Source organism: Herbaspirillum sp. BH-1 (assembly GCF_002870055.1).
Lineage (GTDB): Bacteria > Pseudomonadota > Gammaproteobacteria > Burkholderiales > Burkholderiaceae_D > Herbaspirillum > Herbaspirillum frisingense.
Map to the genome: position 1 here is coordinate 1 of NZ_PKOI01000001.1, position 57,671 is coordinate 57,671.

Sequence of the window (57,671 nt, forward strand, 5' to 3'; positions counted from 1 at the left end):
GGGTGGGCAGGGGGGCGGCTTCCTTGTATTGCGGGTCCCAGATCTCGGCTTCCACCGTGAGCGGGGTCTCGCTCTGCCAGCGGATCCCGATCCAGAAGAACAGGAACAAGGCCACGTGCATCACCAGCGCCAGCGTGATGGCGCGCCAGCGGCCCGGTGCCTTGGGGATGTTGTAGTGTGCGTTATCGCTCATATCGCTGGGGCGTGCGCTTACTTGGTGGCCAGGCCGACCCGCGCGATGCCCTGTTTCTTCGCTTCCGAGATCACCTGGACCACTTCGTCGTACTTGATTTCCTTGTCCGCCGAAATCATCACGGCCAGCTCGGGATTGTCTTCATGCAGCTTGCGCAGGCGCTCCGACAGGTCGGTCTTGCCGGTCACGGTCTCGGCCTTCTTGCCGCCGCTCTTGGGGCCGTTGATGCGGATCGTGGCCTGGGTATTGGGCTTCAGGGCGATCTCGATGTAATCCGACGGCGGCTGGGTGGACTTGCCGGCCGTGGGCAGGTTGATCACGCTGGGGTTGGTGATGGGCGTGGCCACCATGAAGATGATCAGCAGCACCAGCATCACGTCGATGTAGGGGACGACGTTGATTTCCGACTTGAACTTGCGGGGACGGCCCCCGCGCATCGATGACCCAGCCATTAGCGTGCCTGACGTTGCAAGATGTTGGAGAACTCTTCGATGAAGCTTTCGAAGCGGATCGCCAGGCGATCGATGTCGTGCGAGTAGCGGTTGTAGGCGACCACGGCCGGGATCGCGGCGAACAGGCCGATGGCGGTGGCGATCAGGGCCTCGGCGATGCCGGGGGCGACGGCCGCCAGGGTAGCCTGCTGCACGTTGGCCAGGCCGCGGAAGGCGTTCATGATGCCCCAGACGGTACCGAACAGGCCCACATACGGGGACACCGAACCGACCGATGCCAGGAAGGCCAGGTGCGATTCGAGGGCATCCATTTCGCGCTGGTAGGCGGCGCGCATGGCGCGGCGGGCGCCGTCCAGCAGCAGGCCGGGTTCAACCGCGCCGCCACGGGCCGTGACCGAGGCCTTGGCCTTGGTGAATTCACCCATGCCGGCCTGGAAGATGCGTTCCATCGCGCCACCGCTACCGGCCTTGCGGCGATTGGACAGGGCTTCCTGATACAGCGCCGACAGGTTGCCGCCGGACCAGAAGACGCGTTCGAATTCCTCGGTCTGCACGCGCGCGGCGCGGATGGTGAACATCTTGCGGAAGATGTAGGTCCAGCTGATGATCGATGCCGACAGCAGCAGCAGCATTACCAGTTGCACCAAAACGGACGCGTTTGCGATCAGTGAAATGAAGGACAGGTCTTGTGTGACGTTCATGGGGAAATGTGGCGGCGTGGCAGCGGTGAATGGATTGGTAAGTCGGCGGTTTGTATCTTTTGTTCAGTTGTAGATTCAGTTACATGAAACAAAAGACGGTCATTGTAGGGAGAAGGTTTCCGGCATGGATATCGTCCCAAGCGGCAAGATGGCCTGTTCGGACAGTTGTGCTACCTGTCATAAAGGTCCGGATGAGCTTTTCCGTTGACATCATGCGGCTTTCTTGATGCAGGCGAGCACTTCTTCGGGAATGGGGCGCGGGCGGAACGTGGCTGCGTCCACGCAGACCACGGTGATGCTGCCCCGTGCCAGCAACGTCGCGTCCTGGTCGCTGGCGGCATTGCCATCCCCCGACGGCAGGCGCCAGGCCTCCTGGGAAAATTCCATGGAGGCATTTCGAAGTTTTTCGACCACGACGGTCAGGCGGAGTTCATCGTCCAGGCGCGCTGGCGAGAGATAGTCGACGTTGGTGTTCCTGACCACGAAGATGGCGCCGGTGGTCTCGGCCAGGTGTTGCTGCTGGAAACCGAAGGAGCGCAGCCATTCCGTGCGGGCGCGCTCGAAGAACTTCAGGTAATTGGCGTAGAAGACCACGCCTCCGGTGTCGGTATCTTCATAGTAGACCCGGATGTTCCAGTCGAATGGACTACTGGCGGCACTCATATGCTTCTTGTTATTGGGAAATCTGCTGTGGCAGCTGAAAAGAAATCAAGGAAGCGGAAAGCCATCAATGCGAACTGGGTGTTGCCTCAAATGCAAGATTTTGTGGAGGCCACGCATCTTGCACTGTGGAACTGATCGCAAAGGGGCTTGCAAATGGCGTTCCTGCGGCGCCGGAGCGTTCCCGGCAAAAACGCCATTTTACCCCATCCCTTACTGTTTGCGCTTGATGTTGAAGGGGCTGAAGCCCTGGCAGGTCGGCATCAGTTCCATGTAGTTGATGTTGACGTGTGCCGGCATGGTGGCGACCCAGAAGGCGGCTTCGGCGATATCGTCGGCCGTCAGCGGGGTGGTGCCTTCATAGACCTTGGCGGCCGCGCCGTCATCGCCCTTGAAGCGCACATTGGAGAACTCGGTGCCGCCGCAGAGGCCAGGGGCCAGGTTGGTGGCGCGCACGCCAGTGCCCACCAGGTCGGCGCGCAGGTTCAGGGTGAACTGGTCGACGAAGGCCTTGGTGGCGCCGTAGACGTTGCCGCCCGGGTAGGGGTAGGCACCGGCCACTGAGCCCAGGTTGATGATGGTGCCGCTGCCGCGCTTGACCATCTCGGGCAGCAGGGCGTGGGTGATGGTGACCAGACCCTTGACGTTGGTGTCGATCATGGTTTCCCAGTCCGACAGCGCCACTTCGTGGGCCGGGCCCAGGCCCAGGGCCAGACCGGCGTTGTTGATCAGGACGTCGACCTGTTTCCAGTCACCGGTCAGGCTGGCCAGGCCGGCGTCGATGGAGGACTTGCTGGTCACGTCCAGCACCAGCGGCAGTACCTTGTCGGCACCCAGTTCCTTGACCAGGTCATCCAGGCGCTCCTTGCGGCGACCGGCGGCGATCACCTTGTGACCATTGCCGGCGAATTTGCGCGCCATGGCGGCGCCGAAGCCTGCGGTAGCTCCCGTAATCAACACGACCATCTCTTGATTCTCCTGTGTGTGGCGTAAGAACCGGTGCCGGTGCTCAGGTCGCAGGCGGAACGGCGTCCCTGCGCTTCACCCCGGCGATCCCGGAAGAAAACGAAATTGTAGCCCAAAGCCGGTTTTTACGAAGTGCGACTCGCTTTTGGCGCGGTTGCGGGGCCGATTGAGGCATGTTGCGCCTGCGCCATGGTTCTTGCCGAAATCGCCCCATTTCACTACAATGCGCTCACCATTTCGTCTCACGTGACTGGCGAAACGTCGGGTAAAACCGACCAAGATGGGGATCCATCGGGAAGCGTGAGATTTCAACAGCCGTGCGCCTGGGCAGCCGAATGGACAGTACGACTGAGGCTGCCCGCAATCCCCCCGTATTTTCTGGCCCTCATTCGATTTTGGAAGTCGAGCATCAGGCATGCCCTCGCGCAGCCGGTGACCCGATCTTCGGCCGCACCTCATCAATTTGGAGAAACACCATGTTTGACAAGAACCAGACTCTCGCGAAAGTCGATCCCGACCTGTGGTCTGCCATCCAGAAGGAAAACGCACGCCAGCAGGATCACATCGAGCTGATCGCTTCTGAAAACTACACCTCGCCGGCCGTCATGGAAGCGCAAGGTTCGCAACTGACCAACAAGTACGCCGAAGGCTATCCGGGCAAGCGCTACTACGGTGGCTGCGAATATGTGGACGTGGCCGAACAGCTGGCCATCGACCGCCTGAAGGCCCTGTTCGGCGCCGAAGCCGCCAACGTGCAACCCAACTCCGGTTCCCAGGCCAACCAGGGCGTGTTCTTCGCCATGTTGAAGCCGGGCGACACCATCATGGGCATGTCGCTGGCAGAAGGCGGCCACCTGACCCATGGCATGGCGCTGAACATGTCGGGCAAGTGGTTCAACGTGGTCTCCTATGGCCTGAACGAGAAGGAAGAGATCGACTACGACGCCATGGAAGCCCTGGCCCGCGAGAAGAAGCCCAAGCTGATCATCGCTGGCGCCTCGGCCTACTCGCTGCGCATCGACTTCGAGCGCTTCGCCAAGATCGCCAAGGAAGTCGGCGCCTACTTCATGGTCGACATGGCCCACTACGCCGGCCTGATCGCCGCCGGTGTGTACCCCAACCCGGTGCCCTTCGCCGACTTCGTCACCTCGACCACCCACAAGTCCCTGCGCGGTCCGCGCGGTGGCGTGATCCTGATGAAGGCCGAGCATGAAAAGGCCATCAACTCGGCCATCTTCCCCGGTATCCAGGGCGGTCCGCTGATGCACGTCATCGCCGCCAAGGCGGTGGCCTTCAAGGAAGCCGCATCGCCGGAATTCAAGGCCTACCAGCAGCAGGTGGTCAAGAACGCCGATGTGCTGGCCAAGACCCTGATCAAGCGTGGCCTGCGCATCGTCTCCGGCGGTACCGAGTCGCACGTGATGCTGGTGGACCTGCGTCCCAAGGGCCTGACCGGCAAGGAAGCTGAAGCCATCCTGGGTTCGGCCCACATGACCTGCAACAAGAACGGCATCCCCAACGATCCGGAAAAGCCGTTCGTGACCTCGGGCATCCGCCTGGGCAGCCCGGCCATGACCACCCGTGGTTTCAAGGAAGCCGAGGCCGAGAAGGTCGGCAACCTGATCGCCGACGTGCTGGACAACCCGCATGACGCGGCCACCATCGAGCGCGTCAAGGTCGAGGTCAAGAAGCTGACCGACGCCTTCCCGGTCTACGGCTGATTGTCTCTGACGTGAGGATGCCGACCCGATGCGGGCCGGCGTCCTCAGTCTGCCGGATCGATGTCTTGCCCGACGGCGCCCGTTTTCGCGGGCGCCGTCGTTTATCTGCACTACGATACGATGGCTGTCACGGCGAGCGGGTGCAATACTGCACCCTTTGCGCCCTCTGCGCTCTCTGTGCCAGGTCGCGAAGTCGCGCTGCAATACGAAGTCAGGAGGGTGGTCCCTCCTTGTCCAGTCCAACCAAACCACTGCTGCCATGAAGTGCCCATTCTGCAATCACGAAGATACCCCGGTGCTGGACACCCGTCTGTCCGAGGACGGGCATTCGATCCGCCGTCGTCGCCGCTGCGGCAATTGCGACAAGCGCTTCACGACCTACGAGCGCATCGAGCTGACCCTGCCCGTGATCGTCAAGAAGAATGGCAGCCGTACCGAGTTCGATCCCAGCAAGCTGCGCGGCAGCCTGATGCTGGCGTTGCGCAAGCGACCGGTGTCGGCCGAGGCGGTGGACATGGCGATCCAGAGCATCCAGGACAAGCTGCTGCAGAGTGGCGAACGGGAAGTGATGTCGGGGCAGGTGGGCGAGCTGGTCATGCGCGAACTCAAGCGGCTGGACAAGATTGCCTATATCCGTTTCGCCTCGGTGTACAAGAGCTTCGAGGACGTGACCGAATTCCAGGATGCCATCGATGAGGTGGGGCAGGAACGCAAGGGTGCCAGGAAGCGCGAGAGCTGAGCTGCACCGCGTCCGGTGCAAACCGGACGGGCATAAAAAAACGGCTGCAGATGCAGCCGTTTTTCTTGAATCAAGTCCCGCCTGTGCCGCTGTGCCGGCATCCTGAACCTGACGGTTCAAGTTGGCTGCAGTAGTTCAATTTCGGGTTCATCGGTCTAGCGACGCTCACGCCCATCAAACGATCCCACAGCCTATGCTCGTAAATGGTTCAAGGAATATATGGCAATCGCGAACACGGCAGGAGTACGAAGTCTAACCCATTCACCGCCGCTCTCCAAGACCTGAACGAAAAATTTCTGGCCGATTTTGTAACCAGTGTTTCGACAGGCTGCTTCGCCGCGCCGACAGGTGCCACTGCCGACGCATGAAACGAAAATGGCGGCCCGGAGGCAGCCATTCTTCTTGCGTTGCGCAGATTGGTCCGGATATCCGAACAGTTCAGAACAGTTTTTCCTGCGGCGCCAGTGCCTGGTCCACCACCTCGGTGATGGCGGTGATCTGTTGCTGCCATTGGGCAATGGTGAGACCGGCGAAGGGACCTTCGGCACGTTGCATGGTCAGCAACTCGGCAGCGATGCCCAGTCCTGCCATCACGGCGATGCGGTCGGTACCCTTGATGCGACCGGCATCGCGGATGGCGCGCATCTTCTGGTCGAGATAGGCCACCGCATGATGCAGCGCGGCCTGTTCGCCTTCCTGGCATGCCAGGGTGTAGGACTGGCCCATGATCATGGCCTGGATCTGGATGGTGCTCATGCGGTCTCCTCATCGGCCGACAGCGCGGCTTCGGGGGCCTCGGCGACCTCGGCCACCGGCAGTTGCGCCAGGACAGTGCTCACGCGCCGGTAGGCATCATCGACCCGGCCGGCGAGGGTGGTGTTTTCTTCGGAGAGCAGTTTGACTTTCCGGCGCAGCTCGGCATTTTCTTCGCGCAGGCCTTGTGCCAGCTTGGCGAGCTGAGTGACTTTTTCAGCCAGTTGCAGGAATTCTGAACTCATTTGTTGATTGTTCGCAGGATGGAGTTGCGTTGGCGGGCGCCAGCGTGTCAGGACTGTTCAAGTTTTGTTGCGTCGATCTGCATGATTATAAGCGCTTTGCGACACACCCTGAACAAGAACGGCTGCTCGGGGCAGCCGGAAGAACTTGGTCCGTGGCGGTGGCGATTGGTTCCCCGTGGACGACACTGATCGGCGTTGCATCAGCGGCAATCAGGGCGCGATGCCCGGGGACGGTTATTCGCTGCGACGGGCAGCTTGCGCGTGCATGCGCATGTAGCCCTGTTGCAGCACGAAGTTGTCGAAGGCGGTCAGCAGGGGATGGTACTTCTCGCTGTTGCGTTCCAGTTGCATCAGGGCATAGCCGGCAGCTTCCAGCGTGGATAGCTGCTCCGGCTTGTGCGACTTGCGGATGGTGTAGCGCGAGGTGGGGGTATCGATCAATACCATGCGCGGCAGGGTTTGCAGGATGGGGTTTTCGAAGAGCATCTTGCGGCTCTTGCGCCAGGTGCCATCGATGATGACCAGGCGGATGCGCTGCAGCGTCTGGCGCTTGTCCACCGTCATCGTGCGGGCGTCGAAATGGGTGGTCTCGGGTGTGGCGGCGTCATCGGTGTACAGCAGGACCGGGTGCACCGGCTCGCTGTCGGGCACGTTGCGCACCCGTGACGGTGCATGCAGCATCTGCTGCAGTTCGTCGGGATCGAACGCCGAGCCGACGACCAGCTTGCTGTACGGCAGGCTCAGGTGCAGCAGTCGCACGCTGTTCTTGGCGTTGTTGACTTCCAGCGGGTGTTGCAGGATCAGGACATCGATGGCGTGATCGATGGGCGAGGTCCAATGGCAGATGCATGCCGAAAGGGCACGCTGGCAGATCGGGCAAATCAGTCTGCGGGAGGTGTGTGGATCGTGGTTGGAAACCAAAATTATCAGCCTTCTCTAGTTGCGCAATGGTCATCTCGTACAGCAGTGCAGACGTTGGCAAGGGGCAGATGCCCGGTTGCCAGACGTTTGGATGGACCCGTTGTTTGTGGGGCGTAGATTGGACTGAGTGTTGTTAGGCGTCAATCGACATAAAGCGAAGATATTCTCGATTTTTACGGAAATTGAATTGGCATTTTGCGGATTCCCGTTTACCGGCCACGCTCTTCCCTGTTCCATAAAGGGTTTTGGCTGCGCAGCCTGTATCTCGACCTGTTCCGTCTTTACACCTTGAGGTAGTCCTCGCGTCCACCCAGCCAGCGTGCCAGGTGTCGGTCCACGATGTCGGGCGCATGTTGCAGCAGGGCCTGGGCGGTATCACGGGCCTTTTCCACCAGCCACTGGTCGGTGCCGAGATCGGCAAAGCGCAGCATGGCTTCTCCCGACTGGCGCGCCCCCAGGAATTCGCCGGGGCCGCGGATATCCAGGTCGCGCCGGGCGATCTCGAAGCCATCCGTGGTTTCACGCATGGTGGCCAGGCGTTGCTTGGCGGTGCCGCCCAAGGGGCCCTGGTACAGCAGCAGGCACACGCTGGCGGCCGACCCGCGCCCGACCCGGCCGCGTAACTGGTGCAATTGCGACAGACCGAAACGCTCCGCATGCTCGATCACCATCAGCGAGGCATTGGGCACATCCACGCCCACCTCGATGACGGTGGTCGCCACCAGCAGATGAATGGCGCCGCGCGTGAAACCCTCCATGACGATCTGTTTTTCCACCGGTTTCATGCGTCCGTGGACCAGTCCGATGGTGAGGTCCGGCAAGGCCGCCGACAGCGCCGCATGGGTATCGGTGGCGGTCTGCAGCTGCAGCGCCTCCGACTCCTCGATCAAGGGGCAGACCCAGTAAATCTGCTTGCCTTCCAGCGCCGCCGCATGCACCCGTTCGATCACTTCGTCCCGGCGGTTCTGATCGATCACGCGGGTCACGATGGGCGAGCGGCCCGGCGGCAGTTCATCGATCACCGACACTTCCAGGTCGGCGTAATAGGTCATGGCCAGCGTGCGCGGAATGGGCGTGGCCGACATCATCAACTGATGCGGCACGGCGGCGGCATCACGGTCCTCCGGATTGAAGCTCTTGTTGCGCAGCGCCAGCCGCTGGCCGACGCCGAAGCGATGCTGCTCGTCCACGATCACCAGCCCCAGGTTCTCGAACTGCACCGTGTCCTGGATCAGCGCATGGGTGCCGATGACCAGGCGCGCTGCACCGGACTCGATATGGGCCAGGGCCTCGGTCTTTTCCTTTTTCTTCTGGCTTCCGGAAAGCCAGGCCACGCCCACATCCAGCGGCTCCAGCCAGGCCGCGATCTTGCGGAAGTGCTGCTCGGCCAGGATTTCGGTGGGTGCCATCAGCACGGCCTGGCAGCCACTGTCGATGGCCTGGGCCGCCGCCAGCGCCGCCACCACCGTCTTGCCGCTGCCCACATCGCCCTGCAGCAGCCGCTGCATGGGGAAGGACTGGCGCAGGTCGGCACGGATTTCCTCCAGCACGCGCTGCTGCGCCCCGGTCAGCTGGAAGGGCAGGACCTTGGTCAATTCCTCGGTGAGGCGCCCGGTCACCGGCAAGGCCCGCGCGGTCTTGGCGCGCCGCGCTGCCTGGGCACGCTTGAGCGAAAGCTGCTGCGCCAGCAGTTCATCGAACTTCATGCGGATCCAGGCCGGATGTGACTTTTCCGCCAGGGCGTATTCATCCACGTCCGGCGGCGGGTTGTGCAGCAGTCGCACCGATGGCTCGAAGGCGGCCAGGTCCAGGGTCTGCAACATCGAGGGCGGCAGCGTATCGCTCCAGTCCAGCCGGCTCATGGCATTGGCAATGGCCTTGCGCAGGTAGGCCTGCGACAGGCCTTCGCCGGCAGGGTAGACGGGCGTAAGCACGTCCGGCAGGGGCGCCCCTTCGTTGACCACCTTGTAGGACGGATGGACCATCTCGGCCCCGAAGAAACCATGTCGCAGCTCGCCGCGCACCCGCACCCGGGTGCCTTCGGCCAACTGCTTGGTCTGGCTGCCGTAGAAGTTGATGAAACGCAGCGTCAACTGGCCGCTGTCGTCGCCCACCGTCACGATCAGTTGCCGGCGCGGGCGGAACTGCACTTCGCAGGCCGTCACCACGCCTTCGACCTGCACCGTCTGCAGGCCGCGCAGGGAGGCCTCGCCGATGCTCATGAGGGTGGTCTCGTCCTCGTAGCGCAGCGGCAGGTGCAGCACCAGGTCCATGTCATTGTGCAGGCCCAGCTTGGCCAGCTTGTTTTCGGGCTTGGCGGCAGGCTTGGCGGCGGGCGCGGCTTTTTTCTTCGAAGCCGGCGAGCTGGTTTTCTTCGCGGTAGCGGGCATGCGGTCAGCGGTCGGATAGTCGGATTGCCATAGGTACACTAGTCGCACGCGGAGATGGGAAAAACGCGCAGACAGCGTAAAATAGCGGGTTACGCTATTTTACTGTGAATATTTACAGTATCAATCCCGCCGGCAACACTTCTTGCCGGGGAAGGCTGCCGGCCCGACCGCATTCCCGCTTTCGTTTTCTCTCGATCGCGTTTGAGCACTGGTCGCTGCCGATGCCGCCTCCATCATTATTTTGCAAGCATGTACTCTCTTTCCGACTTCGATTTCGATCTCCCCCCCGAGCTGATCGCCCAGACCCCGCTGGCCGAGCGCAGCGCTTCGCGCCTGCTGCAGGTGCAGGGTGCGCAGCTGACCGACCGCCGTTTTTCCGACATCGTCGACCTGCTGCAGCCCGGCGACCTGCTGGTCTTCAACGATACCCGCGTGATCAAGGCGCGCCTGTTCGGCGTGAAGGAAACCGGCGGCAAGATCGAGGCCCTGGTCGAGCGCATCCTCGATGCGCGTACCGTGCACGCCCAGGTGCGCGCCTCCAAGTCGCCGCCGCCGGGCAGCCGCATCCGCCTGGCCGATGCCTTCGATGTCACGGTAGGTGAACGTTTCGGCGAGTTCTATACGCTGCATTTCCCGGCGGATGCCTTCGAACTGCTGGAGCAATACGGCAGCCTGCCTTTGCCGCCCTATATCGATCACGAAGCCGACGCCTACGACGAAACCCGCTATCAGACCGTCTACGCCAAGGAGCCCGGTGCGGTCGCCGCGCCCACCGCCGGCCTGCACTTCGACCAGGCGCTGCTGGAACAACTGGCCGCGCGCGGCGTGAAGCAGGCCTTCGTCACCCTGCACGTGGGTGCCGGCACCTTCCAGCCGGTGCGGGTGGAAGACCTGTCGCAGCACAAGATGCACAGCGAGTGGTACACCATCTCGCCGCAGACGGTGGAGGCCGTGCGTGCCACCCGGGCCGCCGGCGGGCGCGTCGTCGCCGTGGGCACCACCAGCATGCGGGCGCTGGAGTCCGGTTCGCAGAGCGGCCAGCTCCAGGCCGGCAGCGACGATACCCAGCTCTTCATCACACCCGGCTACACCTTCAAGACCGTCGATCTGCTGGTGACCAATTTCCACCTGCCCAAGTCGACCCTGCTGATGCTGGTCTCGGCCTTCGCCGGCTATGCCCACATCCGCGCCGCCTACGCCCATGCGATCGCGCAGCAATACCGCTTCTTCAGCTATGGCGACGCCATGTTGCTGACCCGTACCTGAAACATCGAGAGAAACAGAGAACCCCATGCTGGAATTCACCCTCCTGAAGACCGACGGCCGCGCCCGTCGTGGCCGCGTCAAACTGAACCACGGTACCGTCGAGACCCCCATCTTCATGCCGGTCGGTACCTATGGTTCGGTCAAGGCCATGTCGCCGCTGGAACTGAAGGAAATCAACGCCCAGATCATCCTCGGCAATACCTTCCACCTGTGGCTGCGCCCGGGGCTGGAAGTGGTCAGCAAGTTCGGCGGGCTGCACAAGTTCATCGGCTGGGACAAGCCCATCCTGACCGACTCCGGCGGCTTCCAGGTGTTTTCGCTGGGAGAGATGCGCAAGATCACCGAAGAGGGCGTGCACTTCGCCTCGCCCATCAACGGCGACCGCCTGTTCCTCTCGCCGGAGATCTCGATGCAGATCCAGCGCGTGCTCAATTCGGACATCGTCATGCAGTTCGACGAATGCACGCCCTACGAGATCGATGGCCGCCCGGCCACCCGCGAAGAGGCCGGCAAGTCCATGCGCATGTCGCTGCGCTGGGCCAAGCGCTCCAAGGATGAATTCGACCGCGGCGAGAATCCCAATGCGCTCTTCGGCATCGTCCAGGGGGGTATGTTCGAGGGTTTGCGCGACGAGTCGCTGGCCGGGCTGGAAGAGCTCGGTTTCGACGGCTTCGCCATCGGCGGCCTGTCGGTGGGCGAGCCCAAGGAAGACATGATGCGCGTGCTGGAACACGTCGGCCCGCGCCTGCCGGCCGACAAGCCGCACTACCTGATGGGCGTGGGCACGCCCGAGGATCTGGTCGAAGGCGTGGCCAACGGCGTGGACATGTTCGACTGTGTCATGCCCACCCGCAATGCGCGCAATGGCTGGATATTCACCCGCTACGGCGACGTCAAGATCAAGAACGCCAAGTACAAGAACGACGACCGTCCCTTCGACGAGACCTGCGACTGCTACGCCTGCAAGAACTTCTCGCGCGCCTACCTGCACCACCTGCACCGCGCCGGCGAAATCCTCGGGGCACGCATGAATACCGTGCACAACCTGCATTACTACCTGCAGCTGATGCAGGAGATGCGCGACGCCATCGACGCCGGTACCTTCCAGGACTTCGTCAAGAAATTCAAGGAAGACCGCGCCCGCGGCGTGGACTGAGCCAAGCCGGCGCGGGCCGGTGAACAGGCCTGGCGCAATCGTGCAAGGTTTGGGAAGGATGGTTCACATCCGGTGCCGGTCGTCGACCATGCCATGCCCGCCGGATCTCAGTTTCCGGCCGTTTTCTGCTCCAGGCACAGCGTAAAGCAACTACCCTGGCCTATCTGGCTCTGCACGCTGATGGCACCGCCCATCAGGTGCGCCAGCTTCTGGCTCAGGTACAGGCCCTGGCCCATGCCCTCATGCTTGCGTGAGGCCGAGGCATCGAGCTGGGTAAAGGCACGAAACAGCTTCTGCTGATCCTGCTCGCTGATGCCGCAGCCGCTATCCTGCACCTCGATGAAGGTGGTGGTGCGATCACCATGCGGCTGCTGGCGCCATCGCACCCGCACCTGCCCGTGCTCGCTGAACTTGATGGCATTGCCCACCAGGTTCAGCAGGATCTGCTCCAGCGCCCGACGGTTGGTGTGGATCACGGTTTCCCTTGTCCCCGCTTCCGCGCCCGCTTCCACCTCCAGCAGCAAGCCCTTCTTCTCGGCGGCCGGCCGCAGCGTGCTCACGGTTTCATCGATCAACTGTGAACAGAGCAGGGCCTCGGGAATCAGGTCGGCGTCCTCGGTCTCCATGCGCGACACATCCAGCAGACTGGTGATCAGTCCGAGCAGGTGCTCGGCGCTGTCGTGTACCGTCTGCAACTGCTGTTCCTGTTCCGCCGTCAACGGGCCACCCATGCGGGTGAGCAGGATGTCGGTGAAGCCCAGGATGGCATTGAGCGGGGTGCGCAGTTCATGCGAGGTATTGGCCAGGAAGCGGTTGCGCGACTCCATCGCTTCCTGCAGGGCGCGGTTCTTTTCGGCCAGGTCTTCTTCGATGCGCTTGCGGTCGCTGATGTCGCGCACCGCGATCAGCAGGAAGGTCTCGCCTTCCACCACCAGCGGACTGAGGCTGACGTCGACCGGAAACTCGCTGCCGTTGCGCTTCAATCCACACAGGTCGGGTGTGGGGTTGTGAGCCGGGGCGGCGGCATGGTTCAGGTAGGTCACCAGGTTCTGCGCGTGCATGGCCAGAAAGCGCTGCGGAATGAGTACATCGATGGCGCAGCCGGTCAGCTCGGCTACCTCCCAGTCGAACAATTCGCCGGCCCGGCGGTTGGCCAGCACGATGCGGTCCAGCGCGTTGACCACGATGATGCCGTCCGGCAGCGAATCGTAGAGGCCATGCACGCTGGCGGCGATCAGGCTGATGTCGCGCAGCACGGTGGCCTGGCTGATATCGCGCTTGCAGGACAGGACGTATTGCGGATGGCCCTGCTCGTCGCGCAGCAGCTTGTTGGACACCGACAGGTGCAGCAGGGAGCCATCCTTGCGACGCCGGATGGATTGGCACTCGGCACGCCCCAGGCTGATGGTGTCGGCGAAGACGCGGTCTTCCTCCATACGCCGTTCGGGCGGCACGATGAAATCCGAGAGATGCTGGCCCAGCACTTCCTGGGCGGCATAACCGAAGATCTGTTCAGCACAGCGGTTCCAGTAGATCACCTGGCCTTGCATGTCCATCAGGACATAGGCGTCCGGCGCTTCACTGAGCAGCAGTTGTTCAAGTTGCAGCATCGTCGTCGCTGCCGGTTTGTTGCAGGCGCAGGAGCCGGTCGTGGATCTGGGCCGGCAGGCCCTGCCAGAGCGACTTGCCGGCGATGTGCATGGTCTGCGTCCAGTCCTGCCAGTCTTCGCCGGCCTGCTGGTACAGCTCGGGGAAGTCGTGCGGTGCCAGCTGCAGTTGTGGCAGCGCCGTGGCGACCTTCTGTAGCGCCGCCTCGGCCAGTTGCGGCGCGCCGCAGCCCAGCTCGGCCATGGCCGAGGACAGATACAGGGTCCAGATGATTTCCAGCGGACGTGGCGCGGGCAGGGCGTCCGGCAGGCTGGGCGATTCGTAATGCAGGACCGCGTCGCAGAAGAGTTCAGGAATCTTCCAGTCCTGCATGAGTGCCGCGGCGATGTTGAGGTGGTTGAAGCCGAACAGCGACTGCTCCATGGCCAGCTGGGCCGAGGGCTCCAGCACCCGCGTGAGCAGCGAGGAATAGCCGGTCGGATGGGCCGAGGCCAGGGTCAGCTTGCCGATGTTGGCCAGGAGCCCCGTGGTAAACATCTCGCCCAGCGGCGCCACCCGGGTATGGCCGCTGATGGCCTGGGCGCTGCAGGCCATGGCAAAGCTGTGGGCCCAGAATGCCGGTAGCTTGAAGTTGGTGCAGGAGGCCGGCGCCGTGGTCTCGGCCAGCGACAGCGCCAGGGCCAGCTGGCGCACCGCCTGCAGGCCCACCAGCAGCATGCTGTCCATGCTGACCGAGGCGATCGGTCGCACCCGGTGCGCATTGAGCACGTTGACGATGCGGATGATGCGTCCGGACAGGGCCGGGTCGGCCTGTACCAGATGGATCAGTTCGGCCATGTCGGGATCGTCCTGCGCGCACAGACGCATGATGGTCAGGCGCACCCCGCCCGGCGAGGGCAGGGCCTGGGCGCTCCTGAGCTTCTCGAACAGGGTCGGTTCAATGAAGGTCAGCATCATTTGCTTTCCTGGTAGCGGTTGTGGATGTCGAGCACGTCGTTCCAGCCGGCGAAGAAGGCCTCTACGCAGCGCGGATCGAAATGACTGCCGGCATTGTCGCGCAGATAGCGCGAGGCGTCTTCCAGGCTCCAGCCTTTTTTGTAGGGGCGCGTCGAGGTCAGTGCATCGAACACATCGGCCACGGCCACGATGCGGCCATAGAGCGGGATGTCCTCACCCTTGAGACCGTTCGGATAGCCGCTGCCATCCCACTTCTCGTGGTGGGTGCGGGCGATCTGCGAAGCCGTCTGCAGCAGCGGGGAAGGGCTGTCGCGCAGGATGTCGGCGCCGATCTGGGCGTGCAGGCGCATGACCTTGAGTTCTTCCTCATCCAGCCGTCCGGGTTTGAGCAGGATATGGTCGGGAATGCCCATCTTGCCGATGTCGTGCATCGGCGCGGCATTGAGCAGCAGGTCCTGTTCTTCCTGGGGCAGGCCCAGCCGGGCGGCGATGATGCGGGTGTAGTTGGACATGCGCAGCAGATGCTCGCCGGTCTCGGGGTCGCGATAGCCGGCCGCGCGCGCCAGCAGGTCCATGGAGTTCAGCGCCAGGGTATTGCTCTGGTGCGACTTCTGTTCCACTTCTTCGGCCAGGTGTTCGATCTTCTGGCTCATGGCCAGCTGCGACTTGCGCATGGCCAGCATGTTCCTGACCCGCGCCAGCAGCTCCACCCGGTTCACCGGCTTGGAGAGGAAATCATTGGCCGTCATCTGCAGCGCCTGGTGGCGTACCTGTAGCCCCATGTCGGCGGTAATCATGATGACCGGCGTCATTTCCTGGCCCGGCATGGCGCGAAAGCGCGACAGGAAACCCAGGCCGTCCATGCCCGGCATCATGTAGTCCAGCAGGATCAGGTCGGGCTCGTGGGTGCCACACCAGTCCAGCGCCTCATAGGCATCGGGACAGGTGCTGATGCTGGTGTCCGGCAACTGCGCCAGCATGTGCGTGAAAAGTGAAAGATTGGTCTTGTCGTCGTCGACGATCAGTATTTTCATGTGCTCCCCCGGCCCCTCTGTTGTATGTGATCACGCAGCGCGGCGAATGCGGTGGCGCATTCCCCGGCCAGCGTGCGTACCTGCGCCAGTTCCCCCTGGCGGGCAGCGATTTCCATCTGACGTCCCAGCTGACCCAGCGCCTGTATCCCCAGGTTCAGGCAACTGCCGGCCAGGCGATGGCCCAGGGCCTGGATCTCGCCCAGCAGGGGTTCGCTGGCCTGGACCTGGCGCGCCAGGTCCTCCATCACGGGGCCGGTATGTTCGATGAACATGTCCAGCATGTCGCTGGCCAGCCCGGTGTCCTCGCCAAAGAGTTCCTCCAGGCGGGCTTCGTCGATGATCGGCAAGGCCTGCTCGGCCGCCTGTTGCGGCGCTGCCGGCGGCAGGTAATGCGTCAGCATCGCCGCCAGTTGCGAGCGCAGCAAGGGCTTGGTCAGATAATCGTCCATACCCGCCTCCAGGCATTGTTCGCGATCACCGGCCATGGCATTGGCGGTCATCGCGACGATGGGGGTATGCATCAGCTCGCCCTGCATGCGCCGGATGCGGCGGGTGGTTTCGTAGCCATCCAGGACCGGCATCTGGCAATCCATCAGGATCAGCGCATAGTCGCGCTGCGCCAGCTTTTCCAGTGCCTCCGCACCATGGGAGGCGATATCGACTGCGTAGCCCATGGCATTGAGCTGGTACACCGCCACCTTCTGGTTCATTACGTTGTCTTCGACCAGCAGCAGGCTCTGCGCCTCCTGCGGCCCCTGCAGCCCTGGCGAGCGCGCCAGGACCGCCGACGCTGCATCGACCTGCTGCTCCCCCTTGCCCGTTCCATTCATCTCCCCCATCACCGCGCGCAACAGCTGCTGCTTGCGCAACGGCAACTGCAGCACGGTGGCCGGGGTGGGTGTTGATGATCCGTCTATATTAAGGCCGTGTACGCCGTGGTCAAGCAAGACGCACGTCATGCCGGGTCGGGCCGACTGCAGCTGCGCCAGCACCATCGGGGCCGGCATATCGCGTACCTCCGAACTGACGATGACGGCATCGATGCCCGTGGTCGTGGCCAGGGGGCCGGTCAGCGCGGCCAGGGCGTCATTGGCACTGCCGTAGCGCACCGTCTCCAGACCGGCCGCGCGCAGGGTTTCATGCAGCATGGCGGCACTGGCGTCGTGGGTTTCGATGAGCGCCACCTGTCGCTTTTTGGCTGCAGAGCTTCTGGGCGGCAACGCCGCCGATGGCGCCACCGGAATCCCCAGTTCGAACCAGAAACAGGAGCCGGCACCGGGGCTGCTGTCGACGCCGATATTGCCGCCCATCAGTTCGACCAGCCGCTTGCAGATCGACAGGCCCAGGCCGGTGCCACCGTATTGCCGCGTGACCGAACTGTCGGCCTGCGAAAACGGCGAGAACAGGCGCCGCATGGTTTCCTCTTCCATACCGATGCCGCTGTCGCGCACCTCGAAGCGCAGCCGGCAATGATCGCCCGCCACATGCAGCGCCTGCACCCGCAGCAGCACCTCGCCGCGATGGGTGAACTTGAGCGCATTGCCCAGCAGGTTCAGCAGGATCTGGCGGATGCGACCGGGGTCGCCCAGCAGCCTGGGCGGCAGACGCGCATCCACATGGGTCATCAGGCGCACCTGTTTTTCGCGGGCCTTGAAGGAGAGCGCCTCGGCGCTGGCTTCCACTACTTCCAGCAGATCGAACTCGACCACGGCGATGTCCATCTTGCCCACATCGATCTTGGAGAAGTCGAGCACGTCATTGACGATGCCCAGCAGGGCATTGGCCGAATCCTCGATGGCCTTGGCGAATTCGGTCTGCTGGCTGTCCAGGCGCGTGGTGCGCAGCAGGCCGGCCATGCCCAGCACGGCATTCATGGGCGTGCGGATTTCATGGCTCATGGTCGAGAGGAAGGCACCGCGGGTCAGCATGGCGTGATCGGCCGCCTCCTTGGCCAGTACCAGGCTGCGCGCAGCACGCTGGTTCTCGCGCATGAAGCGCAACAGGATCAGTGCCCGCACCGCCCACAGCGCCAGCAGGCCCAGCGTGAGCCAGGCCGGCAGATCGGTCTGCCACAGCGCGAACACCGCCAGCGCCGCAAAGCAGGCTTCCGACAGCAGCAACAGCGCGCGCCCGTCACGCGGCGCTGATGGAGGGACTGCCTCTGGTCTCACGAAATGATCTCCATGCTTCTTTGAACTCCGATGGTGGCTGGAAGGGTGGCGGGGGATCGCCCCCAAGGTTCAGGACATTTAAATCAATTATAACGAATTGATTTTATAAATTGTGAAAATTGCTTTATTCGTTCGCATTCTAGCCACGAAATGGGGTCAGGAAAAGGCAGGAAAAACCCGATGGGTTTGTTGTAGATAAGTCAAAAAGTCTTTGTTGAAGCCGCTCATCGACCGATCGGCTCAGTATCGATGGTGAAAAAATCAACTGTGTTAATTTATCCTGTCAAATTAATTTAATTGATTTAATCGATAAATTTAACTAAAATGGATTCATAGTCGAAGAATGCAGTGGCCCAACTGATGACAAGGAGCCTGCAATATGAACAATCCCCCCTCGAAGGCGCTGTCCCGGTCGCATCTGCTGCGCTGGAGCGCTACGCTGTTGATCGTGACGCTGGTGCTGTGCAGCTGGTCCCGCCAGCAGTTGCAGGCCGCCACCACGGCGCGGCTGGCCGTTTCGGCCGTGGTGCCCACGCGCTGCAATGTGGTGGTGCAGATCGTCAACGGCAGCGCTGCCGTCTCCAATACCTGCGGCGGGGTGATGGCCGGCAGCCCGGATGGACGGGCACTGCTGCTGGTGGACCAGCGCGAACGCTCGGTGCTGGTGGTGTACTGATTGCCGACCTCTTGCCCAACCGCATTCCCTGACCTGATTTCTCACCTGATCCCCGACCGGTCCTGACCCCGCCTGCCACGGCGGCTCCTGCCGCGCGCCCCTCCACGGCGGCGGCCATGAAAATAGCCATTTCTCCCTTGATCTGCGGCAAGACGTCCCGATTTGGCGTCATAGCGCTGGTGCAGTGCTAGAATGCAGGGCTATTTTTTAATCAACCTTTGGAGCCTTACGTGTTTATTTCCGACGCATACGCGCAAACGGCCGCAGCAGCCCCTGGTGGCGCGATGGGCAACCTGGCCAGCTTCCTGCCGATCATCCTGATGTTCGTGGTGTTGTACTTCCTGATGATCCGCCCGCAGATGAAGCGTCAGAAAGAACAGAAAGCCATGATGGACGCACTGGGCAAGGGCGACGAAGTCGTCACCTCCGGTGGCATGCTGGGTCGCATCACCAAGGTGGCCGATGGCTACATCACCATCGAAGTGGCTGAAGGCACCGAAGTCGTCGTGCAAAAGGGCGCTGTCACCACCCTGCTGCCCAAGGGCACCATCAAGGGCCTGTAATGGCCTGACCGGTTCGGTCGGCCCGCGTGCCGGCGAACCCATGGGCGCATCGCTGATGCGCCCATCTTGTTAGAACCCTGCGGTTTTTCCACCCGGGTTCTGAACAGGGCGGCAGGTCCCTGCCGTCCTCTCCCGCAAGCACGAAGCACAAGACCATGAATCGTTACTCTCTCTGGAAATACGCACTGATCGTCCTGGCCCTGCTGTTCGGCGTGATCTATACCGTCCCGAACTTCTTCGGTGAGTCTCCCGCGGTGCAGATCAGCAGCGCCAAGTCGACCCTGAAGGTCGAACCCGCCGTGGCCGGCCGGGTGGATCAGATCCTGAAACAAGGCAATCTCGGCGCAGAGAGTGTGGCGTTCGACAACACCGGTTCGCAGCCCTCGGTGCGCGCGCGTTTCGCCACCACCGACATCCAGTTCAAGGCCAAGGCCCTGCTGGAAAAGGAACTCAATACCGACCCCAGCGACCCGACCTATATCGTCGCCTTCAATCTGCTGCCCAACACGCCGCAGTGGCTGCAGAGCCTGCACGCCTTCCCGATGTATCTGGGCCTGGACTTGCGCGGTGGTGTGCACTTCCTGATGCAGGTCGACGTCAAGGCCATCGTCAACAAGCGTCTGCAAGGCCTGCAGGCCAGCGTGCGCGGCCTGCTGCGTGACAAGAACATCCGCCACAGCGGCATCAACCGCAGTGGCGACAGCATCGAGATTTCCTTCCGCGATGCCGATACCCGTAACAAGGCCCGCGCCGCCCTGGGCGAGCTGCAGGAAATGCTGCTCACCGACGCCGGTTCGGGCGATGACCTCAAGCTGGTCGGTACCCTGCGTCCGGAAGCCATCAAGCAGACCCAGGAAGACGGCGTCAAGCAGAACATCAGCACCCTGTCCAAGCGCGTCAACGAGTTGGGCGTGGCCGAGCCACTGATCCAGCGCCAGGGCGCCGAGCGCATCGTGGTCGAGCTGCCGGGCGTGCAGGACGTCTCGCGTGCCAAGGACATCATCGGCCGTACTGCCACCCTGGAAGTGCGCATGGTCGACGAGAGCGTGGTGCGTGGCACCGAAGAGACCTCGGCCATCCCCTTCGGCTCCGAGCTGTTCAAGGTCGGCAAGGGTGCCCCGGTGGTCCTGAACAAGGAACCGGTACTGACCGGCGACTACATCTCCAACGCCTCGGCCAGCTTCGATGAAAACCACCAGCCGGCAGTCAGCATCGACCTGAATGGCGACGGCGGCCGCAAGATGCGCGAAGCCACCCGCGACAAGGTCGGCAAGGCCATGGCCATCGTCCTGTTCGAAAAGGGTAAGGGCGAAGTCCTGACCGTGGCCACCATCCGTTCCGAACTGGGTTCGCGCTTCCAGATCACCGGCATGGGTTCACCCGAAGCCGCCAGCGACCTGGCCCTGCTGCTGCGCGCCGGTTCCCTGGCTGCTCCGATGGACATCATCGAGGAACGCACCATCGGCCCGCAACTGGGTGCCGACAACATCAAGAAGGGCTTCGACTCGGTGCTCTACGGCTTCCTGGCGATGGCTATCTTCATGGTGATCTACTACCAGCTGTTCGGCTTCTTCAGCGCCCTGGCGCTGTCGGTGAACGTGCTGCTGCTGGTGGCCCTGCTGTCCACGCTGCAGGTGACGCTGACCCTGCCGGGTATTGCCGCCATCGCGCTGGCACTGGGTATGGCGATCGACTCCAACGTGCTGATCAACGAACGCATCCGTGAAGAACTGCGTGCCGGCAATTCGCCGCAGGCCGCCATCGCGGCCGGTTTCGACCGCGCCTGGGCGACCATCCTGGACTCCAACGTGACCACCCTGATCGCCGGCCTGGCGCTGCTGATCTTCGGTTCCGGCGCCATTCGCGGCTTTGCCGTGGTGCACTGCCTGGGCATCCTGACCTCGATGTTCTCGGCCGTGTTCTTCTCGCGCGGCGTGGTCAACCTCTGGTATGGCCGCAAGAAGCGCCTGACGGGCCTGGCCATCGGCCAGATCTGGAAGCCCGAGGGCGAGGTGCTGTCCACCTCCGGCAAGGCTTCCGCCAAGCGCGACGTCAAGTAAGCGACGGCTCACCCGAAACAGCAGCACAGCCAGATTTGAGCCGGTCGCCCCTCTTGTGGCGCGACCGGCACCGAAAGGATAGTGATGGAATTTTTCCGCATCAAAAAAGACATTCCCTTCATGCGTCATGCCCTGATCTTCAATGCGATCTCGGCACTGACCTTCGTGGCCGCGGTGTTCTTCCTGTTCTCCAAGGGATTGCACTTCTCCATCGAATTCACCGGCGGCACGGTCATGGAAGTGGCCTACAACAAGCCGGCCGACCTGGAAAAGATCCGCAAGTCCATCGAAGGACTGGGTTATCGCGACACCCTGGTGCAAAGCTTCGGCACCGCCCAGGACGTGATGATCCGCCTGCCCGCGCAGGCCGGCGTGAACGCCAGCCAGCAGAGCGAGAAGGTCAATACCGCGCTGAAGGCGGACGACCCGGACGTGCGCCTGCAACGGGTGGAATTCGTCGGCCCGCAGGTCGGTGACGAGCTGGCCCATGACGGCCTGCTGGCACTGGGCATGGTGGTGCTGGGCATCGTGATCTACCTGGCCTTCCGCTTCGAGTGGAAGTTCGCGGTGGCGGCGGTGATCGCCAACCTGCACGACATCATCATCATCCTGGGCTTCTTCGCCTTCTTCCAGTGGGAATTCTCGCTCACCGTGCTGGCCGCCATCCTGGCCGTGCTGGGGTATTCGGTCAACGAATCGGTGGTGGTCTTCGACCGGGTGCGTGAAGCCTTCCGTGATCGCCGCTTCGGCAAGCTCTCGGCGCCGGAAGTGCTGAACCACGCCATCACCAGCACCATGTCGCGTACCGTCATCACCCACGGCAGCACCGAAATGATGGTGCTGGCGATGTTCTTCTTCGGTGGCCCGACGCTGCACTACTTCGCGCTGGCGCTGACCATCGGCATCCTGTTCGGTATCTATTCGTCGGTGTTCGTCGCCGCCGCCCTGGCCATGTGGCTGGGCGTCAAGCGCGAAGACCTGATCAAGCCGGTCAAGGTCAAGGACGAAAACGGCGGCGCCGTGGTCTGATTCCGCGCCACCGCCAATGAGGGCCGCAGCGTTCGCGCTGCGGCCCTTTTTCATGAGAATCCCGCAAGGACGCAAAGCCGGGATAATGCTTTACTTCACCCCATTGCATCACCGAATGACGTTTTTTTGATCATGAGCACATCCACCGACCTGCACGATATCGACTATGAACGCCGCTTCGGCGGCGTGGCCCGCCTGTATGGCGCCGCTGCCCTGCAACGCTTTGGCCGGGCGCGGGTGTGCGTGGTCGGGGTAGGGGGCGTGGGATCGTGGATCGTCGAGGCGCTGGCGCGCAGCGCCATCGGCCATCTCACCCTGATCGACCTGGACAACCTGGCCGAATCCAACGTCAACCGCCAGATCCACGCCCTCACCGAGACCCTGGGTCAGGCCAAGGTCACGGCCCTGCATGAGCGTATCCGGCAGATCAATCCGACCTGCGTGGTGACCGAGGTGGAGGATTTCGTCGATCCCGAGAATGTGGAGCAGATGCTGGGTGGCGGACGGTTCGACTACGTCATCGATGCCATCGACAACGTCCCGGCCAAGGTCGCCATGATCGCCTGGTGCCGCAAGAACGGCATGCCCATGGTCACCATCGGCAGTGCCGGCGGCCAGATCGATCCGACGCAGATTGAAATCCGCGACCTCTGCCGTACCGAGCAGGAACCGCTGCTGGCCAAGGTGCGCAAGCGCCTGCGCTCGCAGCACGGCTTCCCGCGCGGGACCAAGAACAAGTTCCACATCGATGCCGTGTTTTCCACCGAACCCCTGCGCTTTCCCGAGTTGGCCGAGGGTGAGGTTTGCGAGGTCGCTCCGGCCGAAGACATGGATGTCGGCGAGGATGCCGCCGACAGCACGCAAGCCGGTGTTACCGGCCTCAATTGCGCCGGCTTTGGCTCGGCCATGGTGGTGACCGCTACCTTCGGCCTGGTGGCGGCCGCCCATGTGTTGAAGAAGCTGGCCGCACAGGCCGATATCGCTGCTGCAGCCGGGTGAACTGCAGGCCGTCAGCCCTCAGTGCCCGCCGCCCTCATCGACCCGGTGCGCGGACACGCACAGCAGGACGCTGGCCGTGACCAGCACCATGGCCGCGATTTCCAGCAGGGTCGGCCAGCGCTGTTCCCACAGGAAGCCATAGAGCAGCGCGAACAGGGTCTCGAACAGGATCATCTGGCCGATCATGGTCAGCGGCAGCAGCCGGCTGGCCTTGTTCCAGCAGGCATTGCCGAACAGCGAGGCAAAGATCGCCACCCCCGCCGACACGCCGATGAAGTGCCACCATTCACCTTGCGGATGTGGTTGCAGCATGATTGTGAACGCTGGTACTGCCACGAACAGCGACAGCAGCCCGGTGACCACGCCGATCAGCAGGTTCCAGTCATGCGCCGAGATCGCCTGCAGGCGCCCCAGCCAGCGGCTGTTGCCGACCGCGTAGGTGGTCCACGACACCAGCGCGGCCAGCGCGCAGAAGAACCCGATCACGCCATCCCCGAAGCCACCAGTGCTGGCACCCACGGCGCCACTCCCCAGCGACTGCCACGCCACGCAGGCGATGCCCGCCAGGCCCAGCGCCAGGGATGGCGCCAGCTTGCGCAAGGGCAGTGCACCGTGGCCACGGCTGCCGATGATGGTCACCGCCACCGGCAGGAAGCCGATCACCAGCGAGGTCATCGCCATGCCGCCCAATTGCACGGCGCTGGCCAGGAACACGTAATACACCACATTGCCCAAGAGGCTCAGCCACACCAGCGCCCGCCATTCGGCGCGGCCCAGGTGGGGCAGCAGCTTGCGCAGGCGCGGTGCGATCAGCACGGCGGCGAACAGGCCATAGGCCAGGTAGCGGCCAGCCGTCAATTGCCAGGGCGAGAAGGCGCGGGTCAGTTCCGGGGCCAGGAAGACCAGGCCCCAGGCGGCGCCGGCCAGCGCGCCGTAGAAGATGCCTTGCAGGATGGTGTTGGAACGCATGAATCGGGGTGGTCGTGCCACGACAGGTTGGCAAAGGCTGGCAGTATGCCGCAGGCGGGCCGGGCTGAATTGTCGTGGACTACGGTTTTATTGTGCGGGACTGCGAACCGGATCATTCACATTGCGCCACCGCTGGAAGAACCGGCAGGCGGAAAGTCAAACACAAACGCCGGCACTGGGCCGGCGTTGTCGGTGATGACGCGGGAGGGCCGGGATCAGATCACCGTGCCGAACAAGCCCGCGCCCACAAAGGCCAGCGCCACCACGCCGATGCCCATGGACAGGTAGGCCAGTACCGCCACGCCGGTGATGATGGTGGCCGAGGCCAGCACGATGGCCACCTGCAGCATGCCGGCCGCCATTTCCATCTTCTCGTACTTCTCCATGTAGGCATGCGCCTCATGCTCGGCCTCGCGCGCCTTGTGCGCCAGTTCCTTCTTGCCTTCGCCGCTCTTCTCGTCGCTGTCGTAGTGGGCGATGGCGTCGTCCAGCTTGGCGATGGCCGAACTGACCCGCTCATCCTTGGGGTTGCCCAGCAGCGTGAGCTGCTGCTTGGCCAGTTGCGCCGCATTGCCACGCACCGACTTGGCCTGGAAGAAGGACCACAGGTTGGCCGCCTCCTGGTGCTTCAGGATGACCTCGGTCTGGTAGGACTTGGACATGGTTTCGGTAATGGCCAGCACCAGCGCCAGGATGGCGATGAGCAAGGCCAGCTTCTTGTTGCCGGACGCATGGGCGTGCTCGGCGTGTTCCAGGTTTTCGGTGGCTTCCGTCATGATGGTTCTTGTAATGTGGAGGAAATGAGGTCCGCCCGACAGGGGGCGGCGTTCCAAGAACGATTCACCTCGCGAACGGTTGACCTGAATCATTGCAATACTCGTATTTTCCTGCCGCATGGGGCGACCCGTCATGTCGGCCGGATCTGCCCGAAAGTACGGTCCGTCAGCACAAAATTCGCATTTCCTCACGGACGCAGCAGCGGCGACTGCGTAGCGATGGCGATCCCAGCTCATATTGAAAGATGCGGCATACCCTGCAGGAAGACCTGCCTTTGGCTACACTGTTGAGCCACAAATTCTGAATTGATGGGATTGGATTTATTGACTGGTGTTATACAAAAAGACAATCAACAAATTGTTTTTGATGAATTACATTAATGGTTCTTCGCAAGCATGACCGGGACAAGGCAAGGCTGGCCCCGCAGCACGGCGTCATGACCTGATGTGTCATGGCGTGGTAGCAGAACGCAGTCAGCCTATTGCCGCAGTATCAAGCCGCTTCACCCCAGCCGCGCCGGGTGAGGCCACAGAGATGCCCGTTTCCCGGTCCGGGCGTCGTGACCATCGGGTCGATCAACAGGAGAGAACGCAATGTCGAATGAAGCCAAGTGCCCCTTTAACCACACCGCCGGCGGCGGCACCAGCAACCGCGACTGGTGGCCCAAGCAGCTCCGTCTGGACCTGCTGGCCCAGCATTCTTCCAAATCCAACCCCATGGGTGAGGATTTCAACTACGCAGAAGCCTTCAAGAGCCTGGACCTGGCGGCCGTCAAGGCCGACCTGGCCAAGGTCATGACCGATTCCCAGCCCTGGTGGCCGGCCGACTTCGGTCACTATGGCCCGCTGTTCATCCGCATGGCCTGGCACAGTGCCGGCACCTACCGCATCGGCGATGGCCGTGGTGGCGCCGGTCGCGGCCAGCAACGTTTTGCCCCCCTCAACAGCTGGCCCGACAACGTCAACCTGGACAAGGCCCGCCGCCTGCTGTGGCCGGTCAAGCAGAAGTACGGCAACAAGATCTCCTGGGCCGACCTGCTGATCCTGACCGGCAACGTGGCGCTGGAAACCATGGGCTTCAAGACCTTCGGCTACGCCGGTGGCCGTGAAGACGTATGGGAGCCGGACCTGGACGTCTACTGGGGTACCGAAACCACCTGGCTGGGTGGTGATGACCGCTACGGCAAGGGCAAGGCCGGCGCCGCTCACGGCGAAATCACCGCCGACGCCGACCGTCACGGCCAGGAACAGGCGCGTACCGCGCCGGCCGGCCGCAATCTGGAAAACCCGCTGGCCGCCGTGCAGATGGGCCTGATCTACGTCAACCCGGAAGGCCCGGAAGGCAATCCCGACCCGCTGGCCGCTGCCCAGGACATCCGCGAAACCTTCGCCCGCATGGCCATGGACGACGAAGAAACCGTGGCCCTGATCGCCGGCGGCCATACCTTCGGCAAGACCCACGGTGCCGGTGACGCCAAGCATGTCGGCCGCGAACCCGAAGGCGGCGACCTGGAAAGCCAGGGCCTGGGCTGGAAGAGCAGTTTCGGCAGCGGTGCCGCAGGCGACACCATCAGCTCCGGACTGGAAGTGACCTGGACTCAGACCCCGGCGCAGTGGAGCAATTATTTCTTCGAAAACCTGTTCAACTATGAATGGGAACTGACCAAGAGCCCGGCCGGCGCCCACCAATGGGTGGCCAAGGGTGCCGACGCGGTGATCCCGCATGCCCATGGTGGCGCGCCGATGCGTCCCACCATGCTGACCACCGACCTGTCGCTGCGCGTCGATCCTGCCTACGAGAAGATTTCGCGCCGCTTCCTGGAAAACCCCGACCAGTTCGCCGAGGTCTTCGCCCGCGCCTGGTTCAAGCTGACCCACCGCGACCTGGGTCCGCGTTCGCGCTATCTCGGCCCGGAAATCCCGGCCGAAGAGCTGATCTGGCAGGACCCGCTGCCCAAGGCCGCTGCCCCCGCGCTGGAGGCCGCTGACGTCAGCGCGCTCAAGGCCAAGGTACTGGCCTCGGGACTGACGGTGTCCGAACTGGTCTCCACCGCCTGGGCCTCGGCCTCGACCTTCCGTGGTGGCGACAAGCGTGGTGGCGCCAACGGTGCCCGTATCCGCCTGGCCCCGCAGAAGGATTGGGCGGCCAACCAGCCGGCCCAGCTGGCCAAGGTGCTGTCCACGCTGGAAGGCATCCAGTCTGCCTTCAACCAGGGTGGCAAGCAGGTCTCGCTGGCCGACCTGATCGTGCTGGCCGGTAGCGCCGCCGTCGAGAAGGCCGCCCAGGATGCCGGCGTGTCCGTGAGCGTGCCTTTCCATGGCGGTCGCGTGGATGCCTCGCAGGAGCAGACCGACGTCGCTTCCTTCGAGCCGCTGGAGCCGGTCATCGATGGCTTCCGCAACTTCCAGAAGCAGCGTTATGCCGTGCGTGGCGAAGACATGCTGATCGACAAGGCACAACAGCTCACCCTGACCGCGCCGGAAATGACGGTCCTGATCGGTGGCCTGCGCGTGCTGGGCAACAATGTCGGCGGCAGCACCAAGGGCGTGTTCACCAGCCGTGTGGGTGTGCTCTCCAACGACTTCTTCGTCAACCTGCTGGACATGGGCACCGAATGGAAGTCCACCTCGCCGGCGCAGGAAGAGTTCGAAGGCCGCGACCGCGCCAGTGGCACCGTCAAGTGGACCGGTAGCCGCGTCGACCTGGTGTTCGGCTCCAACGCCGTGCTGCGCGCCCTGGCCGAAGTCTACGCCAGTGCCGATGCCAAGGAAAAGTTCGTCAAGGACTTCGTGGCGGCCTGGGTCAAGGTGATGGAGCTGGATCGTTACGACCTGAAGAAGTAAGACCGCTGGCTGCCTTTGCCGGCAGCTGCGGATGCAGGACAGCAGGAATCGGCGGGCCCCAGGGCTCGCCGTTTTTTTTGCCTGCCCGCTGCCATGACGCGGTCGATGTCATGCCGATGTCATCGAGTCGCCATGTGCGAGGACTATAGTGGCGGACTGAATTTTCCTTCATCAACGAGGCGTACGATGGCCCTGAGCCTGGATGACATCGCCCTGCTGTTCGCACGGCATGGACATACCCAATACACCGGTGAGCCGGTCACGCAACTGGAGCATGCGCTGCAATCGGCGCTGCTGGCCGAGCAGGAGGGGGCCGCGCCCAGTCTCATCGTGGCCAGCCTGCTGCACGACCTCGGCCACCTGCTGGAAGACCTGGGCCAGACCCCGACCCTGGCCGGCATCGACGACCTGCACCAGTACCGTGTCCTGCCCTTCCTGCGGGGCGTGTTCAGCGACGCCGTACTGGCACCGATCGCGCTGCATGTGGATGCCAAGCGTTACCTGTGCGCCACCGATGCGGATTATTTCTCGACGCTGTCGGCCGATTCCGTGCGCAGTCTGCAGCTGCAGGGCGGGGTCTTCGATGTGGAACAGGCGGCGGCCTTCATCGACCGTCCGCATGCCGTGGATGCGGTGCGGCTGCGGCGCTGGGATGACCGCGCCAAGACCGCCGGGATGGCCACGCCCGATTTCGCGCACTTCGCGCGCTACTTCGATCAATGTCTGGTCGCGCCCGGTGCCGGGCAGGGGATTCAGGCCAGGTAGCGCTTGCGGTACGCCGAGGGCGTGGTGCCGCGCAGCTTGCGCATGGCATGCGTCAGCGCGCTCTGGTCGCCATAGCCGCAACGCTGGGCGATGAATGCCAGCGGCAGGGCGCTGGTGCGCAGCAGGCGGCAGGCCTGCGCCATGCGTACCTCGGCCAGCCAGGCGCGGGGAGAAGTCGCCAATTCCTGCTGGAACCATTCATGCAGGCGGCTGGGGCTGATGGCCGCCAGCGCGGCCATGTCGGCTACCGTCCAGGGATGGGCCAACTGTGCCTCGACCTGGGCCAGCATGCGATGCAGGCGCGACCTGGCCTGTGGCGGATGTCGCGCCAGCGTATCCAGCAGCAGCGGGACCCAGTGCTGCAGGCTCGCGCCGGAGGGGCTCTGGTCCAGCGACAGCGCCATGAATTCCACCAGCTTGCCGGCCGCCGCCGTCAGCGTCACGAAGGGGGTGCGCGCCAGGCTCTCCAGTTGCAGGTCGCTCATGATGCTGGGCGCCAGGTCCAGCACCAGCGCCCGATTGGCGCCGCCGGCGCTGGTCGCGTGCGCCGCCCCGGGTTCCACGAAGGCCGCTGTGATACTGTCGGCGCAGCCCTGGCGGCCGCCGATGTCCAGTTCCAGCCGGCCCGCCAGCGGCAGCACCAGTTGCGGGAAATCATGGCGATGCGCCAGCGACTCGTCGCGGTAGCTGCGCAGGTGGAGTTGGGTGTCCAAGATGGGGGAGAGCGGGGCGCTGCCAGGCGGTGTTACCGTCGCCGGTGACACCGCGTGCCAGGCTTATTGCATGTGCCAGCCGTGGCTGACCACTACCGACTGACCCGTCAGCGCATTGGTCGGGAAGGCTGCCAGGAAGACCGCAGTCTGGGCCACGTCCTGGGTGGTGGTGAATTCACCATCGACGGTGTCCTTCAACATGATCTTCTTGATCACATCGTCTTCGCTGATCCCGAATTCCTTGGCCTGCTCGGGAATCTGCTTTTCCACCAGCGGCGTGCGCACGAAGCCGGGACAGATGACATTGGTGCGGATCTTGTCCTTGGCGCCTTCCTTGGCCACCGTCTTGGCCAGGCCCAGCAGGCCATGCTTGGCCGTCACGTAGGGCGCCTTCAGCGCCGAGGCCAGGTGCGAGTGCACCGAACCCATGTAGATGATGGAGCCGCCGCGACCCTGCTTGATCATCGCCTTCATCGCCGCGCGCGTGGTCAGGAAGGCGCCGTCCAAGTGGATCGCCAGCATCTTGCGCCAGTTCTCCAGCGACAGTTCGGTCACCGGGCTGATGATCTGGATGCCGGCGTTGCTGATCATGATGTCCAGACCACCGTAGGTATTGACCGCATCGGCCACACCCTTGTCGACCTGGGTCTCGTCGGTCACGTTCATGGCCACGGCCATGGCGGTACCGCCGTTCTTGACGATTTCCTCGGCCGTCGCCTTGGCCGCTTCCAGGGCCAGGTCGGCGATGACCACCTTGGCACCCTGCTTGGCGTATTCGACCGCGATTTCCTTGCCGATGCCGCTGGCCGAACCGGTGATGAGAGCGACTTTATCCTTGAGTAGCATGATCTTCCTTATGTGTCGAGTTGACGGAGTTTGCAAAGCCTGACCGCCATCGCCATCGGCGCTGGTTCCTCTGTTGCCCAGTTGCCCTGTTGCGCCCGATCAACGGTGGTGGTCATCGATCCATGGTTTCGATGAACGGGTCATCGAAAGATTCCTTGGGGTGTTGCCCCGTTTCCTTACCCTCGCGCGTTCGCCTTGCCCCGATTCCGGAGGTCTCCCGGCGACGCTTTGTCACGCCATTGTAACGCTGGCGCGGCTCTTGTTGCTGCACCGCCAAAACCGCTGCAGAGGTCATGTGGGTGAAACAATCGCTGGTTAGTCTGTGCAGCGTTATCCCGGGGATATCGGCTGAATCTCGAAAATCGACAATAGATGTTTCGATTTCATTCTGGAGCAGCCGCACTTTTGGGGGGGTAGCGTCAGGTCGACAGGAACAAGCACTTACTTTTACCGGTTGCTTCCGATCACCTGACTTCCTCCTCACCCATCACCATAAAGGACAATGCATGAGACTGCTTACCATTCCTGCCGATGCCAATCCGAGTTTTGCCAAGCTCAATCTGAGCCTGGCCAGCACCCCGGAAGAAGTGCGCGAAGTACAGCGCCTGCGCTACAAGGTCTTCATCGAAGCGATGAACCTGTCGGCCCTGGCCAACCCCGAAGGCCTGGACAAGGATGAGTTCGACGACTACTGCGATCACCTGATCGTACGCGACAGCAAGACCCTCTCCGTGGTCGGCACCTATCGCGTCCTGAGTCCGCACGGCGCGCGCCGCATGGGCAAGTTCTACTCGGAACAGGAATTCGATCTCTCGCGCCTGGACAACATCCGCGGCGTCATCGCCGAAGCCGGCCGCGCCTGCATCCACCCGGACTACCGCAGCGGCGGCGTGATCATGATGCTGTGGGCCGGCCTGGCCGCCTACATGCGCAAGGAACGCTGCGAATACCTGATGGGCTGCGCCAGCGTCAGCCTGGCCGATGGCGGCCACAATGCCGCCGCCCTGTACCACGCCTTCCGCGAAAAGAACCTGGCGCCGCCTGACTATCGCGTCGCGCCGCTGCTGCCCTTCCCGCTGGAAGACCGCGAAGCCGGCATCGAACCGCAGATTCCGCCGCTGTTGCGCGGCTACCTGCGCAGCGGCGCCTGGGTCTGCGGCGAACCGGCCTGGGACCCTGATTTCCACTCGGCCGATTTCTTCCTGCTGCTGCCCTTGTCCAAGCTCGACAGCCGCTACGCCCGCCACTATCTGAAAGACTCGAGGGCCGCATGAAGCCACGCGAACAGTTCATGGAAAAAGCCCAGGGGCTGTTCGCCGACCTGGGGCCTGAGCACGATGCCGGTGACGACGAAGCGCGACGCGATCCGCTGCGCTTTCGCACCATCTGGATTTCCGACATCCACCTGGGTACCACCGGTTGCCAGGCCGAGCGCCTGCTGGAATTCCTGCGCGCCACCGAGTCCGATACCCTCTACCTGGTGGGCGACATCATCGACGGCTGGCAGTTGAAGCGTCGCTGGTACTGGGACCAGAGCCACAACAACGTGGTGCAGACGGTGCTCAAGAAGGCCAAGAAGGGTACCAACGTCATCTTCGTGCCCGGCAACCACGACGAAGTGATCCGCCAGTTCATCGACCTCGATTTCGGCGGCATCAAGATCCGCGACGAACTGGTGCACGTCACCGCCGAAGGCAAACGCATGCTGGTGCTGCACGGTGACCGTTTCGATGGCGTCATCGCCTGCGCCAAGTGGCTGGCCTATGTGGGCGATTCGCTCTACACCATGATCCTCAAGTTCAACCAGTGGTTCAACAGCTGGCGTGCCCGCGCCGGCCTGCCTTACTGGTCGCTGTCGCAATACCTCAAGTCCAAGGTCAAGAACGCGGTGAACTACATTACCTCCTTCGAGGACGCCCTGGCCGATGAAGCCAAGAAGCGGGGCCTGGACGGCGTCATCTGCGGCCACATCCACAAGCCCGAGATCCGCGACATCGACGGTGTCGTCTACTGCAACGACGGCGACTGGGTCGAGAGCCTGTCGGCACTGGTGGAAGACCCCGACGGCGCCTTGCGCCTGGTGACCTGGCAGGAAATCATGCAACTCAAGCGGGCCGGCAAGGAAGCCCGCATGGCCGCACGCGAGCTGGCGACGGCCTGAGGCATCGAACCTCCTCCTGAAGTTTTAAATTATTGAAACGATTTATGCGCATTGCCATCATCAGCGACGCCGGCGAACCCCAGGTCAACGGGGTCGTCAATACCCTGCGCTCCACCGTGCGCTGCCTGCGCAGCTTCGGCCATGAAGTGCTGCTGCTGTCGCCGCGCGACTTCCGTACCTTCGCCTGCCCGACCTATCCCGAAATCCGCCTGGCCTACCAGCCCTACGCCCGCATCGCGGCCGCCCTGGAAGACTTCCAGCCCGACTGCATCCACATCGCTACCGAAGGGCCGATGGGGCTGGCCGCGCGCCGCTACTGCCTGCGTCACAAGCTCAGTTTCACCACTGCCTATCACACCCGCTTCCCCGAATACCTGGCCGCCCGCAAGCTCTTGCCCAAGGCCCTCACCTATCGGCTGCTGCGCTGGTTCCACGGCCGCTCCGAAGCCATCATGGTACCGACCCCGGCGATGAAGACCGCGCTGCAGGAGCAGGGCTTCCGCAACGTGGTGCTGTGGGGCCGCGGCGTGGATACCCGGCACTTCCGCCCGGCGGTGGAAGACCATGCCTGCATCGAGCGCCCGCTGTTCCTCTACGTGGGCCGGGTCGCGGTGGAAAAGAATATCGAAGCCTTCCTCAAGCTCGACCTGCCCGGCACCAAGTGGGTGGTGGGCGATGGCCCGCAACTGGAAGAACTGAGCGCCCGCTATCCGCAGGTGCGTTTCCTGGGCGCCAAGGGACATGACGAACTGCCGGCCTACTACAACTGCGCCGATGTCTTCGTCTTCCCCAGCAAGACCGATACCTTCGGCCTGGTATTGCTGGAAGCCATGGCCTGCGGCATCCCCGTGGCCGCCTATCCGGTCGAGGGGCCGATCGACGTGGTCGACAATGGCGTCTCCGGCATCCTGCGTCATGACCTCAAGCAGGCCTGCCTGCAAGCCCTGCAGCTGGACCATGAGGCGGTACGCGCCCATGCCGCCAGCCGCTCGTGGGAATCGGCCACCCAGCAGTTCCTGCAGCATCTGCACCTGGCGCACCGCGCGGCGCCGGGCAAGCCTGCCGCGATCAAGGCACTCGGCGAGACTCCCTGATCCGCCGCCGCGCCGGCCAGGCGGCGCGGCAACCTTGCTTCCCTTCCTTTTCTTCCTTTTTTTCCTTTTTTTTCCTTTTCTTCCTTCCTGCTCCCGGTTTCCAAGCGAGCGATCTTCTTCAGCGCCTGCGCAACTGCGCAAGCTCTGCGGCAGCGCAGACCTTCCTGCGCTGTTGGAATGGAATTTGCTAAATCTCAAAAGTCCGTACTGCAGCTGGATTTACAGTTACGTCCGCAGTGGGTGGAGAGGGCTTCAGCATCCGCCGCCGCGAGATGGCACGAGGGATAGGAAAACCAACAACAGGAGGGGGAGAGATGAAGACTGTGCTTGCCAATCTGCAACTGTGGCAGAAATTCGCATTGCTGGGTCTGCTGGGACTGGTCTTGTTCGGCGTGCCGACCACCCTGTACGTCCTCAGCACCGAACGCGTGATCCGCTTCAAGAAAGAGGAAATCGAGGGTGTCGAGCCGGTCAGGCGCTTACTGCGCAGCGTGCAACTGATGCAGCAGCATCGCGGCATGTCGGCCGTGATGCTCAACGGCGCCGCCGACATGGTGGCACCCCGCCAGGCCAAGGCGACGGAAGTGGACCAGGCCCTGCAGGCGCTGGCGCAGGCCATGCAAGGCATGCAGAAGAGCGATGCCCAGGCCGGCGCGTTGCTGCAGGCCCAGGTCCAGGCCTGGACCAAGGTGAGGGATGCGGTGGGCGCCCGTCAGCTGGCCGCGCCGGAAAGCTTTGCCGCCCATAGCGCCGTGATCGGCGCCTTGTTCGACCTCAACGAACGCATGCTCGATCATTTCCACTACACCATCGATCCCGATTTCGACAGCACCCAGTTGATCAACGCCGCTTTTATCGCCATGCCGATGCTCACCGAAGACCTCGGCCGGGCGCGCGCCCGTGGTGCCAGTCTGCTGCTCAAGAAGGACATCAAGCGCGAAGACCGGCTGGAGCTGGTGGCCATGCTGGAACGGGCGCAAGAGCGACTGCTGGTGGCTCGCCGGTCCTTTGCCAAGGGTGTGGCGGCCAACGCCGATATCGGCGCCCGCTTGGCGACGGTATTTGACAGTGCCAACCGGCTGGGGCTGGACGCCATCAAGCTGGCCCGCGAACAGGTCCTGCTGCCGCAGGAGGTGAGCTACGCATCGGACGCCTATTTCAAGCAATTCACCCAGGCCATCGATGAGCAGTTCAAGGCCATCAGCGAGGCCACCGCAGTGCTGTCCACGCAACTCGACGCCCAGAATGCCGCCCTGCGCCAGCAACAGATGTCGGTGCTGGCGGCTATCCTGTTGCTGGCGGTGCTGGCCGCCTGGCTGGGCGTGATGATCACACGCTCGGTCACGCAGCCGGTGCTGGCCTCGGTGGACATGGCCAGGCGCGTGGCGGCCTATGACCTGACCGTGCACAGTGTCGTGCGCGGCCGTGACGAGACGGCGCAATTGCTGGGCTCCCTCAACAGCATGACCGGTAGCCTCGGCGGCATCGTGACCCAGGTGCGCAGCAGCATCGACCTGATGCAGCATGCCAGCGGCGAGATCGCCACCGGCAATGCCGACCTGTCGCGCCGTACCGAGTCGCAGGCCTCCAGCCTGGAGGAGACCGCCAGCGCCATGGAGGAGCTGACCTCCACCGTCCAGAACAATGCCGACAATGCCCGCCAGGCCGACCAGCTGGCCGCTTCCGCCGCCCGTCTGGCCGAGCGTGGCGGGCAGGTGGTGGGCGACGTGGTGCAGACCATGGCCCAGATCAGGGAGAGTTCGCGGCGCATCGTCGACATCATCAGCGTCATCGATGGGATCGCCTTCCAGACCAATATTCTCGCCCTCAATGCCGCCGTCGAGGCCGCACGCGCCGGTGAGCAAGGGCGCGGCTTTGCCGTGGTGGCCTCGGAAGTGCGCTCACTGGCGCAACGCAGCGCCAGCGCCGCCAAGGAAATCAAGCAATTGATCGGCGATTCGGTGGGCAAGGTCGACACCGGTGGCAGGCTGGTGGACGAAGCCGGCGCGACCATGAGCGAGGTGGTCGGGGCGGTACGCCAGGTGGCCGGCATCATGAGCGACATCACCCAGGCCAGCCAGGAGCAGAGTACCGGCATCAGCCAGGTCAACGACGCCATCACCCAGATGGAAGCCATCACCCAGCAGAATGCGGCATTGGTGGAGCAGGCGGCAGCCGCCTCGGAAAGCCTGCAGCAACAGGCGTCGCTGCTGCGCGAGGCGGTCGCGGTCTTTCGTACCGACCACGACAGTGCGCCTGTTCAGAGGGCGCCCTTGGCGACGCGGCAGGTGGCGCTCCCGGCAGCATGAGCACCCGGCGCTGAGCGCCTGATACCGCGTCCGGCAGGAGCCCACGGCGCGCTGTGCTTGAGGCGGCATGATCGCTTTTTCAACTATGCAAAAGAAACATGCGGGCATGCCGACAAAGCATTGGCTCGCCCGCATGGGCCTCTTCTAATATGCGCCACGCGCATTTCGTCCATGGCGTTCATTCTGTACATCCCGTGCGTCTGGCGCTGAAGGTCGCATCGCTGCACGCCGGGGTGGCTGCGGCGCGGTTCCACCATAACAAAACATCAACACGGCCGCGTTGCCGCCGCAGGGCAGGGCATGTGGCAGGCATGAATCATGCTGTAAATCTGCGCAGGGCGGGCCGCTCACCGGTGGCCGCCCCCATTTGCACCACCGTCTACGTTAGCGTTACAAGAAAGACATCATCCATGATTCAACGTCTCAAGATCGGCAGCCGCCTGGCGTTCGGTTTCTGTCTCATCCTGCTGCTGGCCACGGCGATCCTGCTGATCGGCTTGTGGCGCATGGCCGAGATGGAAGCCAGCAGTGAATACGTGATCGAAAAGAAGGTCACCGCCATGACCACCGCCATGCACATGCGCGAAGCCGGCAGTGAGATGGCCCTGGCCTTGCGCAAGGTGGTCACGCCTACCGATGCAGCCGAAGGCAAGGCCGAGGATGAACACCTGGGCCGCATCCTGCAGGCCTATGCCGGCTTCGAGAAGCAGATCACCGAACTGACCTCCAGTGGCCGCGGCAAGGAATTGCTGGCGGCCGCCAGCGGCGAGAGCAAGAAGCTGTTCCCCATCGTCGAGCAGATTCGCCAGCAGGTCCTCAGCAACAATTACTTTGATGCGGCGCAGTTGCTGAAAAGCGATTTCCTGCCGGCCCACGAAAAGTGGATGAGCAGCGTGGGTGCGCTGGCCTCGTTCCAGCAGGACGACATGAAAGAGGCCCATGCCGACGCCAAGGACAGCTACCGCAAGGCGCAGATCGGCATGTTGCTGATGGGCGTGCTGACCCTGGGCCTGGGCTTCTTCTTCACCTTTGTCATCACCCGCTCCATCGTCAATCCGCTCAAGCGCGCGGGCAGCATTGCCGAGACCATCTCCAGCGGCGACCTGACCCAGGACTTCCACGACGATGGCCGCGATGAAGCCGCCCATCTGGTCAACGCCCTGGACGCCATGCAGACCAACCTGGCCGCCACGCTCAACGAAGTCAAGGAAAGCGCCGCCGTCATCGCCGTGGCCTCGCACGAGATCGCACGCGGCAACGTGGACCTGTCCAACCGCACCGAGTCCCAGGCTTCCAGCCTGGAAGAAACCGCCAGCTCCATGGAGCAGCTCACCTCCACCGTGCAGCAGAACGCCGAGAACGCGCGCCAGGCCAACCAGCTGGTGCTGTCGGCCTCGGACTATGCCACCAAGGGTGGCCGCGTGGTCGGCGACGTGGTGGCCACCATGGGCTCCATCAAGGAAAGCTCCAGCAAGATCGTGGACATCATCGGCGTGATCGACGGCATTGCCTTCCAGACCAACATCCTGGCCCTGAATGCGGCCGTGGAAGCCGCCCGCGCCGGCGAGCAGGGTCGTGGCTTCGCGGTGGTGGCCTCCGAAGTGCGGGCGCTGGCCCAGCGCAGCGCCGCCGCCGCCAAGGAAATCAAGCAGCTCATCAGCGATTCCGTGGACAAGGTCGACACCGGCGGCAAGCTGGTCGATGAAGCCGGCGCCACCATGAGCGAGATCGTGTCTTCGGTCAAGCACGTGGCCGACATCATGGGCGAGATCACTGCCGCCAGCCAGGAGCAAAGCGCCGGCATCGCCGAGGTCAACAACGCCATTTCGCAGATCGACGAAATCACCCAGCAGAACGCCGCCCTGGTGGAACAGGCCGCGGCCGCCGCCGAAAGCCTGCAGGAGCAGTCCGACGTGCTGGCGCGGGCGGTGGCAGTGTTCCGTCTCAGGACCGCGCAGGCGGGTGCGGCGCACACTGCTGCGACCACCCTCCCGGTGGCGCGGCCGACGGCGCCCGCGCGCACCGTGAACCCGCAACCGGTCCTGACCGCCGCAAGTCCTGCCAAGCGCCCGGTCGCCGGCCTGCCGCCCGCAGCGCCCGCCAGCGGCAAACCGGCTGCCACGGCACGGGATGACGAGTTCGAAGAGTTCTGAAAGTTGTCATGACGTCCAGGCTTGAAGCGGCGTCATTGCAGTAACAAAAAATCAAGCTGTTGCGTAAGCGCCGCCACCTTCCGGGTCGCGGCGCTTTATTTTTGCCTGAGACGGGCAGGAATCGCGAGAATTTAAGATAATTCCCAAGTTGCCGTAAAGCTATAACAATCGCAGCAGATTGACCGGTCCGGAAATGGGGAGGACGGTCGCCTGCGCGGCCGGGGGAAGAGCACGGCGTCGAGGCCTGCCTGCGCGGGGGAAACTGACGATCGTGGCCATATCGTGGATTCATGCGAACCCGGTGTAGAACAGCGGCACTTTCACTTCATCCACCGGAACCACACCAATGTCCATCAAGAACCTTTCCATCAAGGCGCAACTCGCCATTGCCGTCCTTGTACTGTCCATCCTGCTGCTGGCCATCGGCGCGTCGGGCCTGCTGGGCATGTCGGCCGCCGTCAGCGTCAATCGCCAGCTCTCCGAAGAGCGCATGCCCAAGACCGTCGCCGCCGACAATACGTTGATCTGGATCGGTCGCCAGCGTACCTCGCTGGACCAGGCCGCGCTCACCAGCGACCCTGCCTGGGCCGAGCGCATGGTCGGCATGGACGCCAATGCGCGCAAGGAAGCCCTGCAATGGTGGGCCAAGTACACCGCGCTGCCGCAGACCGAAGAGGGCAAGGTCCTGGTGAAGAAGGTTTCGGATGGCATCGAGAAGACCGAGCAGGAGCTGACCCGCTTTGCCGAGGTGATCAAGGGCGGTGACCGCCAGGCCATCGGCGACCAGGCGCGCAAGGTCGGTACCATCTACACCGCCATGCAACTGGACGGCCAGGCCCTGAGCAAGTACGAGACCGAGCTGGCCACCCATAGTGCCGAAACCTCCATGGCACGCTATGAAGCCTCGCGCATGTTTTCCATCGTTGCCATCATCGCCGGCCTGCTGTTGGCCTTCTACAGCTGGTGGTCGTTGCGCCGTGCCATCGGCGAGCCGATGCAGCGCGCCTTGCGCCACTTCGACGCCATCGCCTCGGGTGACCTGACCCAGCCGGTGCACGTGCATTCGAAGAACGAAATGGGCCAGTTGCTCAACGGTCTCTCGCGCATGCAGGAGAGTCTCACCCGCACCGTGCGCGCCGTGCGTGGCGGCAGCGATGCCATCGCCACCGCGACCCGTGAAATCGCTTCCGGCAACCTCGATCTGTCCTCCCGTACCGAACAACAGGCGGCTTCGCTGGAAGAGACTGCCTCCAGCATGGAAGAGCTGACCAGCACCGTGAAGCACAACGCCGACAATGCCCGCCAGGCCACCACGCTGGCGGTCAATGCCTCCACCATCGCGGCCGACGGCAATGCGGTGGTGAGCCGGGTGGTGCAGACCATGGAAGAGATCCGCGAGAGCTCCTCGCGTATCACCGACATCGTCAGCATCATCGATGGCATCGCCTTCCAGACCAATATCCTGGCGCTCAATGCTGCGGTCGAAGCAGCCCGTGCCGGCGAGCAGGGACGAGGCTTCGCGGTGGTCGCCACCGAAGTGCGCGCACTGGCGCAACGCTCCTCCAGCGCAGCCAAGGAGATCAAGGAGCTGATCATGCATTCGGAAGAACGGGTGCAGGCCGGCTCGCAGCTGGTGGGCCAGGCCGGCGAGACCATGAATGACGTGATCCAGGCGGTACAGCGCGTGACCGACATCATGAGCGAAATCTCGGCCGCCTCCAACGAACAGAGCGCCGGCATCGACCAGGTCTCGCATGCGGTGACGCAGATGGACGAGGCGACCCAGCAGAATGCCGCCCTGGTGGAACAGGCCAGCGCCGCCGCCAAGTCGCTGGAGCAGCAGGCCCAGTCGTTGATGCAGGAAGTGGCGATCTTCCGCGTCGATGGCGCGGCCATGGCGTCCCCCGTGGCCGCTGCCCCGGTCCGCGCAGCCCAGCCTGTGACCAGGTCCGCACCCAGGATGGCTGCACCGCAAGCCGCTCCCAAGGCAGCACCGGTCCTGAAGCGTCCGGCCCTGCCGGCGGCCAGCGCCGCAGCAGCGCCGTCGCGCCCGGCCCCTCGCGTGCCGGCCACCAGCGACGATGGTGATTGGGAGACCTTCTGATGTGATGCGTCCCGCCGGTCTGTTTGCCGGCGGGGTATGCGTTCAATCCGGAACGCATAGACGAAAAAAGACAAAAAGCTAAAACGCAAAACGCTGCGACCAGCCCGTGCCGGTCGCAGCGTTTTTTATGCCTGCCTTGCCAAAGCGGCCATCAGCGCGGGTGATGCTTGCCCGAGGTCGCCAGCAATTCCGGTGCCACCACCGCCTTGAGGTAGTTGGTGGTGACGTCGCCGCGTTCGCGCTGGCTGATCCACCAGATGTTGGCCTTGCGCAGCGACCACTCCTGCGGCTGGCCGCAGATCAGTTGCGCGGCCACCTGGCCCAGCGTCGGCTGGTGGCCTACGATGAGCACCGGCTCGCGGCTGTCCGGCCAGTTGGCCGCCCGCAGCAGATCCGCCGGACTCATGTTGGGGGCCAGGTCGGCCACCACCTTGTGCCGGCGCTTGAGGGCCTCCACCGTCTGCAAGGTGCGCGTGGCGGGACTGACCAGGATGCGGCAGCTTTCCGGCAGGTTGCGGTCCAGCCATTCGGCCATCTTGACGGCCTGCTTGTGACCCTTGGGGGTCAGGGCGCGGCCCTCGTCGGGTTCGCCCAGCTCGGCCTCGGCATGTCGCCATAGAATCAGGTCCATCTCAGCTCCTCGGATAAGTCGGCAGGTGGCGTCGGGAGTGCTGCGGTGTCGAGCTTACTCTTCCGGCGGCGTGGCCGGTATGCCCAGCGTGGTCATCAGGTGCTGCTGGGCGTTGAAGCACTGCTGCTTGGTGCGCGGTTTCTTGAGCGTATAGACGCCATTGACGTCGAGTTGCCAGGAATTGGTGTTGTCCTTCAGGTAGGGGTTCAGACCTTCCGAAATCACCCGCTTCTTCAGCGTCTTGTCCAGCACCGGGAAGGCCACCTCGATACGGCGGAACAGGTTGCGGTTCATCCAGTCCGCGCTGGCCAGGTAGACGTCGTGGGCCAGGTCGTTGCGGAAGTAATAGATGCGCGAGTGCTCCAGGTAGCGGCCGATGATGGAGCGTACCTTGATGTTTTCCGACAGTCCCCGCACACCCGGGCGCAGCGCGCAGGCACCGCGCACGATCAGGTCGATCTTGACGCCATCGGCCGAGGCCGCGTAGAGGGCGCGGATCACCGACTCGTCCAGCAGCGCATTCATCTTGGCGATGATGCGCGCCGGCCGGCCTTCGCGGGCGATCTGGCCTTCGTTGCGGATGGCACGGATGATTTCCTTCTGCAGCGAGAACGGCGCCAGCCACAGGTGCGTGAGGTTACGCGGCTTGGTCAGGCTGGTGAGATGGATGAAGACCTCGTTGACCTCGGCCGTGAGCTCCTGGTTCGAGGTCAGGAGGCCGAAGTCTGTATAGAACTTGGTGGTATTGGGGTGATAGTTGCCGGTCCCGAGGTGGGCGTAGAAGCGCAGGCCCTGGTCATCGTCGCGGCGGATCACCAGCGCCAGCTTGGCGTGCGTCTTCAGGCCGACCACCCCATAGACCACCTGCGCTCCGGCCTGCTCCAGCTTGACCGCCCAGTTGATGTTGGCTTCTTCATCGAAGCGCGCCATCAGTTCCACGATCACCGTCACTTCCTTGCCGTGCTGGGCGGCGTAGATCAGCGCCTCCATCAGGTCCGAGTTCATCCCGGTACGGTAGATGGTCTGCTTGATGGCCAGCACGCGCGGGTCGTGGGCGGCGGTGCGGATGAAATCCACCACCGGCTGGAAGGACTGGAAGGGGTGGTGCAGCAGCACGTCCTTCTTGTCCAGGGCGGCAAAGATGTTCTCGCTGGCCAGTTGCGGCGGCAGGGTGGGGGAGAAGGGCGGGAAGCGCAACTCCGGCTGGTTGACCAGGTTCACGATCTCGCCCAGACGCACCATGTTCACCGGACCCTGTACCGCGTACAGGCGGTTGCGTTCGATGTTGAACTGGTTCAGCAGGAACTGCGCCAGGTGTTCGGGGCAATTGGCCGCCACTTCCAGGCGCACCGCCACGCCGAACTGGCGGCTCTGCAATTCGGTTTCCAGGGCCTGGCGCAGGTTCTTGACCTCTTCTTCATCGACCCACAGGTCACTGTTGCGGGTCACGCGGAATTGCGAATAGGCGGTGATGTCGCGCCCCGGAAAGAGGTCGGCGATGTGTGCATGGATCACCGAGGACAGCAGGCAGAACGAGGACTGGCCCTTGGCCGAGAGATGGTCCGGCAGCTTGATCACGCGCGGCAGCACCCGTGGCGCCTTGACGATGACGATGGCCGTGCCGCGCCCGAAGGCATCCTTGCCGGAGAGCTCGATGATGAAATTGAGGCTCTTGTTGTGCACCTGCGGGAAGGGGTGAGCCGGGTCCAGGCCGATGGGCGTCAGCAGCGGGCGCACATGCTGCTCGAAATACTGCTTGACCCAGGCGCGCTGCGCCTCGTTGCGGTCATCGTGGCGCAGCAGGTGGATGCCGTTGGCCGCCAGTTGCGGCAGGATTTCGTCGTTGAGCAGTTCGTACTGGCGCGTCACGATGCGGTGGCATTCGGCGCTGGTACGTTCCAGCGCGGCCCGCAGTTCGGGCGGATCGATATTCTCGCCCTCGATGCGATTGGCCAGCAGGCTGGCGATGCGCACTTCGAAGAATTCATCCAGGTTGCTGCTGCAGATGCAGAGGTAGCGCAGGCGTTCCAGCAGCGGCACGCTGTCGTCTTCGGCCTGGGCCAGCACGCGTCGGTTGAAGGCCAGCTGCGACAGTTCGCGATTGAGGTAAATCGTATTGGCGGGAAGTTCAGGAGGTGTGCTGCTTTCCGGTTTTGCTTTTCTGATCATCAATGTTCCCTGTCCATCCACTTTGAGCGGGCAGTGTATTTAGGAGGTATGACGAGTTTATGACAAGACTCATGTCGCTTTGTCACATTGCTTCAGTATAAGAGCAAGCCCATGTGATGACAAAAACATATTTGCTCATATGCAATGCGGGTTTGTCGGCATGACACGGAATTGTCAGGAAACCCGCGTGCAGCCTGGCGCCTGGTTTTGCAGCCCGGTACCGAGCGCCGCGCCGACGTCCGGCGAAGGGCCGCCGGGGCTGGCCTGGATGACAAGTTCGGGTCATAAACTCGTCACATTAGCTGGTTAAAGTTCGCCCTGTCTCAGAAGTCATCCCTCCCATCGTGATGTTTCTTGCTGACGTTCCTCTCTCAAAATCATAGGAGTAGTTGAAATGGGGTTTAACCATCTGATCAAATCTGTTGCAGTCGCAGTGGCCGGCGCTTTCGCCTTCAGCGGTGCCGCTCATGCAGCAGAAATCACCGGCGCCGGCGCCTCCTTCCCGTACCCGGTCTACGCCAAGTGGGCTGAACTGTACAAGACCGCCACCGGCAACAGCCTGAACTACCAGTCCATCGGTTCCGGTGGTGGTATCAAGCAGATCAAGGCCAAGACCGTCGACTTCGGCGCCTCCGACGCCCCGCTGCCGCAGAGCGAACTGGCTGAAGCCGGCCTGACCCAGTTCCCGGCCGTGGTCGGTGGCGTGGTCCCGGTGGTCAACCTGGACGGCGTGACCCCGGGCCAGATCAAGCTGTCGGGCCAGGTTCTGGGCGACATCTACGCTGGCAAGATCACCAAGTGGAACGCGCCTGAAATCACCGCCCTGAACCCGGGCGTGAAGCTGCCGGCCGAAGACATCACCGTCGTCTACCGTTCGGACGCATCGGGCACTTCCTACGTGTTCACCTCCTACCTGGCCAAGGCCAATGCCGACTTTAAGGCCAAGATCGGTGCCGGTACCGCCGTCAAGTGGCCCACCGGCGTGGGTGGCAAGGGTAACGAAGGCGTTGCCGCCAACGTGCAGAAGGTCAAGGGCGCCATCGGCTACGTCGAGTACGCCTACGTCAAGAAGAACAAGCTGAACTACACCCAGCTCAAGAACAAGGATGGCAACTTCGTCTCGCCTGATGATTCCACCTTCAAGGCCGCTACCGCCGCCGGCGACTGGGCCAAGACCCCGGGCTTCGCCGTTGACTTCACCGACGCCGCCGGCAAGGAATCGTGGCCGATCTCCAGCGCCACCTTCATCCTGCTGCACAAGGAACAGGCTGGCGATGGCGCCAAGGGCAAGGAAGTCCTGAAGTTCTTCGACTGGGCCTACAAGAATGGTGGCAAGGTTGCCGCCGAGCTGGACTACGTGCCGCTGCCGGATTCGGTCACCAAGCTGGTGGAAGATTCCTGGAAGAGCAACGTCAAGGACAGCAGCGGCAAGGCTATCTGGTAAGCCACCGCCAAGTCCGGCCGGGTTCCTGGTGAATCCGGCCAAGCAAGCCTCTCCCTACGGAGTATTCGGGCCATCGCAGCGAGAACGAGCAACTCTGGAGCACAGAGCAATCGCGGCGATGGCCCGTTTTAATGGTGAATTCAAATGAGCGCTAATTATTCCACCACGGCAATGTCGAATACTGAAGTCAAAAAATCCCCGACAGAGACTGATAGTGCGCAAGTCGCGCGCGAGAAGTTGATGGCCGTCATGCGCCGCCAGCGACTGCAGGACTTCTTCTTCCACAAGATCACCCTGATCTTCGCCCTGTCAGTGCTGCTGATGCTGGGCGGGATCATCGTTTCCCTCATCATCGGTGCTGCACCCGCGTTCCAGGCCTTCGGCCCGGGCTTCATCACGCGTGTCGAATGGGACCCGACCAATAACGAATTCGGCGCCATGATCGCCATCGTGGGTACGCTGTCGACCTCGATCATCGCCTTGCTGATCGCCTTCCCGGTCAGCTTCGGCATCGCCCTGTTCCTCACCGAAATCTGCCCCGCCAGGCTGCGCCGCCCGCTGGGTACCTGCGTGGAGCTGCTGGCCGGCGTGCCTTCCATCATCTACGGCATGTGGGGCCTGTTCGTGTTCGCGCCGCTGTTCTCGGAATACGGCCAGCCCTTCCTGAAGGCCACGCTGGGTCAGATTCCCGGCATCGGCGTGCTGTTCTCCGGCCCCACCATGGGCATCGGCATCCTCACCGCCGGCCTGATCCTGTCGGTGATGATCATCCCCTTCATCTCCTCGGTGATGCGCGACGTCTTCGAAGTGGTCCCGGCCGTACTGAAGGAATCGGCCTACGGCCTCGGTTGCACCCGCTGGGAAGTGGTGCGCAAGGTAGTGCTGCCCTACACCAAGACCGGCGTGGTCGGTGGCGTGATGCTGGGCCTGGGCCGCGCCCTGGGCGAGACCATGGCGGTCACCTTCGTGATCGGCAACTCGCACCGCCTGTCCTGGTCGCTGTTCTCGGCGGGCAACTCGATCGCCTCGACCCTGGCCAATGAAATCGCCGAAGCCTCCAGCAAGCTGCACGTGTCCTCGCTGTTCGCGCTGGGCCTGATCCTGTTCGTCATCACCTTCATCGTCCTGTCCGCCGCCAAGATCATGTTGATGGGCATGACCCGCAAGGAAGGAGCCAAATAATGAGCCAGACCGTACCAACCGGCAGCGCCGCCGCCAACGCGCCGCAAGCCATGAATCCCGTCTACCGCAAGCGCCTGCTGCAGCATCGTATGGGCATGCTGTTCTCCTTCCTGGCCATGGGCCTGGGCCTGTTCGTGCTGGCCTGGATCCTGCTGACCCTGGTCTTCAAGGGCGTGGCCGCGCTCAACCTGGGCCTGCTGACCGAAAACACCCCCGGACCGGGCGATGCCGGCGGCGGCCTGTTGAACCCCATCGTCGGCTCGCTGATGATGGTCGGCATCAGCACCCTGATCAGTACCCCCATCGGCATCCTGGCCGGCGTCTACCTGGCCGAGTATGGCGAGGAGAGCAAGCTGGCCCAGGTGACCCGCTTCGTCACCGACATCATGCTGTCGGCACCGTCCATCGTGATCGGCCTGTTCATCTACGCCATCTACGTGGCCAACGTGAACCACTTCTCGGGCTGGGCCGGTACCTTCGCCATCTCGCTGATCGCCATTCCGGTGGTGGTGCGTACCACCGACAACATGTTGAAGCTGGTCCCCAGCGGCCTGCGTGAAGCCGCCTTCGCACTCGGCGCGCCGCGCTGGAAGGTGGCCATCATCGTGCGCCTGCGTGCCGTCAAGGCCGGCGTGGTGACCGGGGTGCTGCTGGCGGTGGCCCGCATCTCGGGCGAGACCGCGCCGCTGCTGTTCACCGCCCTGAACAACCAGTTCTTCAGCACCAACATGAACCGTCCGATTGCCAACCTGCCGGTGGTGATCAACCAGTTCGCCATGAGCCCGTATGACAACTGGGTCTCGCTGGCATGGGGCGGCGCCTTGCTGATCACCTTCAGCGTGCTGCTGCTCAACGTGCTCTCGCGCACCCTGTTCAAGCAACAAATCCCCGGCTAATTCTCCAAGTGACCGACATGACTACTGCTCATCAAATGGCAAGCCACGCTACTACCGCATCCGCCAACGCTGCTGCGGACAAGAAGGCCACGCTCGAAGTTTCGCAACTGAATTTCTACTACGGCGGATTCCAGGGCCTCAAGAACATCAACCTCAATATCTGGGAAGGCAAGGTCACCGCCTTCATCGGTCCCTCGGGCTGCGGCAAGTCGACCCTGCTGCGTACATTCAACCGCATGTACGACCTGTACCCCGGCCAGCGTGCCGAGGGCAAGATCATCTACGCCGGCAACAACATCCTGGAGCCGGGACAAGACCTGAACATGCTGCGCGCCAAGGTCGGCATGGTGTTCCAGAAGCCGACCCCGTTCCCGATGTCGGTCTACGACAACATCGCCTTCGGTATCCGCCTGTACGAAAACCTGCCCAAGGGCGAGATGGACGAGCGCGTCGAATGGGCGCTCAACAAGGCGGCATTGTGGGGTGAAGTCAAGGACAAGCTGCACAAGAGCGGCCTGTCGCTCTCCGGTGGTCAGCAACAGCGTCTGTGCATCGCCCGCGGTGTCGCGGTCAAGCCGGAAGTGCTGCTGCTGGACGAGCCGACCTCGGCGCTGGACCCCATCTCCACGGCCAAGGTGGAAGAGCTGATCGGCGAGCTGAAGAACGACTACACCATCGCCATCGTGACCCACAACATGCAGCAGGCGGCCCGCTGCTCGGATTACACCGCCTACATGTACCTGGGCGAGCTGGTGGAGTTTGGCGAGACGGACCAGATCTTCATGAATCCGGTGCGCAAAGAAACCCAAGACTACATCACCGGCCGCTTCGGCTGATCGAACCGTCGTCTCGGCTACTGCGCGCTCCGATTTCGCGTCTGCGATGCTCGCCGTACTCCAGTACGGCTGCGCTTCTCGACGCGAACTCGAAGCGCTCGCTACGCCGATACGACGATTCCACAGAGTAGTCAGGGCACATATTTTTTATAGAATTTTCTTTTAGGGACGTCACATGACCGGCGATCATTCCTCCAAACAGTATGACCAGGATCTGGAGCAGATCCGCTCCAAGGTGCTTGCCATGGGCGGCATGGTGGAGCATCAGTTCCAGGATGCGATTGCGGCTTTCCGTAACGGTAACCTGGACGTGGCACATCGCGTGATGAAGGACGACGAGGCCGTCAATCGGCTGGAAGTCGAACTCGATGATGCCTGCAGCCACCTCATCGTGCGTCGCCAGCCGACCGCCAATGACCTGCGTACCGTCATGGCGACCATCAAGATCATCACCGACCTGGAACGCGTGGGCGATGAGGCGACCAAGATCGCCCGTACCGCCATCCACCTGCACAAGCGCGGGATCGGTCTGGTGTCGCATTACGAGACCGTGAGCCTGATCGCCGAGCAGGCCATGGACCAGCTGCGTAGCGCCCTGGATGCATTCGCCCGCCTGGATGACAAGCAGGCCGCCGAACTGATCAAGCAGGATGAACGCATCGACCACGGCTTCCGCTCCATCACCCGCAGCCTGATCACCTTCATGATGGAAGACCCGCGCACCATCTCCGGTTCCATCGATACCCTGTGGGTGGCCAAGGCCATCGAACGTATCGGCGACCATGCCAAGAACATCGCCGAGTATGTCGTCTACGTGGTCGGTGGCAAGGATATCCGCCACACCGACTTCGGTTCGGCCAAGTCGATCGAAGACGAAGACTGATAGCACGGCGCCGGTGGTGGCGGTCGGGAAGAACCGTCCATCACCGGGTTGCGGAGGGGAGACCCGCGATACTGCTCAACCAATACCATGACTACTATCCTCATCGTCGAAGACGAACCCTCCATTGCCGAACTGATTGCCTTCACCCTCAAGGAGGCGGGCTGGTCCAGTTTCGTCGTCTCCAACGCGGCGGCGGCCTGGGACTTCGTCCAGCATCGCGCCCCGCAACTGGTGCTGCTGGACTGGATGCTGCCCGACCGCAGCGGCCTGCACCTGCTCTCGCGCATCCGCGCCGATCGCCAGCTGCAGCAGCTGTCGGTGATCATGCTCACCGCCAAGAGCATGGAAGAAGACAAGATCGCCGGCCTCGACAACGGTGCCGATGACTACATCACCAAGCCCTTCTCGCCGCGTGAGCTGACCGCCCGCATCAAGGCGCTGCTGCGTCGCAAGAGCCCGGAGCACGCGCAGGAAGTGATGTCGGCCGGGCCCGTCACGCTCGATCCGGCCAGCTGCTCGGTGAGCCTGTCGGGCGCGCGCATCGATATCGGCCATGCCGAATACAAGCTGCTGAAGTTCTTCCTGGCCCATCCCGACCGCGTGTTTTCGCGCAGCCAGTTGCTGGACCGGGTCTGGGGGGACCACGTGGTGATCGAAGAGCGCACCGTGGATGTCCACGTGCTGCGCCTGCGCAAGGCCCTGCGCGATGCCGAGTACCTGATCAAGACGGTACGCAGCGTCGGCTACATGCTCTCCACCAAATAAGCCCGCCGCCGCCCTATTCAGGCGACAATAACAAATCCGGGCGCGCGGGCGCCTGCAAGATCTATCTGCCAAATCAATGAGTCCACAACTTCTGTTCTGGATTCCTGCTGTATTGCGCCTGGTGTTGTGCCTGGCCGGAGCGGGAGTCGTCGGTTTCTTCTTTGGCCCGATCATCGGGCTGGTCACGGCGGTGCTGGCGGTGGGGGCGATGATGATCGCGCACCTGCATTACCTGCTGCGCCTGTCGACCTGGCTGGATGATTCCGGCCAGTCGCGCCTGCCCGACGGCTGGGGCGCCTGGACCGATGTCTATGCGCGCCTGTACCGCATGCGCCGTGATGACGAGAAGAACCAGGCCGAACTGGCCGAGTGGCTGGCGCGTTTCCGCCAGGCCATGAGCCTGCTGCCCGATGGCGTGGTGATCATGGATGACGTGCTGTTTCTGGAATGGTGCAATCCGGCCGCGCAGCAGCACCTGGGGCTCAAGCTGGACCGCGACAAGGGCATGCGCGTGACCAACCTGATCCGCAACCCGGCCTTCATCGACTACATCATCCTGGGCCGCTACGAGCAGCCGCTTACGCTGGCCCTGCATGAGCGCAAGCTGATCATCCAGATCATCCCCTTCGAAAACCGGCGCCAGATCCTGGTCACCCACGACGTCACCGAGTCGCAGCGTATCGACATGATGCGCCGCGATTTCGTGGCCAATGCCTCGCACGAGCTGCGCACACCCTTGACGGTCATCAACGGTTTCCTGGAAATCGCCCTGGCCCAGCCCAACCTGGACGAAACGATCCGTACCGCCCATCTGAAGCTGATGACCGAGCAGGGGCAGCGCATGCAGAACCTGATCGACGACATGCTCACCCTGACGCGGCTGGAATCGATCGACTATCCGCTGCGCTCGGAAGTGCTGCGGGTGCGCCCCTTGCTGGAGCGCATCGCCGAAGAGGGGCGGGCGTTGTCGGCAGGCAAGCATGAAATCCGCCTGGTGGTCGAAGGCCCCGATCTCAAGGGCAATGCCGACGAGTTGCGCAGTGCCTTCACCAACCTGGTCACCAATGCCGTGCGCTATACCCCGGAAGGCGGCACCATCACCCTGCGCTGGCAGAGCGATGATCAGGGCGCGCATTTCGCGGTGCAGGATACCGGCATCGGCATCAGCCCTGAACACATCTCGCGCCTCACCGAGCGCTTCTACCGCGTCGACAAGAGCCGTTCCCGCGAGACCCAGGGCACCGGCCTGGGGCTGGCCATCGTGCGCCATGTCCTGCTGCGCCACCATGCGACACTGGACATCGCGTCGGTGCCGGATCACGGCAGCACCTTCACCGTACATTTTCCGGCGTCCCAGACCATCGAGGACTACGCCGTACAGCATTGAGCAGATGCGAGCAGGAAACCCCCGTGAAAGGCAATTGGAAAGGATGCTTCGGCATCCTTTTTTGATGTTTGAATTGCCGGGGCGGGCGTACCATGTGTGCAATAGCTCAGCATGAGCGCTCCGTCTCTACGTACAAATACGAATGCCTGCCGGCAAGACTTGTTGGCAACAATAGCGCCACTCGCGGCAATCGCGGCAATCGAGGCACCGGCGCGGCCATCAGCCTGCCCGGCTCGTACGCTTGTCATGGTCCGGCGCTCAGGAAAACCCTGATCGCGCCTGTCCGTGTTTGCTTGCATCATCGGCCCGTGCGCCGTCCTTGGCGCCGGCCGACCCTCCACCCTTGCGCAAGAAGAGAGACAGATGAGCTATTTTTCCCACATGAAGATAGGCCGCCGCCTGGCCCTGGGTTTTGCTGTCATCCTGGCGGCTGCCAGCGTGGTGGTGGCATTGTCGATCTGGCGTCTGCATGGCATTGCCGCCGCTACCGACGAGATGATGCATGAACCCCTGACCAAGGAGCGACTGGTCTCGGACTGGTATCGCACCATCCATACCAGCGTGCGCCGCACGACAGCCATCGCCAAGAGCGCCGACCCCAGCCTGGCCGCCTTCTTTGCCGATGACGCCGCCGCCGCCACCCGTATGTCCACCGAGCAGCAGAAGGCCATCGAAGCGCTGCTCGATAGCGATCAGGAGAAAGAGGTCTTCGCCAAGCTCTCGGCCGTGCGCAAGGATTACATCAAATATCGCGACGCCATCTCCAAGGCCAAGGCCGATGGCCAGACCGACGAGGCCGCCAGGATCCTGGCCGGTCCCTATGACGTGGCCGCCAAGGGTTACCTGGATCTGCTGCAGCAATTGCTCAATGTGCAGCGTGCCAACATCGACCAGGTGGCCGTCCACATCCACGACACCTATCTCCAGAGCCGCAACCTGATGCTGGCGCTGGCCGTGCTGCAGGTGGTGCTGGGCTGGCTGTTCGCACGCAGCCTGGCACTGGGCATTACCCGCCCGCTGGAGCAGGCGGTGGACGTGGCCGAAGCGGTGGCCGCAGGCGACCTCACCATGCGCGTCGATGAAACCCTGGCAGCGCGGCGCGACGAGACCGGCAAGCTCATGCACGCCCTGCATGCCATGACGGGCAACCTGGCGCGCATCGTCGGCCAGGTGCGCAGCGGCACCGATGCCATCGCCACCGCCTCGCGCGAGATCGCCACCGGCAACCTCGATCTGTCGGCGCGCACCGAACGCCAGGCCGGCGCCCTGGAAGAGACCGCCTCGGCCATGGAAGAACTGACCTCCACCGTCTCGCAGAACGCCGACAATGCACGCCAGGCCAACCAGTTGGCGGCCTCGGCGTCGTCGGTGGCACAGCAGGGCGGGGAGGTGGTGTCGCAGGTGATCTCGACCATGGGCTCCATCAACGAATCCTCACGCAAGATCGTCGACATCATCAGCGTCATCGATGGCATCGCCTTCCAGACCAATATTCTGGCCCTGAACGCCGCCGTCGAAGCAGCCCGAGCCGGCGAGCAGGGACGCGGCTTTGCGGTAGTGGCCTCCGAGGTGCGCTCGCTGGCCCAGCGCTCGGCCTCCGCCGCCAAGGAAATCAAGACCCTCATCGATGACTCCGTGAGCAAGGTCGGCTCCGGCAGCGAACTGGTGGTCCGTGCCGGCAGCACCATGGACGAGGTGGTCTCCAGCGTGCATCAGGTGGCCCAGATCGTGGCCGAGATCACCGCCGCCAGCAGCGAGCAGAGCGACGGCATCAGCCAGGTCAACCTGGCCATCAACGACATGGACCAGACCACCCAGCAGAATGCGGCCCTGGTCGAGCAGGCCGCCGCCGCTGCCGAAGCAATGCAGGAACAGGCGGCGCGCCTGTCGGAGGTGGTCAGCCAGTTCCGCTTGCTGGCCCAGGACCAGGTGGCTTACGCCCACGCCGGCAGCGTCGATATCACACCGCCCAGGCCGGCCCTGCGCTGAGATCGGCTCTCCCAAAAAAAAGAACCCGCCATGGTGGCGGGTTCTGCAAGCCTGCGGAAATAGTTTATATCATTTCCGTGCACTCTCTCATTGCTGTGCCGGCTCCTTGAAATACACCCGACGCGGCAAGGCCCACAGCAACAGCGCCGCCCCCACCAGGCATTCCAGCGCCACCACGTACAGGCCCAGTGCGGCGCTGCCGGTGATGTCGCGAATCTTGCCGACCATGTAGGGCGTGATGATCCCGCCCAGCTGGCCCACCGAGTTGATCAGCGCGATGCCGGCCGCGGCTGCGGCACCACTGAGCACGCGCGGTGGCAGGATCCAGAACAGGCCGATGCCCGCGATGATGCCGGTGGCCGCTGCCGACAGGGCCACCACCAGGATCAGGGTATTGCTGCCGAACCAGGCACTGGCGGCGTAGCCGATGGCCCCCATCAACGCGCAGGCGGCCAGGTGCCAGCGACGCTCGCCGGTACGGTCGGAGTTGCGGCCGATCAGGATCATGCCCAGGCCGGCGCACAGGTAAGGCACCATCGAGATCAGGCCGATGATGAAGGTGTCGTCGGTGCCGGCCGACTTGATCAGCTGCGGCATCCAGAACACCAGGCCATAGATGCCCGAAGCCAGCATCAGGTAGATCAGCGACATGACGATGGTGGCCGGCTGCCGGATCGCTTCACCGAAGGAGTGGGCCGCCTCGCTCTTGGGTTCGGCCGCGATGCGCTCGATCAGCAGGCGCTTTTCTTCCGGCTTCAACCAGCCTGCGTCCTCGATGCGGTCATCGATGACCAGATAGCACACCACGCCCAGCAGGATCGAAGGAATACCTTCCAGCAGGAACAGCCATTGCCAGCCATGCAGCGCGCTCACGCCATGGGTGAACTTCATGATGCCGCCCGAGATCGGGCCGCCGATGATGCCGCACACCGCAATGGCCGCCATGAACAGCGAATTGATGCGACCCCGGCGCGCCGACGGGAACCAGTTGGTGAAGAAGTACAGCGCACCCGGTACGAAGCCTGCTTCCAGGCTGCCGATCAGAAAGCGCAGCACGTAGAAGCTGGTCTCGCTGGTAACGAACATCATCGCCGCCGAGGCGATACCCCAGGTGACCATGATGCGGGCGATCCAGCGCTTCGGCCCGACCTTGTGCAGGATCATGTTGCTGGGCACTTCGAAGAGGAAGTAACCGACGAAGAAGATGCTGGCGCCCAGGCCATAGACGGCATCCGAGAAGCCCAGGTCGCTTTGCATCTGCAGCTTGGCGAAGCTGATGTTGACGCGGTCCAGGTAGGCGAACACGAAACAGATCATCAGTAACGGCACGAAGCGCCAGGTGATGCGGCGATAGAGCTGGGTTTCCATGTGCTCCGACGCGCTGGCCGGAATGGTGGTGGTAGTCATGCGGGGTCTCTCCTCTAGCTTTTTCAAAAAATGAAGGCGCAAAAAGTCCATCGCCTCCGCGCAGTGCGGGAGGTCGTCTTATCGTGTTGTTGTCTTGTTGTTGTGCGAGGGATGGCGCACGGAAGGACTCCGTGCGCCATGGCCGTTCACGCGATTCCACGCCGGCGGCAGCCGGCGCCGGAGCATCAGTAGGTCGCGCGGCCGCCCGACAGGTCGAACACGGAGGCGGTGGTGAAGGAATTCTCTTCCGACACCAGCCAGGCCACCATGGCCGCCAGTTCTTCCACCTTCACGAAGCGTGCACGCGGGATCTTCGAGAGCATGTACTCGATGTGCGCCGGCGTGCATTGCTCCAGGATGCGGGTCTGCGCCGCCGCCGGAGTGATGGCATTGACGGCGATGTTCTTGGTCGCGGTTTCCTTGCCCAGGCTCTTGGTGAGGGCGATCATGCCGGCCTTGGCGGCGCTGTAGGCCGAGGCGGTGGGATTGCCTTCCTTGCCGGCGATGGAAGCGATGTTGACGATGCGGCCGTAGTTCTGCGCGATCATGCGCTGGACCACCACCTGGTTGACGTAAAAGGCACCGTTGAGGTCGATGTCGATGACGCGACGCCATTCTTCCGGCGAATAGTCCGCCACCGGATTGTTCTGGCCGGCGATACCCGCGCTGTGCACCAGGATGTCGATGGACTGGGTCAGCTTCTCGGTGGCTTCGATGGCCTTCTTGACGTCGGCTTCGCTGGAGATGTCGACCTTCACGGTCTCCACATTGCCCAGCGCTTCCAGCTTGCTACGGGCGTCGGCCAGCGCCTTCTCATCCATGTCCCACAGCACGACCTTGGCCTTGCCCTGCAACAGACGTTCGGCCACGGCATAGCCGAAGCCCTGCGCACCGCCGGTGATGATGGCGCTGCGGCCCTGGAAATCGTAGTGATTCATTGTTTCTCCTTCCCTGATTCGGTCATTGGGTAACGCAGGCCGCACGGGCCTGCGCAACATTTTTTCTTGTTATTGAATTGGATTTGGCTGCGCCACCGGATGGCGGCGCAGCGCTGACGCGGCGATGAGGCCGCGATGGTGCAGCGATAATGCAGCGCTCAGGCGTCGATGGTCTTCTGCTGTTGCTCGCCCAGGCCGTCGATGCCCAGACGCATGGTCTGGCCAGCGCGCAGGAACACCGCTTCCGGCTTGACGCCCATGCCCACGCCCGGCGGCGTGCCGGTGGAGATGACGTCGCCCGCCTGCAGGCTCATGAAGCGCGACAGGTAGGACACGATGTGCGCCACGCCGAAGATCATGGTGCTGGTGTTGCCGTTCTGGTAGCGCTTGCCATCCACTTCCAGCCACATGCCCAGCTTCTGCGGATCGGCCACTTCGTCGCGGGTCACCAGCCAGGGGCCGATGGGGCCGAAGGTATCGCAGCCCTTGCCCTTGTCCCAGGTGCCGCCGCGTTCGATCTGGTATTCGCGCTCGGATACGTCGTTGACCACGCAATAGCCGGCCACGTGGGACATGGCGTCCTTCTCGTCGATATAGGTACCGCCCTTGCCGATGACCACGCCCAGTTCCACTTCCCAGTCGGTCTTCTTGGAGCCGCGGGGGATCTTGACGTCATCATTGGGGCCGACCACGGCCGAGGTCCACTTGTTGAACACCACCGGTTCGGCGGGGATGGGCAGGTTGGATTCGGCCGCATGGTCCGCATAGTTCAGGCCGATGCAGATGAACTTGCCGATATTGCCCACGCAGGCGCCGATGCGCGGCGAGCCTTCGACCACCGGCAGGCTGGCGATGTCGAGCTTGCGGATCTTGTCCAGCGAAGCATCGTCCAGGGCGGCGCCGTTGACGTCCTTGATATGGGCCGACAGGTCGCGGATCTTGCCGGACTGATCGAGGATGCCGGGCTTTTCCTGCCCAACCGGGCCGTAACGCAGTAATTTCATCTGGTTTCCTTGAAGAAAGAATTGTCTCGGATCGGCGTCGTCGCCCGCTGGCGGCGCATTGGCGCGCAAGCGAATGGGATCACCTGTCGTTTTGGAAGTTGGATATTACCAGTTTATTGGTAAGACCAATAGGCCAATTTTGTGAGGGAAAGACAGGTTGACTTGCTGTGTTTGAAAATTACAAGTGGGTAGGTTTAATTATGAATGGGATTTGAGGCTTATAAAATCAAGGGCTTAACCCAATCCCACGACTGCCAGCGTGTATTTATAAGTGAGACAAATAAACTAGCAGAGTGAAAAATCCTCTTTTATCTCTCTTCTTCTTTTTTGAAATTCTCAGCAGTCACGTATGCCTGATGTTCGAGCGAAGGAGGGGCTCTTCCTTCGCTGCCAAGTACCCCTGATACACTTATCGTTCCACAAAATAATAGGGGGAATAGTGAAGCAAAATGCCACGATGTTGATTTGCATTGAAAACTGACCCAGTTTCCCTGGAAATTTGCATCCTAAATTGACCCATGTTTAGACCACAATCCTGCTCATGACAGCGAGCGGGAGAACGGAGTGATAGACGTGGCCCTACTTGGAATCATTCGACGCTGGTACATCAGAGATCGCGTCTCCATCCGGGAAATTGCCCGCAGGTTGGACATTTCCCGAAACACGGTTCGTCGCTACATTCGATCAGAGGCGATCGAACCTTCCTATGCCAGCAGGCATTCACCGAGCTCTTTGGATGCATATGCCCCAAGGCTTTCCGCGTGGCTGAGCTCAGAGTTGGTCAAATCCCGTAAGCAAAGACGGACCTTGAAACAGATGTTCCTGGAGTTAAGGGGGCTTGGTTATGAGGGGTCGTATGACCGTGTGGCGGCCTTTAGCAGGCAATGGAAGGCGGGTCAGTTAGAGAGGGTTAAATCGGCGAGCAAATCAACACAGAAATCGATCTGGAAGCATTAGTTATCCCATTGATTTTTATAGGCTGAATTTCCAATCATAATTCTCAAGCACACTTGCGTGTGTCTGTTGATTCGCTCGCAAATTGCCCCCCTGGGTCAGTTTTCCAAAGCAAATCGACACGAGGAGCATCTTCTGGCAAAACAAGGGCGAAAAAAGGCGAAAAGGGGTGAGGCAAAAGCGCCTCACCCCTTTTTCTCTTTTCTTGAAATAAAACCTCGGGTCGACTATCTGATCCCTTTTTTTATTCCTAGGCCGCCACTCCTGTGGAATGGTTTCTTAGCGGCTGCCGCCGCCGGCCAGAATCTTCTCGCCAGTCAACCAGCGTGCATCGTCCGACGCCAGGAATGTGACCACGTCGGCAATATCATTGGGCTGGCCAATGCGGCCCAGCGGCGTGTTGCTCACGGCCCAGGTCTCGAAATCCGAACCGATAAAGCCGGCACTGTGTGTGCCTTCAGTCTCGACCATGCCCGGATTGACGCTGTTGACGCGGATCTTGCGCGGCCCCAGTTCCTTCGCCAGCACGCCGGTGATGGCATCGACGGCACCCTTGGTGGCAGTGTAGACGGCGCTGCTGGGCGGCGTGATGCTGCTGACGACAGAGCCGATGTTGATGACGCTGGCGCCTTCCTGCAGATGCTTGGCGGCGGCCTGGGTTACCAGCAGCAGGCCCAGCACGTTGACGTTGAACTGTTTATGGAAATGCTCTTCGGTGATGGCTTCCAGCGGCGCCATGTCGTATACGCCCGAATTGTTGACCAGAATGTCGATGCGACCATATTCCTTGATGGCGGCATCGATGATGCCCGCCGCATGCGCTGCATTGGACACGTCGCCGCCCACGGCCACTGCACGGCCACCTGCGGCGACGATCTCGCCCACGACCTTGTCGGCGCCGGCGCGGCTGGTGGCGTAGTTGACGACGACGGCGGCACCGCTGGCTGCCAGCGCCTTGGCGATGGCAGCGCCGATTCCTTTCGATGCACCCGTGACGACGGCGACCTTGCTTTGAAGTTTGCTCATGATGCTTCCTTTCTGTTGGTGGAGGAAGAATGTCGGAGACGACACCTTGGTCGCACTATAAGCAGCATATTTCGGTGGATAAAGCCGCCTTTTTCGACTTCACTGTTCGCGAAATAAATACAATACATTCAATTAATTATTTTTGTCATATATAAATGCAACAATG

The 57,671-nt window shown here is 62.8% G+C and carries 49 protein-coding genes, 1 other RNA gene and 1 riboswitch; of the genes, 26 read left to right on the top strand and 24 right to left on the bottom strand.

Going from position 1 to position 57,671, the window contains the following annotated elements; genetic code table 11:
• The 5 genes from HBH1_RS00140 to HBH1_RS00160 form a co-directional block, all read right to left on the bottom strand.
• Window positions 1–193: cell envelope integrity TolA family protein (locus tag HBH1_RS00140; RefSeq protein ID WP_146012804.1), on the bottom strand; the 193-nt coding region annotated here is incomplete at its 3' end.
• Between the two features lie 17 nt (window positions 194–210).
• On the bottom strand, window positions 211–645 hold the full coding sequence (locus tag HBH1_RS00145; protein ID WP_039876230.1) for a biopolymer transporter ExbD: 435 nt from the start codon (window positions 643–645) through the stop codon (window positions 211–213).
• The gene (tolQ, locus tag HBH1_RS00150; RefSeq protein WP_006464739.1) at window positions 645–1,346 is read right to left on the bottom strand and encodes a protein TolQ; all 702 of its coding nucleotides are present in this window, start codon (window positions 1,344–1,346) and stop codon (window positions 645–647) included. The genes HBH1_RS00145 and tolQ overlap by 1 nt, the downstream gene beginning before the upstream one ends.
• A gap of 210 nt (window positions 1,347–1,556) precedes the next feature.
• Window positions 1,557–2,009, bottom strand: a complete 453-nt coding sequence (gene ybgC, locus HBH1_RS00155; protein WP_006464740.1) for a tol-pal system-associated acyl-CoA thioesterase — start codon at window positions 2,007–2,009, stop codon at window positions 1,557–1,559.
• Between the two features lie 210 nt (window positions 2,010–2,219).
• Window positions 2,220–2,972, bottom strand: coding sequence for an SDR family oxidoreductase (locus HBH1_RS00160; RefSeq protein WP_006464741.1), 753 nt, complete (start codon window positions 2,970–2,972; stop codon window positions 2,220–2,222).
• 236 nt (window positions 2,973–3,208) lie between these two features.
• Window positions 3,209–3,308: riboswitch (ZMP/ZTP riboswitch) on the top strand.
• Window positions 3,309–3,448: 140 nt separating this feature from the next.
• On the opposite strand from HBH1_RS00160, the gene glyA reads away from it, so the two are divergent.
• The gene (gene glyA / locus HBH1_RS00165) at window positions 3,449–4,693 is read left to right on the top strand and encodes a serine hydroxymethyltransferase (protein ID WP_102661121.1); all 1,245 of its coding nucleotides are present in this window, start codon (window positions 3,449–3,451) and stop codon (window positions 4,691–4,693) included.
• 259 nt (window positions 4,694–4,952) lie between these two features.
• Window positions 4,953–5,432 (top strand): transcriptional regulator NrdR, encoded by a 480-nt coding sequence (nrdR, locus tag HBH1_RS00170; RefSeq protein WP_006464743.1) that lies wholly within the window; start codon window positions 4,953–4,955, stop codon window positions 5,430–5,432.
• Window positions 5,433–5,502: 70 nt separating this feature from the next.
• Here nrdR and ssrS read toward each other — a convergent pair.
• From ssrS to recG, 5 genes are all read right to left on the bottom strand, one after another.
• Window positions 5,503–5,679: non-coding RNA, 6S RNA (gene ssrS, locus HBH1_RS00175), on the bottom strand.
• Window positions 5,680–5,870: 191 nt separating this feature from the next.
• Window positions 5,871–6,188, bottom strand: a complete 318-nt coding sequence (locus tag HBH1_RS00180) for a cell division protein ZapA (RefSeq protein WP_006464744.1) — start codon at window positions 6,186–6,188, stop codon at window positions 5,871–5,873.
• Window positions 6,185–6,430, bottom strand: a complete 246-nt coding sequence (locus HBH1_RS00185; protein ID WP_102661122.1) for a DUF904 domain-containing protein — start codon at window positions 6,428–6,430, stop codon at window positions 6,185–6,187. The genes HBH1_RS00180 and HBH1_RS00185 overlap by 4 nt, the downstream gene beginning before the upstream one ends.
• Window positions 6,431–6,664: 234 nt before the next feature.
• Window positions 6,665–7,351 carry a tRNA-uridine aminocarboxypropyltransferase gene (locus HBH1_RS00190; RefSeq protein ID WP_102661123.1) on the bottom strand — a complete coding sequence of 229 codons (687 nt, stop codon included), beginning with the start codon at window positions 7,349–7,351 and terminating at the stop codon, window positions 6,665–6,667.
• Window positions 7,352–7,632: 281 nt separating this feature from the next.
• Entirely contained in the window at window positions 7,633–9,741 is a 2,109-nt protein-coding gene (gene recG, locus HBH1_RS00195; protein ID WP_102661124.1) for an ATP-dependent DNA helicase RecG, read from the bottom strand.
• Between the two features lie 249 nt (window positions 9,742–9,990).
• On the opposite strand from recG, the gene queA reads away from it, so the two are divergent.
• Both queA and tgt read left to right on the top strand, forming a co-directional pair.
• Window positions 9,991–11,007, top strand: coding sequence for a tRNA preQ1(34) S-adenosylmethionine ribosyltransferase-isomerase QueA (queA, locus tag HBH1_RS00200; RefSeq protein ID WP_102661125.1), 1,017 nt, complete (start codon window positions 9,991–9,993; stop codon window positions 11,005–11,007).
• Window positions 11,008–11,032: 25 nt separating this feature from the next.
• Window positions 11,033–12,163, top strand: coding sequence for a tRNA guanosine(34) transglycosylase Tgt (gene tgt / locus HBH1_RS00205; protein WP_006464750.1), 1,131 nt, complete (start codon window positions 11,033–11,035; stop codon window positions 12,161–12,163).
• 107 nt (window positions 12,164–12,270) lie between these two features.
• On the opposite strand, the gene HBH1_RS00210 is transcribed toward tgt, so the two are convergent.
• From HBH1_RS00210 to HBH1_RS00225, 4 genes are read right to left on the bottom strand one after another with little or no spacing between them, the layout of a single operon-like run.
• Window positions 12,271–13,773: a PAS domain-containing sensor histidine kinase gene (locus HBH1_RS00210; RefSeq protein ID WP_102661126.1), complete on the bottom strand. Its 1,503-nt coding sequence runs from the start codon at window positions 13,771–13,773 to the stop codon at window positions 12,271–12,273.
• The gene (locus HBH1_RS00215; protein WP_102661127.1) at window positions 13,760–14,728 is read right to left on the bottom strand and encodes an HDOD domain-containing protein; all 969 of its coding nucleotides are present in this window, start codon (window positions 14,726–14,728) and stop codon (window positions 13,760–13,762) included. Before HBH1_RS00215 ends, HBH1_RS00210 begins: the two co-directional genes overlap by 14 nt.
• Window positions 14,725–15,762, bottom strand: coding sequence for an HD domain-containing phosphohydrolase (locus tag HBH1_RS00220; protein WP_102661128.1), 1,038 nt, complete (start codon window positions 15,760–15,762; stop codon window positions 14,725–14,727). Before HBH1_RS00220 ends, HBH1_RS00215 begins: the two co-directional genes overlap by 4 nt.
• Complete coding sequence (locus HBH1_RS00225; RefSeq protein WP_233207474.1) at window positions 15,759–17,933, bottom strand: ATP-binding protein; 2,175 nt, start codon at window positions 17,931–17,933, stop codon at window positions 15,759–15,761. Before HBH1_RS00225 ends, HBH1_RS00220 begins: the two co-directional genes overlap by 4 nt.
• Before the next feature lie 379 nt (window positions 17,934–18,312).
• Here HBH1_RS00225 and HBH1_RS00230 point away from each other — a divergent pair, with 379 nt between their 5' ends.
• From HBH1_RS00230 to tcdA, 5 genes are all read left to right on the top strand, one after another.
• On the top strand, window positions 18,313–18,609 hold the full coding sequence (locus HBH1_RS00230; RefSeq protein ID WP_102661130.1) for a hypothetical protein: 297 nt from the start codon (window positions 18,313–18,315) through the stop codon (window positions 18,607–18,609).
• A 284-nt stretch (window positions 18,610–18,893) separates the two neighbouring features.
• On the top strand, window positions 18,894–19,172 hold the full coding sequence (yajC, locus tag HBH1_RS00235) for a preprotein translocase subunit YajC (protein WP_006464756.1): 279 nt from the start codon (window positions 18,894–18,896) through the stop codon (window positions 19,170–19,172).
• Between the two features lie 155 nt (window positions 19,173–19,327).
• Entirely contained in the window at window positions 19,328–21,232 is a 1,905-nt protein-coding gene (gene secD, locus HBH1_RS00240) for a protein translocase subunit SecD (RefSeq protein WP_102661131.1), read from the top strand.
• Between the two features lie 84 nt (window positions 21,233–21,316).
• The gene (secF, locus tag HBH1_RS00245; protein WP_102661132.1) at window positions 21,317–22,261 is read left to right on the top strand and encodes a protein translocase subunit SecF; all 945 of its coding nucleotides are present in this window, start codon (window positions 21,317–21,319) and stop codon (window positions 22,259–22,261) included.
• A 132-nt stretch (window positions 22,262–22,393) separates the two neighbouring features.
• Complete coding sequence (tcdA, locus tag HBH1_RS00250) at window positions 22,394–23,260, top strand: tRNA cyclic N6-threonylcarbamoyladenosine(37) synthase TcdA (protein WP_102661542.1); 867 nt, start codon at window positions 22,394–22,396, stop codon at window positions 23,258–23,260.
• 18 nt (window positions 23,261–23,278) lie between these two features.
• Here tcdA and HBH1_RS00255 read toward each other — a convergent pair whose 3' ends face one another.
• Both HBH1_RS00255 and HBH1_RS00260 read right to left on the bottom strand, forming a co-directional pair.
• Window positions 23,279–24,229 carry a DMT family transporter gene (locus tag HBH1_RS00255; protein ID WP_102661133.1) on the bottom strand — a complete coding sequence of 317 codons (951 nt, stop codon included), beginning with the start codon at window positions 24,227–24,229 and terminating at the stop codon, window positions 23,279–23,281.
• A gap of 215 nt (window positions 24,230–24,444) precedes the next feature.
• Window positions 24,445–25,005 (bottom strand): DUF4337 domain-containing protein, encoded by a 561-nt coding sequence (locus HBH1_RS00260; RefSeq protein ID WP_102661134.1) that lies wholly within the window; start codon window positions 25,003–25,005, stop codon window positions 24,445–24,447.
• A 594-nt stretch (window positions 25,006–25,599) separates the two neighbouring features.
• Between HBH1_RS00260 and katG the strand changes: the two genes are divergently transcribed.
• The gene (gene katG, locus HBH1_RS00265; protein ID WP_102661135.1) at window positions 25,600–27,849 is read left to right on the top strand and encodes a catalase/peroxidase HPI; all 2,250 of its coding nucleotides are present in this window, start codon (window positions 25,600–25,602) and stop codon (window positions 27,847–27,849) included.
• Between the two features lie 186 nt (window positions 27,850–28,035).
• Window positions 28,036–28,614 (top strand): phosphonate degradation HD-domain oxygenase, encoded by a 579-nt coding sequence (locus HBH1_RS00270; RefSeq protein ID WP_102661136.1) that lies wholly within the window; start codon window positions 28,036–28,038, stop codon window positions 28,612–28,614.
• Here the strand turns inward: HBH1_RS00270 and HBH1_RS00275 are convergent.
• Window positions 28,602–29,327 carry a helix-turn-helix transcriptional regulator gene (locus tag HBH1_RS00275; protein ID WP_102661137.1) on the bottom strand — a complete coding sequence of 242 codons (726 nt, stop codon included), beginning with the start codon at window positions 29,325–29,327 and terminating at the stop codon, window positions 28,602–28,604. The genes HBH1_RS00270 and HBH1_RS00275 overlap by 13 nt on opposite strands.
• A 63-nt stretch (window positions 29,328–29,390) precedes the next feature.
• Window positions 29,391–30,173: a 3-hydroxybutyrate dehydrogenase gene (locus HBH1_RS00280; protein WP_102661138.1), complete on the bottom strand. Its 783-nt coding sequence runs from the start codon at window positions 30,171–30,173 to the stop codon at window positions 29,391–29,393.
• A gap of 506 nt (window positions 30,174–30,679) precedes the next feature.
• On the opposite strand from HBH1_RS00280, the gene HBH1_RS00285 reads away from it, so the two are divergent.
• From HBH1_RS00285 to HBH1_RS00310, 6 genes are all read left to right on the top strand, one after another.
• Window positions 30,680–31,447: a GNAT family N-acetyltransferase gene (locus HBH1_RS00285; RefSeq protein WP_006464767.1), complete on the top strand. Its 768-nt coding sequence runs from the start codon at window positions 30,680–30,682 to the stop codon at window positions 31,445–31,447.
• Window positions 31,444–32,334, top strand: a complete 891-nt coding sequence (locus tag HBH1_RS00290; RefSeq protein ID WP_102661139.1) for a UDP-2,3-diacylglucosamine diphosphatase — start codon at window positions 31,444–31,446, stop codon at window positions 32,332–32,334. The genes HBH1_RS00285 and HBH1_RS00290 overlap by 4 nt, the downstream gene beginning before the upstream one ends.
• A gap of 44 nt (window positions 32,335–32,378) precedes the next feature.
• Window positions 32,379–33,428: a glycosyltransferase family 4 protein gene (locus tag HBH1_RS00295; protein ID WP_102661140.1), complete on the top strand. Its 1,050-nt coding sequence runs from the start codon at window positions 32,379–32,381 to the stop codon at window positions 33,426–33,428.
• Window positions 33,429–33,742: 314 nt separating this feature from the next.
• Window positions 33,743–35,737 carry a methyl-accepting chemotaxis protein gene (locus HBH1_RS00300; RefSeq protein WP_102661141.1) on the top strand — a complete coding sequence of 665 codons (1,995 nt, stop codon included), beginning with the start codon at window positions 33,743–33,745 and terminating at the stop codon, window positions 35,735–35,737.
• A gap of 410 nt (window positions 35,738–36,147) precedes the next feature.
• A complete protein-coding gene (locus HBH1_RS00305) occupies window positions 36,148–37,890 on the top strand; it encodes a methyl-accepting chemotaxis protein (RefSeq protein WP_102661142.1) in 1,743 nt (580 codons plus the stop codon).
• 346 nt (window positions 37,891–38,236) lie between these two features.
• Window positions 38,237–39,994, top strand: a complete 1,758-nt coding sequence (locus HBH1_RS00310) for a methyl-accepting chemotaxis protein (RefSeq protein ID WP_102661143.1) — start codon at window positions 38,237–38,239, stop codon at window positions 39,992–39,994.
• 151 nt (window positions 39,995–40,145) lie between these two features.
• Here the strand turns inward: HBH1_RS00310 and HBH1_RS00315 are convergent, their stop codons facing one another.
• The gene (locus HBH1_RS00315; protein ID WP_102661144.1) at window positions 40,146–40,625 is read right to left on the bottom strand and encodes a SixA phosphatase family protein; all 480 of its coding nucleotides are present in this window, start codon (window positions 40,623–40,625) and stop codon (window positions 40,146–40,148) included.
• Window positions 40,626–40,679: 54 nt separating this feature from the next.
• A complete protein-coding gene (ppk1, locus tag HBH1_RS00320) occupies window positions 40,680–42,794 on the bottom strand; it encodes a polyphosphate kinase 1 (RefSeq protein ID WP_006464981.1) in 2,115 nt (704 codons plus the stop codon).
• Between the two features lie 394 nt (window positions 42,795–43,188).
• Between ppk1 and pstS the strand changes: the two genes are divergently transcribed.
• The 8 genes from pstS (at window position 43,189) to HBH1_RS00360 (ending at window position 52,176) form a co-directional block, all read left to right on the top strand.
• Entirely contained in the window at window positions 43,189–44,238 is a 1,050-nt protein-coding gene (pstS, locus tag HBH1_RS00325; protein ID WP_102661145.1) for a phosphate ABC transporter substrate-binding protein PstS, read from the top strand.
• Between the two features lie 171 nt (window positions 44,239–44,409).
• Window positions 44,410–45,420, top strand: coding sequence for a phosphate ABC transporter permease subunit PstC (pstC, locus tag HBH1_RS00330; protein WP_102661146.1), 1,011 nt, complete (start codon window positions 44,410–44,412; stop codon window positions 45,418–45,420).
• Entirely contained in the window at window positions 45,420–46,316 is an 897-nt protein-coding gene (gene pstA, locus HBH1_RS00335) for a phosphate ABC transporter permease PstA (RefSeq protein WP_077237676.1), read from the top strand. Before pstC ends, pstA begins: the two co-directional genes overlap by 1 nt.
• A gap of 35 nt (window positions 46,317–46,351) precedes the next feature.
• A complete protein-coding gene (pstB, locus tag HBH1_RS00340; protein ID WP_006464985.1) occupies window positions 46,352–47,152 on the top strand; it encodes a phosphate ABC transporter ATP-binding protein PstB in 801 nt (266 codons plus the stop codon).
• Between the two features lie 175 nt (window positions 47,153–47,327).
• Complete coding sequence (gene phoU, locus HBH1_RS00345) at window positions 47,328–48,035, top strand: phosphate signaling complex protein PhoU (RefSeq protein WP_102661147.1); 708 nt, start codon at window positions 47,328–47,330, stop codon at window positions 48,033–48,035.
• Between the two features lie 87 nt (window positions 48,036–48,122).
• Window positions 48,123–48,800, top strand: a complete 678-nt coding sequence (locus tag HBH1_RS00350; RefSeq protein ID WP_034332673.1) for a response regulator — start codon at window positions 48,123–48,125, stop codon at window positions 48,798–48,800.
• Window positions 48,801–48,876: 76 nt separating this feature from the next.
• Window positions 48,877–50,187 (top strand): phosphate regulon sensor histidine kinase PhoR, encoded by a 1,311-nt coding sequence (gene phoR / locus HBH1_RS00355; protein ID WP_102661148.1) that lies wholly within the window; start codon window positions 48,877–48,879, stop codon window positions 50,185–50,187.
• A 363-nt stretch (window positions 50,188–50,550) separates the two neighbouring features.
• Complete coding sequence (locus HBH1_RS00360) at window positions 50,551–52,176, top strand: methyl-accepting chemotaxis protein (protein ID WP_102661149.1); 1,626 nt, start codon at window positions 50,551–50,553, stop codon at window positions 52,174–52,176.
• An 87-nt stretch (window positions 52,177–52,263) separates the two neighbouring features.
• Here the strand turns inward: HBH1_RS00360 and HBH1_RS00365 are convergent, their stop codons facing one another.
• The 3 genes from HBH1_RS00365 to HBH1_RS00375 all read right to left on the bottom strand — a co-directional run bounded on the left by HBH1_RS00365 (window position 52,264) and on the right by HBH1_RS00375 (window position 55,525).
• The gene (locus HBH1_RS00365; protein ID WP_102661150.1) at window positions 52,264–53,583 is read right to left on the bottom strand and encodes an MFS transporter; all 1,320 of its coding nucleotides are present in this window, start codon (window positions 53,581–53,583) and stop codon (window positions 52,264–52,266) included.
• A 185-nt stretch (window positions 53,584–53,768) separates the two neighbouring features.
• The gene (locus HBH1_RS00370; RefSeq protein WP_006464991.1) at window positions 53,769–54,521 is read right to left on the bottom strand and encodes an SDR family NAD(P)-dependent oxidoreductase; all 753 of its coding nucleotides are present in this window, start codon (window positions 54,519–54,521) and stop codon (window positions 53,769–53,771) included.
• 158 nt (window positions 54,522–54,679) lie between these two features.
• Window positions 54,680–55,525: an ureidoglycolate lyase gene (locus tag HBH1_RS00375; protein ID WP_006464992.1), complete on the bottom strand. Its 846-nt coding sequence runs from the start codon at window positions 55,523–55,525 to the stop codon at window positions 54,680–54,682.
• Window positions 55,526–56,098: 573 nt separating this feature from the next.
• Between HBH1_RS00375 and HBH1_RS00380 the strand changes: the two genes are divergently transcribed.
• The gene (locus HBH1_RS00380) at window positions 56,099–56,482 is read left to right on the top strand and encodes a helix-turn-helix domain-containing protein (RefSeq protein WP_158243263.1); all 384 of its coding nucleotides are present in this window, start codon (window positions 56,099–56,101) and stop codon (window positions 56,480–56,482) included.
• Window positions 56,483–56,758: 276 nt separating this feature from the next.
• On the opposite strand, the gene HBH1_RS00385 is transcribed toward HBH1_RS00380, so the two are convergent.
• Window positions 56,759–57,505 (bottom strand): glucose 1-dehydrogenase, encoded by a 747-nt coding sequence (locus HBH1_RS00385; RefSeq protein ID WP_102661152.1) that lies wholly within the window; start codon window positions 57,503–57,505, stop codon window positions 56,759–56,761.
• Window positions 57,506–57,671: the final 166 nt, after the last annotated feature.

Coding starts and splice junctions, on each gene's coding strand:
- HBH1_RS00270 (WP_102661136.1), top strand. CDS start 28,036: ATGGCCCTGAGCCTGGATGACATCGCCCTGCTGTTCGCACGGCATGGA.
- HBH1_RS00385 (WP_102661152.1), bottom strand. CDS start 57,505: ATGAGCAAACTTCAAAGCAAGGTCGCCGTCGTCACGGGTGCATCGAAA.
- HBH1_RS00160 (WP_006464741.1), bottom strand. CDS start 2,972: ATGGTCGTGTTGATTACGGGAGCTACCGCAGGCTTCGGCGCCGCCATG.
- HBH1_RS00145 (WP_039876230.1), bottom strand. CDS start 645: ATGGCTGGGTCATCGATGCGCGGGGGCCGTCCCCGCAAGTTCAAGTCG.
- HBH1_RS00315 (WP_102661144.1), bottom strand. CDS start 40,625: ATGGACCTGATTCTATGGCGACATGCCGAGGCCGAGCTGGGCGAACCC.
- HBH1_RS00185 (WP_102661122.1), bottom strand. CDS start 6,430: ATGAGTTCAGAATTCCTGCAACTGGCTGAAAAAGTCACTCAGCTCGCC.
- pstC (WP_102661146.1), top strand. CDS start 44,410: ATGTCGAATACTGAAGTCAAAAAATCCCCGACAGAGACTGATAGTGCG.
- HBH1_RS00260 (WP_102661134.1), bottom strand. CDS start 25,005: ATGACGGAAGCCACCGAAAACCTGGAACACGCCGAGCACGCCCATGCG.
- HBH1_RS00285 (WP_006464767.1), top strand. CDS start 30,680: ATGAGACTGCTTACCATTCCTGCCGATGCCAATCCGAGTTTTGCCAAG.
- queA (WP_102661125.1), top strand. CDS start 9,991: ATGTACTCTCTTTCCGACTTCGATTTCGATCTCCCCCCCGAGCTGATC.
- HBH1_RS00215 (WP_102661127.1), bottom strand. CDS start 14,728: ATGATGCTGACCTTCATTGAACCGACCCTGTTCGAGAAGCTCAGGAGC.
- HBH1_RS00370 (WP_006464991.1), bottom strand. CDS start 54,521: ATGAATCACTACGATTTCCAGGGCCGCAGCGCCATCATCACCGGCGGT.
- secD (WP_102661131.1), top strand. CDS start 19,328: ATGAATCGTTACTCTCTCTGGAAATACGCACTGATCGTCCTGGCCCTG.
- ppk1 (WP_006464981.1), bottom strand. CDS start 42,794: ATGATCAGAAAAGCAAAACCGGAAAGCAGCACACCTCCTGAACTTCCC.
- HBH1_RS00230 (WP_102661130.1), top strand. CDS start 18,313: ATGAACAATCCCCCCTCGAAGGCGCTGTCCCGGTCGCATCTGCTGCGC.
- HBH1_RS00350 (WP_034332673.1), top strand. CDS start 48,123: ATGACTACTATCCTCATCGTCGAAGACGAACCCTCCATTGCCGAACTG.
- nrdR (WP_006464743.1), top strand. CDS start 4,953: ATGAAGTGCCCATTCTGCAATCACGAAGATACCCCGGTGCTGGACACC.
- tolQ (WP_006464739.1), bottom strand. CDS start 1,346: ATGAACGTCACACAAGACCTGTCCTTCATTTCACTGATCGCAAACGCG.
- HBH1_RS00310 (WP_102661143.1), top strand. CDS start 38,237: ATGTCCATCAAGAACCTTTCCATCAAGGCGCAACTCGCCATTGCCGTC.
- pstA (WP_077237676.1), top strand. CDS start 45,420: ATGAGCCAGACCGTACCAACCGGCAGCGCCGCCGCCAACGCGCCGCAA.
- yajC (WP_006464756.1), top strand. CDS start 18,894: ATGGGCAACCTGGCCAGCTTCCTGCCGATCATCCTGATGTTCGTGGTG.
- HBH1_RS00180 (WP_006464744.1), bottom strand. CDS start 6,188: ATGAGCACCATCCAGATCCAGGCCATGATCATGGGCCAGTCCTACACC.
- HBH1_RS00280 (WP_102661138.1), bottom strand. CDS start 30,173: ATGCTACTCAAGGATAAAGTCGCTCTCATCACCGGTTCGGCCAGCGGC.
- secF (WP_102661132.1), top strand. CDS start 21,317: ATGGAATTTTTCCGCATCAAAAAAGACATTCCCTTCATGCGTCATGCC.
- recG (WP_102661124.1), bottom strand. CDS start 9,741: ATGCCCGCTACCGCGAAGAAAACCAGCTCGCCGGCTTCGAAGAAAAAA.
- pstS (WP_102661145.1), top strand. CDS start 43,189: ATGGGGTTTAACCATCTGATCAAATCTGTTGCAGTCGCAGTGGCCGGC.
- tcdA (WP_102661542.1), top strand. CDS start 22,394: ATGAGCACATCCACCGACCTGCACGATATCGACTATGAACGCCGCTTC.
- ybgC (WP_006464740.1), bottom strand. CDS start 2,009: ATGAGTGCCGCCAGTAGTCCATTCGACTGGAACATCCGGGTCTACTAT.
- HBH1_RS00255 (WP_102661133.1), bottom strand. CDS start 24,229: ATGCGTTCCAACACCATCCTGCAAGGCATCTTCTACGGCGCGCTGGCC.
- HBH1_RS00300 (WP_102661141.1), top strand. CDS start 33,743: ATGAAGACTGTGCTTGCCAATCTGCAACTGTGGCAGAAATTCGCATTG.
- phoR (WP_102661148.1), top strand. CDS start 48,877: ATGAGTCCACAACTTCTGTTCTGGATTCCTGCTGTATTGCGCCTGGTG.
- HBH1_RS00295 (WP_102661140.1), top strand. CDS start 32,379: ATGCGCATTGCCATCATCAGCGACGCCGGCGAACCCCAGGTCAACGGG.
- HBH1_RS00375 (WP_006464992.1), bottom strand. CDS start 55,525: ATGAAATTACTGCGTTACGGCCCGGTTGGGCAGGAAAAGCCCGGCATC.
- katG (WP_102661135.1), top strand. CDS start 25,600: ATGTCGAATGAAGCCAAGTGCCCCTTTAACCACACCGCCGGCGGCGGC.
- glyA (WP_102661121.1), top strand. CDS start 3,449: ATGTTTGACAAGAACCAGACTCTCGCGAAAGTCGATCCCGACCTGTGG.
- pstB (WP_006464985.1), top strand. CDS start 46,352: ATGGCAAGCCACGCTACTACCGCATCCGCCAACGCTGCTGCGGACAAG.
- HBH1_RS00305 (WP_102661142.1), top strand. CDS start 36,148: ATGATTCAACGTCTCAAGATCGGCAGCCGCCTGGCGTTCGGTTTCTGT.
- tgt (WP_006464750.1), top strand. CDS start 11,033: ATGCTGGAATTCACCCTCCTGAAGACCGACGGCCGCGCCCGTCGTGGC.
- phoU (WP_102661147.1), top strand. CDS start 47,328: ATGACCGGCGATCATTCCTCCAAACAGTATGACCAGGATCTGGAGCAG.
- HBH1_RS00365 (WP_102661150.1), bottom strand. CDS start 53,583: ATGACTACCACCACCATTCCGGCCAGCGCGTCGGAGCACATGGAAACC.
- HBH1_RS00290 (WP_102661139.1), top strand. CDS start 31,444: ATGAAGCCACGCGAACAGTTCATGGAAAAAGCCCAGGGGCTGTTCGCC.
- HBH1_RS00360 (WP_102661149.1), top strand. CDS start 50,551: ATGAGCTATTTTTCCCACATGAAGATAGGCCGCCGCCTGGCCCTGGGT.
- HBH1_RS00210 (WP_102661126.1), bottom strand. CDS start 13,773: ATGCTGCAACTTGAACAACTGCTGCTCAGTGAAGCGCCGGACGCCTAT.
- HBH1_RS00220 (WP_102661128.1), bottom strand. CDS start 15,762: ATGAAAATACTGATCGTCGACGACGACAAGACCAATCTTTCACTTTTC.